Here is a 53,919-nt window from a genome sequence, read left to right as displayed (position 1 = left end):
TCCGGTCGGCGTACACCGGCGGCAGATTATCCGCCAGGCGCAGCTCGATCGTCACCTGGCAGGCCTGCGCCTCCCAGGCGCACAGGCGCACCGTTTCCCGGGCCACCTCGGCGAGGTCGAGGGCCTGGACCCGGCGCCCGCCCTTGCGCAGGAAGGCCCGCAGACGCTTGATCACTTCGGCGGCGTGGGTGGCCTGTTCGGCGATCCGCTCCAGGCCCTGGGCGACCTTCTGCACAGCCTGGGGTTGAGTATCCAAGGCTTGCAGATAGCGCTGGCTGGCGTTGGCGTAATTGACCACCGCCGCCAGCGGCTGATTGATCTCATGGGCGATGCCCGAGGCCAGTTCGCCCAGGGTCACCAGGCGCGCGGTGTGGGCCAGTTCGTCCTGGTGATGGCGCTGCTGGGCCTCGCGCAATTCCCGTTCGCTCTGGTCGTGGGCCACCAGGGAATAGAAGCGCTCGCCACTGGCCGCGCGATGGGCCAGCAGCATCAGCGACACCGGCACCGACGCGCCGCCGGCCGGCGGTTGCAGGCGCGCCTCGATGCTCCAGCGGCCTGTGTGTTCGGCGCGCTGCCAGCCTTCGCGTTGCAGGCTGTGCAGCACTTCCTGGGTGAGGATGCTTGCCAGGTCCGGCATCGGCTGCCCGGCCTCCAGGCCCAGGGTGCGCCGGGCCGCCGGGTTGAGGTAGGTCACCGCGCCGCCGGGCTGAATGAACAGCACCGGGTCGGGGTTGGCCTCCACCACTTCCGCCAGGCGCCGCTTGTTCTCTTCGGCCTGGACCCGGGAGGTGATGTCCCGGGACACCGCCACCACTTCCACCACCGCCCCGGTGTAGGTTTCGCGGATCGCCCGGCAGGCGGTCTCGAACCACAGGTAATGGCCGTCGCGATGGCGGATGCGGAAGGTCATGGTGTGGTAACCATCCTGCTCCAGGGCGTCCCGGGTGCGCTGCGTCAGCCCGGCCAGGTCCTGGCTGTGGAACAGGCTGCGGGCCAGGCGCCCGCGCAGTTCTTCGGGCCAGTAGCCGAGCAGGGTCCAGGAGGCCGGCGAGGCGTCGAGAAAGGTGCCGTCCGGGGTATGCCGGGAAATCAGGTCGGTGGTGTTCTCGGTGATCAGCCGGTACAGGCGCCGGGCCGTGGCCGACTCGCGCTCGGCGAGGATCTGCGCCGTGGCTTCGCGGCAACGGGCCAGGACCCGTTGCCTGTGCGGGTCGGGGATAAAGCTCCAGAGCAGCACCCGCTCGCCCCACTGGGCCTCGACCTCTTCGATGGCCCGCTGCTGCTCCAGGCAGGCCCGGACCAGGGCCGGGTGATTGACCGGCAGCAGCGCCACGACCTCGCTCGACGCCTCGCTATCCAGCCATTGCCGGAGCGCGGGGTTCAGGTCCACGGGCCGCGCCTCGGCGTCCAGCAGCAGGCTGGGTTGCGGGTCATGGCCGAGCCAGGGCGAGTCCGGCAGCCGGCCTTCACGCTGCAGACGCAGCCAGCGGTTCAAGTGGGTGGAGGTGGGCATAGTCAATAAACCTGCGGGCCGGATCAGCGAATTATTAATATAGTAGAAATACTATACAACTCAGGTAGTACTTCCATATCCATTGCCAAGCAGTATATAAAAGCTCCCGGATAAGTCACCGAGTGCCGCCAGGATCTGCAAGAAAACTCGCCGAGCAAAGATCAGGCAAGGCAAAAACAGGTGAGGAAGCGGAGTGTAGGGACCTACATGAGCATTCCGAGCCTGTTTTTAACGCAGCATGATCGAAGCGCAGGCAGTTTTCTTACAGATCCTAAAAGGGCCTCGGCCAATAGAGCTAATAATCAGCCACCGGATACCCGAACCATGTCCATCTACGAGCAAGGCCTCGCGCCGACGGCCGTCAACCATATCGCCCTGTCCCCCTTGAGCTTCATCGAGCGCACCGCCGCCGTTTACCCCGATTACCCGGCGGTGATCCACGGTTCGATCCGCCGCACCTGGGCCCAGACCTACAGCCGCTGCCGGCGCCTGGCCTCGGCCCTGGCCGGACGCGGGATCGGCAAGAACGACACGGTGGCGGTGATGCTGCCGAACATCCCGGCCATGCTCGAGGCCCATTTCGGCGTGCCGATGATCGGCGCCGTGCTCAACGCCCTCAACGTGCGCCTGGACGCCGAGGCCATCGCCTTCATGCTGGCCCACGGCGAGGCCAAGGTGCTGATCGCCGACCGCGAGTTCCATGAGGTGATCCACGCCGCCGTCGCCATGCTCGACCAGCCGCCACTGGTGATCGACCTCGACGACCCCGAGTACGGCGAGGGCCAGCCGGTCAGCGAGCTGGACTACGAGGCCTTCCTCGCCGAGGGCGACCCGGATTTCGCCTGGCAGTGGCCGGATGACGAATGGCAGGCCATCGCCCTGAACTACACCTCGGGCACCACCGGCAACCCCAAGGGCGTGGTCTATCACCACCGCGGCGCCTACCTCAACTCCCTGGGCAACCAGATGACCTGGGCCATGGGCAACCACCCGGTGTACCTGTGGACCCTGCCGATGTTCCACTGCAACGGCTGGTGCTACCCCTGGACCGTCACCGCCCTGGCCGGGGTCCATGTGTTCCTGCGCCGGGTCGACCCGCAGAAGATCCTCAACCTGATCCGCGAGCACCTGGTCACACACCTGTGCGGCGCGCCCATCGTGCTCAATGCCCTGGTGAACATGCCGGACTCGGCCAAGGCCGCCATCGATCACCCGGTCGACGCCATGGTGGCCGGGGCCGCGCCACCGGCCAAGGTGATTGGCGCGGTGGAGGAAATGGGCATCAAGGTGACCCACGTCTACGGCCTGACCGAGGTCTACGGCCCGGTGACCCTGTGCGCCTGGCACGCCGCCTGGGACGAGTTGCCCCTGGAACAGCGGGCGCAGATCAAGTCGCGCCAGGGCGTGCGTTACCCGACCCTGGAAGGGGTGATGGTGGCCGACCCGAAAACCCTCGCGCCCACGCCCCGCGACGGCCAGACCATCGGCGAGATCTTCATGCGCGGCAACACGGTGATGAAGGGCTACCTGAAGAACCCCAGCGCCACCGCCGAGGCCTTCGAGGGCGGCTGGTTCCACACCGGCGACCTGGGGGTGACCCACCCGGACGGTTATGTGGAGATCCGCGACCGGCTCAAGGACATCATCATTTCCGGCGGCGAGAACATCTCCACCATCGAACTGGAAGGCGTGCTCTATCGCCACCCGGCGGTGCTGGAAGCCGCGGTGGTGGCCCGCCCCGACGAGAAATGGGGCGAGACGCCCTGCGCCTTCATCACCCTCAAGGCCGACCACCAGCAGGTCAGCGAGGCCCAGATCATTGCCTTCTGTCGGGAACATCTGGCGGGCTTCAAGGTGCCGCGCACCGTGGTGTTCAGCCAATTGCCCAAGACCTCCACCGGCAAGATCCAGAAGTTCGTCCTGCGCGACATGGCGAAAAACCTCTAGTTTGAATAGACACAAACCCCGCGCACGTCGTCGTCCTGCTGGGAGTCGGCATGGCGGGGTCTAGCCTTTTTGAATCACCCGGCCCCGGCCGTTCAACCGCCACTCTTGCCCGAGGTTTGTTGCGATGCCTGAATTCAACGCCCCCCTGCGCGACATGCGCTTTGTCCTGCATGAAGTGTTCAACGCGCCCAGGCTCTGGGCCCGGCTGCCGGCCCTGGCGGAGACGGTGGATGCCAATACCGCCGACGCGATTCTCGAAGAGGCGGCCAAGGTCACCGGCCAGCTGATCGCCCCGCTCAACCGCAGCGGCGACGAGGAAGGCGCCACCTGGGACAACGGCCAAGTGCGTACCCCGGCCGGTTTCAAGGAAGCCTACGGCACCTATATCCAGGGCGGCTGGGTCGGCCTGAGCGGCAACCCGGCCTACGGCGGCATGGGCATGCCGAAGATGCTCGCGGTGCAGTTCGAAGAGATGCTCTACGCCGCCAATTCCAGCTTCGCCCTGTATTCGGCCCTGAGTTCCGGCGCCTGCCTGGCCATCGACGCCCACGCCAGCGAGGCGCTCAAGGCGCTGTACCTGCCGCCCATGTACGAAGGCCGCTGGGCCGGCTCCATGTGCCTCACCGAGGCCCATGCCGGCACCGACCTGGGGATCATCCGCACCCGCGCCGAACCCCAGGCCGACGGCAGCTACCGCATCAGCGGCAGCAAGATTTTCATCACCGGCGGCGAGCAGGACCTGACCGAAAACATCATCCACCTGGTGCTGGCCAAGCTGCCGGACGCCCCGGCCGGGCCCAAGGGCATCTCGCTGTTCCTGGTGCCGAAGATCCAGGTCGACGCCCAGGGCAACCTGGGCCAGGCCAACGCGGTGAGCTGCGGCTCCATCGAGCACAAGATGGGGATCAAGGCCTCGGCCACCTGCGTGCTGAACTTCGACGGCGCCAGCGGCTGGCTGATCGGCGAGGCCAACAAGGGCCTGGCGGCAATGTTCACCATGATGAACTACGAGCGCCTGTCCATCGGCATCCAGGGCATCGGCTGCGCCGAGAACGCCTACCAGAACGCCCGCACCTACGCCCGCGAGCGGATCCAGAGCCGCTCGCCCGCAGGCCCGGTGGCCAAGGACAAGATCGCCGACCCGATCATCGTCCACCCCGATGTGCGGCGCATGCTGCTGTCCATGAAAGCCATGACCGAAGGCGGCCGGGCCTTCGCCAGTTACGTCGGCCAGCAGCTGGACCTGGCCAAGTTCGCCGACCAGCCCCACGAGCGGCACAACGCCGAGGCCCTGGTGGCGCTGCTGACCCCGGTGGCCAAGGCGTTCTTCACCGACACCGGGCTGGACAGCTGCATCCTCGGCCAGCAGGTCTTCGGCGGCCACGGCTATATCCGCGAATGGGGCCAGGAACAGCTGGTGCGGGATGTGCGCATCGCGCAGATCTACGAAGGCACCAACGGCATCCAGGCCCTGGACCTGCTGGGGCGCAAGGTGGTGGGCAACGGCGGCGTGGCCCTGCGCCTGTTCACCGGCGAGATCCGCGACTATGCCTACCTGCCCGGCGCCGCCTACGCCGCCGAGCTGCTGGACGCGGTGCAGCGCCTGGAAGACCTCAGCGACTGGCTGCGCGAGCAGGCGGTGCAGAACCCCAACGCGGTGGGCAGCGCCTGCGTCGAGTACCTGCACCTGTTCGGCTATATGGCCTACGCCTACCTGTGGGCGCGCATGGCCCAGGTGGCCGAGCACAAGCACGCCGAGGACGAAAGCTTCTACGGCGCCAAGCTGGCCACGGCGCGCTTCTACTTCAGCCGCCTGCTGCCGCGCATCCTCAGCCTGGAGCAGAGCATCCGCGCCGGCAGCTCCTCGCTGTTCGGCCTGGAAGCGGAGCAGTTCTAACCCCCTCGGGCGGGGCTCCTGTGCCCCGCCCTGCTGCCCAATACTGCACGGCGGCGGGTGCAAAACCGGCGGCGGCCTTGCATACTTCGCGCCCCGAACACCGCCCAAGGAAGAAACGTGTTGGCGCCTGCCCCAATCATTGCCCGTCCAGCCATGCTGCTGCCCGGCACTGCGCACCTGATCGACACCTTAGCTACTCGCCCATTCCCGCCTGGTGATCCGGCCCTGTCCGCCACCGGCAGCGGCTTGCCATTCGCTTGAATCCGGCCCGCCCCGTGCCATCCCCTTCCCTGTCTTTGTCGAGAACTCCCATGCGTCGCCTGTTCACCCTGTGGTTATGGATCAACGCCCTCCTGAGCGGAATCGCCGTGGCGGCCCCGCTGGCGTTGATGGTGTTTGCCGACCTGCAACTGATCGTCCCCCGGGACGTCAGCGGCACCCTGTTCGGCGGGGCCATGGGCTTTCAGCTGTACCTCGGCCTGTGGCTCGTCTGCGCCCTCGGCTTGACCCTGGCCCTGCTCACGCGCATGCCCGGCGCCCGCCTGGCCTGGATCGTCGCCGGGCTGGTGCCGCTGCTGCTGGGCGCCTGGTGGCGGATCAATTACCCGGACGATGCCGACGGCAACCTGATCTTCAGCCCGCAAGCCTGGGAGCTGGACTACGCCATGGCGATCGGCTGCGGCTTTATCTTCAGCGGGCTGTACTGGTATCGACGCGGGCGTCTCAAGCCTCGGCCAGCCGCCACTAGCGCGGATGTGCTGTTTCTCCGGACCCTCGGCGCGCTGATCCTGGCCAGCCTGTTCATCCTTCCGCCGCTGAACTTGATCAAGCAGCAGGCCCTGCCCAATTGTGCGTTCAACAAGGCCGGGCAACAGCTGACGGTGTGCCTGGGCGATGACCCGAACGAGCAGGTGATTGTCGACTGAAGGATGGCTGTGGCCTGGCACGAGCAGCCCAGCGAGCAGCGCATGTCGGTGCGCCGGAAACCAGGCCAGGGCCGCCAGTAAATTGCATTGCGCCGCACACCATCGCAGGATGTCGCCCTGACCCACAACCGCTCAAAAGGACGTGTTCATGACAATTCGTGCTGTGGTTTTCGATTTTGGTGGCGTGCTGTTCGACTGGAATCCGCACCACCTGTACCGCCAACTGATCCCTGACGATGCCCGCCGCCAATGGTTCCTCGACACCATTTGCACCCAGGCCTGGAATACCCAGCAGGACGCCGGACGGACGCTGGCCGAAGCGACCCACAGCCTGGTGGCCGAACACCCGGAGCATGCGCCCCTGATCGAGGCCTATTACGGACGCTGGCCGGAAATGCTCCGCGGCCAGCTGGATGAAGGCGTGGCCTTGCTGGAAGACCTGCACCAGGCGCAAATGCCGCTGTTCGGGCTGACCAACTGGTCCCGGGAAACCTTCCCCTATGCCTGGGACAACTACCCGTTCCTGCAGCGTTTTCGCGACATAGTGGTCTCCGGGCAGGAGCGGCAGATCAAGCCTGATGCGGAGATCTACCACACCACTCTGCAACGCATTCGCGCGCACCTGCCGGAGGTGGCGCCTCAGGAGTTGGTGTTCATCGACGATCACGCGCCGAATATCGTCGCCGCCAACGCCCTGGGCTGGCATGCGATTCACCACCAGTCGGCGGCTGAGACCCGGCGGCAGTTGCAGGCGTTGGGATTGACGGTTTGACGCCAGCCTGTCAGCTCGCCGGCTGGTATCGCGCGCGGTAGCGGCCAGGGCTTTCGCCGGTCCATTTCTTGAACGCGCGGTGAAAGGCGCTGGGCTCCTGGAAGCCGGTGCGCTCGGCGATTTCGCCGATGCTCGCGCGGCTCTGGCGCAGCAGTTCGACGGCCATGCCGCGGCGCACTTCGTCCTTGATTTCCTGGTAGGACACACCCTCGCGCTCCAGGCGCCGCCGCAGGGTGCTGGGGCTGACCTGCACCTCGCCGGCGAAGGCTTCCAGGGTCGGCCACTGGCTGTAATGACTGCGGCGCAGGCGTTGATAGACCTGGGTCGCCAGGCCGTGCTGGTTGCGAAAACGGATCACCAGCCATTGCGGCGCGCTGCGCAGAAAGACCTTGAGCGAGGCCAGGTCCTGGACCACCGGCAGGCGCAGGAAACGGCTGGCGAATTCGATTTCGGTGCGCTCGGCGCCGAAGGTCAGGTTCGGCCCCCAGAGCAAGGCATCGTCGCTCAGGGACAGGCGCGGATAACGGAAGTCGGCGCGGTCGATGGGAATGCGCCGCCCGCCGAGCCAGCACAGCAGGCTGATCATCAGCACCAGGAAGGTCTCTTCGCCAAAACGCCCGGCGGCTTCATCGCGAGGCTGGCTGTCGAGGCTCAGCACCGCGCGCTTGCCGCGCACACTGAGGCTGCCGCGAAAGTCGCGCAGGAACAGGCCGAAGTTGGCCAGACACTGGCGCAGGGCTTTTTCCAGGGTCGGCTCCTGGATCAGCCCACGGCAGATCAGGGCAAAAGCCCCCGGCGGCAGGCCGTGGGAATCGAGCTGGAAAAACTCGTCCTGCAGCTCGCGGATCTGGATCAGCCACAGGGCCGCGAACGCGCTGGCCGGCACCCGCGCCTCGGGCTGGCCGAGCAAGGCCGGATCGATGCCCGCCTCGGCCAGCACCGCGGCCAGGCGCTCGGGCCGCTCACCCAAGGCGTGGACCATGACCTGCACGAAGTAGACCGCGACCGAATCCTTTTCCCGCATGGAATGACTGCTCTCTGTGACTGTGAACATGGCAAAAAACGCCAGCGCGGCTGAGCGCTTTTGGCATAGGCCGGGGTCGGCGCGGGCACTAGACTCGCGCCTCGAAGGTTGCATTGCAAGACGCGTTCGCGCTGCTCTGCGACACGCCCGGACGAAGAAAGAGAAGCCAAGATGAATCTGCAGAATATCGGCGTGATCGGCGCCGGCACCATGGGTAACGGTATCGCTCAGGTCTGTGCCCAGGCCGGGTTCGACGTGACCTTGCTGGACATCAGCGACAGCGCCCTGCAAAAGGCCGTGGCCACGGTGGGCAAAAACCTCGACCGGCAGGTCGCCAAGGGCAGCCTGGACGAAGCGCAGAAACAGGCGATTCTGGGGCGCATCCGCACCAGCACCGACTACGCCAGTCTGGTCGATGCGCAGTTGGTGATCGAGGCCGCCACGGAAAACCTCGAGCTGAAACTGCGGGTGCTGCAACAGATCGCCGCCCAGGTTGCCAGCACCTGTGTCATCGCCTCCAACACTTCGTCGCTGTCGATCACCCAGCTCGCCGCCAGCGTCAGCGCGCCCGAGCGCTTTATCGGCCTGCACTTCTTCAACCCGGTGCCGGTGATGGGCCTGATCGAAGTGATTCGCGGCCTGCAGACCAGCGACGCGACCCACACCCTGGCCCTGGACATGGCCACCCGCCTGGGCAAGGTCGCGATCACCGCCGGCAACCGCCCGGGCTTCGTGGTCAACCGCATCCTGGTGCCGATGATCAACGAGGCGATCCTGGTGTTGCAGGAAGGCCTGGCCAGCGCCGAGGACATCGACGCCGGCATGCGCCTGGGCTGCAACCAGCCGATCGGCCCGCTGGCCCTGGCCGACCTGATCGGCCTGGACACCCTGCTGGCGATCCTCCAAGCCCTCTACGACGGCTTCAACGACAGCAAATACCGGCCCGCGCCGCTACTCAAGGAAATGGTCGCCGCCGGTTACCTGGGGCGCAAGACCGAACGCGGCTTCCACCGCTATGGCTGAGCGTTGCTCGCGTTTCGCCGAAAGCCGCGACAGGGCCCTGGAGCTGTTCGCCAGCAAGGGTTTCGGCCAGGTCGGCATGCGCGAGCTGGCGAGCTATCTGGGGTTGACCCCGGGCTCGCTGTATCACCATTACCCGAGCAAGCAGCACCTGCTGCTGGACCTGATCGAAGAGTTCTACGACGAACTGCTCGGCACCCTGGGGCGCATCGAACGGCGGCGCAAGGCGCCGGACGATCGCCTGCGCACCCTGATCCGCGCCCACCTGAAACTGCACCGGGAACTGCCTCGGCATTTCCGCCTGGTGGAGCGCGACAGCGGTTGCCTGAACCAGGACCAGCAGCAACGGGTGCGCCAGCTGCGCGAGCAATATGAACGCCGCCTGCTGATGCTCCTCGGCCCGCTGCCGCGGCTCGGCGACGCGGCGCTGCTGGCCACCGGGCATGCCATCGCCAGCCTGCTCAACAGTGCGCCCGGCTGGCTGGCCGAACAGCCCTTGGCCGAACACGAGCGCGAAACCCTGCTGGAACACCTGCTCAGCGGCGCCCTGGAACGGCTGTTGCACAGCTCGCCGCAGAGTGCCGTGGCCTGACGCCGGGCCGGGGCGATCCTGCCCTTTTCCGCCCACTTCCGAGAGTCGAAGTACCCCCGCCGCTTGTATCTATTCTGCGTAAGCCGCGTCCTGCTGATTGCCAAACGCGCTATGTCGCCGCGCCAGTTGCTTGTCCCGCCTGAATATATTTTTTCCCGATAACGGCTATTCAAAGTTATTCGGTGGCCCTTGCGTTTGCCCCGTGCCCGGCCTGCTTAACTGCAAAAGCTGCCGGATAGCGCAGTCTCTACAACCCCCCACGGAAGGCAAAGCCATGAGTTCATCCTCGCAACATGTCATTCCGCCCTATGGAGTGGCGATTCAGAAAGCAATCTCCCTCGGCGACCTGCCGCAGATGAAGTCCCTGCTCAAACAGCGCGATAAATCCCAGAAAGAATCCAAGGATCTGAGCAGCGCTTACGAGCAATTGACACAGGAAGTCGCCCGTCTGGAACGGCGCTAAGGCCGTTTCCATTTTCTAATGCACTGGAGGCAATCATGTCCGGTTCCACTACGTCCCCTGTTGGCCTGTTTCCCCTCAGCTACCGGATCGGCAATCCGATCCCGGGCGCGCCGAGCCTTGCTCTCAACCTGTTGGTCTACACCCCCGACCAGACCGTGCGCGGCACCTCGCTCATCACCCAGGCGGTCAATCCGCCCCTGGAGTTGCAGTCCGATGTGTGGGGGCAATACACCTACCTGACCGTCATGCCGCCCAGCACGAGCAAGATCCTGGTGACCGCCCAGGGCAATCAGGGCGGACCGAGCTCCAACTCGATCGTCACCTTCAAGATCCAGTTGGTGGTGGGCGAAGACTGGCAAAGCGGCGTCGCCAACTACCAGTACTACAACGGCCATCAATGGGTATCGGTCGAAAACGTTCCGGCCCATCTGGTCGGGCCGGTGCCCTCCTACACCCTGCAAACGCACCAGGAAACCGCTCCGGCCCTGCAGGCGTATCCACCAATCCATCCGCTGTATGCCGCGCCAATCCATGGCGCCATCGCCAGCGGCGACCTGGCCCAGATGAAAACCCTGGCCAGCCAGGCCACGCAGCAACTGGAGCAGTTGCCACAACTGCGCAACGCGCTGGATGCAGCCAAGGACGAAATCGGCAAGCTCGAGCGCCGCTGACCGCCGCTCGCCCCTGACCCGACTTCCCTGAATACGAACAAGGAGTTGCACCATGCAAACTGGACTGTTCCACACCCGCCTCCACGTCACCACGGCGCTGCTGGGGGCCCCGGTTCTGACCCTCGACCTTCTGGTCAACACCCCGCAGAAAAAAGTCAGCGGCGTGGCCCGCGTGTTCAAGAGCACTTATCCGCCGGTGAACTTCTTCGCCGACGTGTGGGGTGAGTATTCCCAGCTCCATCTGGACCCCTCGACCGAAGGCCACATCATTCTAAAGCTCGACGGCAACCCCAGCGGTCCGACCAGCCAGATCGCCGAGACCTTCCACCTGCAGGGGATTCTCGGGCTCGACTGGGCCAGCGGTTCCGCCAGCTACCGGTACTACTACCAGGGCAGCTGGCAGGACGTGCAGCACGGCACCGTCAGCCAGGCGTCGATCCCGCACCCCGAACCCGTGCCGCATCACCCCATCCCGCTGTATGCCGTGGCGGTGCAGCATGCCCAGGCCAGCGGTGACCTGGCGCAACTCAAGGCGGTGGTCCGCCAGGGCGAACAGCAGCTGGCCAACAGCGATGCGTTGCGTAGCGCCTTGCAGCAGTTGAACGCCGAGATCACCCGCCTCGAAGCTCGCTGAAAGGTGGCGTCCGGGCCTGGCCTTCCTTCCCCGGGGNCCCGGCTCTCCACTGGCAAACCCTATGTCCGCACGGGCACCGCCAGGGACGGCGCGGACATCCGTCAGGTTCGTGCCGCGCGCCTGTGTGCGCCCAAAGGACTGTCCATGTCAGCCAATCGCCCCGCCCGCTACCTCAGCGAAACCGACCTCAAGCGTTACGTACCTGTGCATGTGGTCTGGGAGATCACCCTCGCCTGCGACCTCAAATGCCTGCATTGCGGCTCGCGCGCCGGCCATCGACGACCCAACGAACTCAACACCCAGGAATGCCTCGACGTGATTGACGCCCTCGCCGCCCTCGGCACGCGGGAAGTCACCCTGATCGGCGGCGAAGCCTATTTGCGCAAGGACTGGACCCGCCTGATCCAGGCCATCCACGACCACGGCATCTACTGCGCGATCCAGACCGGCGGGCGCAACCTCACTCCGGCGAAAATGCAGGCCGCGGTGGATGCCGGGCTCAACGGCGTGGGGGTTTCGCTGGACGGCCTGGCGCCCTTGCATGATGCCGTGCGCAACGTCCCGGGCTCCTTCGACAAGGCCGTGGACACCCTGCGCCGGGCCAAGCAGGCCGGGCTCGCGGTCAGCGTCAACACGCAGATCGGCGCGGCCACCCTGCCCGACTTGCCGCAGCTGATGGACCAGATCATCGAACTGGGCGCCACCCATTGGCAGATCCAGCTGACGGTGGCCATGGGCAACGCGGTGGATCACCCGGAACTCTTGCTGCAGCCCTATCAATTGCTGGAGGTCATGCCGCTGCTGGCGCGCCTCTACCGCGAAGGCCTGGAACGCGGCCTGCTGATGAACATCGGCAACAACATCGGTTACTACGGTCCTTACGAACATATGTGGCGCGGCTTCGGCGACGAGCGCGTGCACTGGAGCGGCTGCGCCGCCGGGCAGACGGTGCTGGCCCTGGAAGCCGACGGCACGGTGAAGGGCTGTCCTTCGCTGGCGACAGTGGGGTTCTCCGGCGGCAATGTGCGCGACATGAGCCTGCACGACATCTGGCACTACAGCGAAGGCATGCATTTTGGCCGCCTGCGCTCGGTCGACGACCTCTGGGGTTATTGCCGCACCTGCTACTACAACGACGTATGCCGCGGCGGCTGCACCTGGACCTCGCACTCGCTGCTGGGCAAGCCGGGCAACAATCCGTACTGCCACTACCGCGCCCTGGACCTGCAGAAAAAGGGCCTGCGCGAACGCATCGTCAAGCTTGAGGACGCCGCCAAGGCGTCGTTCGCGGTCGGCCGCTTCGACCTGATCACCGAACGCATCGACACCGGCGAGACAGTCAGCAGCGTCAGCGACAGCGGCCAGGTGATCAAGCTGGCGTGGATCAACCAGGGGCAGAAATCCCCCGAGGAAGGACGCCTGCCCACCCGACTGGCCCTGTGCCGCGGCTGCTGGCAGTACATCCATGCCCACGAAACCACCTGCCCGCACTGCTCGGCCGATGTGGCCAGCGCCGAGGCCGGCTACCTGGCCGATCGCGCCCGGCAGCAGGCGATCATGGACCGCCTGACCGGCCTGCTGGGCATGCCTCAATCCCGGTTGGTGTAACGACCAGCCAAGGCCCGTCGCCAACCGGGCGGCGGGCCTGCCGAGGGTTGTAGGCGCAGCGTGCACCTGGGGCGATAACCCGCCACGGGTCCATGAGAAAACCGTCTAAGAACAAGCCCACTGCCACACAGGTTTAGGCTTTGCTAGTGGAGGTCTCACCCATCAGCTTTTGCCAGCGGGCAGACGCGCCCGCTGCCCCTGCCTATCCGGGAGCCCCACCATGAAAATCAATCCCTACCTGATCTTCAACGGCGATTGCGCAGCCGCCTTCAAGTTCTACGCCCAGTGCCTGCAAGGCACCCTCGAAATGATGATGACCTTCGGCGAAAGCCCCGCCCGCGAGCATATGCCCGCCGAGTATCACAACCTGATCATCCACACCCGCCTGCTGGTGGGCGACCAGGCCATCATGGGCTCGGACAGCACGCCCGATCGGCCTTACTCGGGTATCCATGGCTGCTCGATATCGCTGAACGTCGACAGCATCGCCGAGGCCGAGCGGGTGTTCGCCGCGCTGGCGGACCAGGGCACTGTGCAGATGCCGTTGGAGGCCACCTTCTGGGCGGCGCGCTTCGGCATGCTGGTCGACCGCTTCGGCGCGTCGTGGATGGTCAACTGCGAAAAGGACCAGTGACAGGCGCCTGTCGTTAAGCCAAAGGTGCCGCGGCGATCCGCGGTACCTCAGGCCTCGCGCTTGGCCTCCATCGCCTGCATGGCCCCCAGCCGCTGACGCATGCCTTCGCTGGCCATCGGCCCGACCTGGACCGTGCACTCCTCCAGCGGCACCGGGCGACCATCGACCAGGTCCGCCATCATCGGCTGCACCGGCCGGCCGGTGGCGCGCTCGACAAGCTGCACGCTTTCCCCTTCCGGCGCGTAATGGCGATTGCCCCAGGCGACAAACGCCATCAGCACCACGCGAAAATCCTCGCCCCGGGCCGTCGGCACGTATTGGTAGCGCAGCGGCCGCTGGCTGTAGGCCTGGCGCTCCAGCAAGCCGGCCTCGACCAGCGAATTCAACCGGCGGGTGAGCATGTTGGGGGCGATCTCCAGGCTGCGGGAAAACTCCTCGAAACGCCGCAGGCCATGCAGGGCGTCGCGCATGATCAGGATGCTCCACCACTCGCCCACCCGCTCCAGACTGCGGGCAATCGGGCATTCTTCGTGAAGGAGGGTCTTGCGTTGCATGGCGGTTCCTCGGCTTTCGCAGTTGCGTATTTGTGGTTCGGGCATGTTACTTTCATGATGATAGTGACGTCCATAGAGCGACACACCCCACACGAGATGAAGGAGCTGAAGGTCATGAACAAACGCATTGTCGTCACCGGCATGGGCGCATTGACCCCGCTGGGCTGCGGCGTCGAACAGATCTGGCAACGCCTGCTGGCCGGGCAATCGGGTATCCGCCGGCTACCGGAAGAACTGATCGGCGACCTGCCGATCAGCATCGGCGGCCAGGTTCCCGACCGCATCCAGGACCCGCAGGCCGGCTTCGATCCGGACGCGCTGCTGGCGCCCAAGGAACAGCGCAAGATGGACCGCTTCATCCTGTTCGCCCTCGCCGCCGCCCAGGAGGCACTGACCCAGGCCGGCTGGACGCCGCAGACCGCCGAAGCCCAGGAACGTACCGCCACCATCATCGCTTCGGGCGTGGGCGGTTTCCCGGCCATCGCCGACGCCGTGCGCACCACCGACAGCAAGGGGCCGCGGCGTCTTTCGCCGTTCACCATTCCATCCTTCCTCAGCAATATGGCCGCCGGTCATGTGTCGATCCAGCATGGCCTGAAGGGACCGCTGGGCACACCGGTGACAGCCTGTGCCGCGGGTGTCCAGGCCATAGGTGACGCCGCGCGGATGATTCGCGCCGGGGAGATCGACGTCGCGGTCTGCGGCGGCACGGAAGCCACGATTCACCGGGTCAGCCTTGGCGGTTTCGCTGCCGCGCGCGCCCTGTCGAGCGATTTCAACGACACGCCGGAACGCGCTTCACGGCCCTTCGACCAGGCCCGCGACGGCTTCGTGATGGGCGAAGGCGCCGGCCTGCTGGTGATCGAGGAGCTGGAACACGCCCTGGCCCGGGGCGCCACGCCGATCGCCGAGCTGGTGGGCTACGGCACCAGCGCCGACGCCTATCACATGACCGCCGGGCCAGAAGATGGCGACGGTGCCCGTCGCGCCATGCAACAGGCGTTGCGTCAGGCTGGCGTCGAGCCGTCCCAGGTCCAGCACTTGAACGCCCACGCCACCTCGACCCCGGTGGGCGACAAAGGCGAGCTGGCGGCGATCAAGAGCGTGTTTGGCAACCACAGCGATCTGGCCATCACCTCGACCAAGTCGGCCACCGGTCACCTGCTGGGCGCTGCCGGCGGGATCGAAGCAATCTTCACCATCCTGGCGCTGCGCGACCAGATCGCCCCCGCCACCCTCAACCTGGAAAACCCGGATGCTGCCGCGCAAGGCCTCAACCTGATTCGTGGCCAGGCGCAGCCGCTGGCGATGGAATATGCCTTGTCCAATGGCTTCGGGTTTGGCGGGGTGAATGCCAGCGTGCTGTTCCGGCGCTGGGCGTAAGGCAGGGATTGTTCGCCGGGCACAGGGCGGTTTCAGCGCGGGTTCGCTGGAGCCTCAATGTGCCCGGTCAGCTCTGTGCAACTCAGCTTGCTGTCGAACCCTCCGGCACCTTCGCCAGGTTGCCGTGCATGCGCATCAGCATGGCTTTGAGCTGCTCCACTTCCGCCTCGCTGAAACCCTGGATAGCCACCTCCTCCCAATACATCGCCCGTGGTACCAGCGACTCCACCAGGGCCAGCCCCGCGGGCGTCAGGCTGATACAGACCTGACGGCCATTGGCGTCCTGCCGTTCGCGCAGGATCAGCCCCAGCTTCTGCATGTTGGTCACTTGCCGCGACAAGGTGGAGATCTCCGCCGAGACCCGCCCGCCCAGCTCGCCAAGGCTGAGCCCGCCCTGTTCCCGCAGCACCGCGAGCACCCGGTACATGACCAGCGTCAGGCCATGCTCGCCAAGCTCCTGGGAAAAGCACTCGCCCATGCGCACCCCGACACGGGTGACCAGGTAAGGCACGGCGGTGGAAAAACAGTAACTGTTCAAAGGTTCAGACCTCGGTATCCATTGCTGAGACGGCTCTGCGCGGGGGGCATGTTACGTCGTTGAGCTGATCCGGTGAAATGCGCCTGCCCCTTCCATTCGATGCTGCCCGGGAGGGGGTGGTGGCAAACATGCACTTACAAGTATTGCAAATGCAATACTTGCAAATGCAAATGTCGATTGAAATACTCCTTCCGCGATCGCCCTCGACCCAAGGCCGCCATCGCGTACCGAGCCAAGGAGGCGACACCCGGTTGACTCAACCGACGGCAACCCGGAGCCCTTCCACCTTTCACAACGGCAGATCGTCCCTATGAATGCTTCCTCTTCCTACAGTCTGGCAGCGCGGCTTTTCCACTGGAGCATGGCGCTGATCATCATCGGCGTCTGGCTGATCGGCTTTTACTCCGCCAACCTGCGTGGCGATGTGCCCAGGGGTGGCCCGGCGGTCTTCGTGCACAAGGCGATTGCCAGCACCGTGCTGTTCCTGCTGCTCGCCCGGCTCTGCTATCGCCTGACCCACCGCTACCCGGCCATGCCCGGCAGCGTCTCCAGGGCGATGTCCGGCATCGCCCATATCGCCCACGCCCTGCTCTACCTGGTCGCCATGCTCGCCGTGCCGCTTTCGGGCTGGTACTGGAGTTCGGTCGCCGGTCACCCGATCCCGCTGCTGGGCCTGTTCAACCTGCCGCCCATAGCGCCGGTGGATCAGTCCCGCTACGACCTGGCCATGTGGATACATCGCCTGCTGTCCTGGGGCGCCGGCGCCTTGATCCTGGTCCACGTGCTGGCGGCGCTCAAGCATCACTTCTTCGACAAGGACGACATTCTTGCGCGCATGTTGCCCAGGGTTCGCCGGCGCGGCTGATACCCGGTCTCAAAAGGAGGGAGGATGGGCGGCTGCGGGTCAGCCTCGAGATAACCAAAGTGTAATGACGCTGGATTTATAGCGGCTGGATCGGGCTTTTACTAGGACGATCGTGCCAACACCCCATAACCTGACCCACGCCCTCCAAATGAATGAGTAGCTTGGGCGCAGATTCCGGAGCGCGCAGTCACCAGGCTCCGGAATCCGAGCGAAGAAGAACAAGAAGACTTCAGCTCTTGTTTTTTTTCATGACTTTTTAGTTTGTGAGGGAAAACGAACCATGGCGATATTCGACTACAAGGGCCAAGACGGTCGCGTGCTCATTTCAGATGCCTGGAACCTTGCCACCTACACCAGTGGTGTAGCGACGGTAGGGGCACTCTACAACCTACCCGGGGCGGTCCTGGGCGAAGGCAACACCTTTGCCCTGCCCAAGGGCTGGCGCGAAATCAGCGCCAGTGACCTGAACATCGACAGCAGTCACCTCGACCTGACGGGCAGCTTCAAGGGCGAGAACGTGTCCGGCTCCCAGGCCAAGGTGTTCGGCCAGTACGACGAGAGTGGCAAGCTGGTCAAAATGGGCTTTTCGATTGCCGGCACCAACTCGCCGATGGACCTGCTGGGTTATCCGGCGATGATCGACAACTCCTATATCCGCGGCTACGACTACCTGCTCGACTCGATCAAGAACTACGCCACCAGCCATAACCTGACGGGCAAGGATGTACTGGTCACCGGCTACAGCCAGGGCGGCTCCGTGACCAACAGCATGTACCTGGGCAAGGACACCCTGGCCGACGGCTTTTTCAAGGATTCGGACTACTTCGGCATGGCCTCGCCAAAGGCCGGCAACAGCGACGGCATCTTCAACTTCGGCTTCGAAAACGACATCGTGCATCGGCTCATCGGCGAACAGACCGACCTGAGCGGCGCCATTCTCGCGGCCCTCAAAGGCAGTGACGCCAGCTACACCTCGACCACCGACAACATCGTGCTGTTCGACACGGTCTACTCCCTGCCCACCTGGCCCAACGGCCCCTTCTCCGTGATCAATCCCAGCGGCTGGGTGGCGCACCTCGAAGGCATCTTCATCAATCCCATCCAGCGCATCGGCCAGTCGACGTTCTACGACTACATCGAGCGCGACAGCACCATCATCATCAGCAACCTCGACCCGATCAGCCGCGGCTTCACCTGGGTCCACGACAAAGCGTCCGCCACCTCCAACCACTTCGGCACCCCGGCCTTTCTCCTCGGCACGGACAGCAACGACAAGTTGCAGGACGGCCGCAACGATGACTTCCTGGACGGCTTCGCCGGCAACGACAGCTTCAGGGTCAGCACGGGCACCGACATAGTCGCGGGCGGGGTGGGCGACGACAAAGTCTTCCTGCAGGGTACGGTCTCCAGCTACGAAGCCGTGCGCCTGAGCGACGGCAGCCTGTTTCTCAACGACACCAACGGGCGTTACGGCCTCAAGGAGCTGCACGACGTCGAGCATGTCGAGTTCGAAGGCCTCCTGGGCCAGACCTTGACCCCGGCCTTTACCGTGACCAGCAGCAAGCTCGACTACGAAGGCCTGTTCGGATCGAACAAGAGCTACGCCAAGGCCACCGAAGGCACGCAGCTGGCAGACCTCCTGAAGGGTACCGCCAGCCGCGACCTGATCTTCGGCCAGGGCGGCGACGATCTTATTGAAGGCGGCGCGGGCAATGATCTGCTGCACGGTGGAAATGGCAACGACACCCTGCTCGGCGGCAATGGCAACGACGCCCTCTATGGTGGCGCCCACAACGACATCCTGGTGGGCGGCCTGGGCAACGACACCCTCAGCGGTGGCGTGGGCAGCGATCTGTTTGTCTTCGACCAGGGCGGGTTCGGCCATGACCTGATCAGCGACTTCAACGTTCACCAGAACGGGTTCGATCAGTTGGTGTTCTCCAAATCCCTGTTCACCTCCGCAGCCGCTGTCATCAGCGCCACCAGCCAGCAAGGCAGCGACAGCCTGATCGTGGCGGGAGACAGCAGCATCACCCTGGTAGGGTTCAACCCCGCGCAACTCAGTGCGGATATGATCAGTCTGGTCTGACGTTCGATGGGCACACCCTCCTCCCCTGTGAGGGTGTTGCTCTAGCCGGCTTTGGCCATTTCAGAAATAAAAAAGGGTCCACCTTGGGGTGGACCCTTTTTTGATCGTCCGTTCTTTATTTGGCGTGCTTGAGCCATCGGCAAGATCCCCCTACGAGGGCCATGCTCTTGAGCCTGTATCGATATATTCCGTCAGACCGCCCCGGACACGAATGAAAGCCGGCACCTCGCCGAACCAGTCACGCATCTGCTGTTCCATCCGGGCCTTCTGCCAGCCACCTGCGCGGCCTGGGCGAGTATACGACGCCCCTGCTTCTCTAAGCTGGAAGAGGCCCACATGACCCGGATATCTGCACCCAGCAAGTGGGCGTGGTCTTCGTTGTGGCTGCTGCCGGTGTCGGCCAGGATCTAGGCTTGGACCTACTCCCACACCTCAGGGGCTGGAGACCTCGGACAGGTCAGATAGCTCAAACAGCGACTCAGGCGGCCTTGGTCTGTCCATGTGTCACCAGATATTTGAAGTGAGTTCATCCAGTGCGCCCCTCTAATCGGGGCGAATTGACCGCTCGAAGACGAAGTAGGTGTGGAGGATAGGAAGCTCTATAGCACTGGAGCTTCAAAAATGAGTACCTGGGAAAAAATTGTCCTGACTCTTCTCACGGCAGCCTTGGCTTGGCCTTGGCTGAAAAAGCTTTTCACTTGGAAGTCTGCACTGATACTTGTGCTAGGAGGCATCAGCCTATGGCAAATTTTTAGAACCTAACCAAGATGCAACTCGGCTCGGCAGGCTCGTTCGATCGCCTCCCAGTCGGGTTGCTTGGTTGTCATACCTGTCCCGCTTATCTCAAAGAGTTGAGCCTTTAAGCCGACCGTCATCTTTTTCAATCATCTCGGCGTTAAATGTTGCCGTATGATGCTGCTCAACTTTATCAAACCAATCGCAGGTCACTTGGACGCTGTAACCTTCGCTTATGTCGTTATCAACATATCTAACAGTCATAACCGGGCCACCACTTTTCAAAACCACTAGATCGCCCTTCTCGAAATTCGACATGGCCTTGCTCCATGGATGATTGAGCATTCATCATGGGCTGCAGCAAACCTAGGTGCAATTATCCCTACAGAACCATTAGATGGTTTCCTCATCGCATATCGCGACACGATTTGATTGATTCGCTAAACGTGCCGCGGCCTACGCTGCTAGCTGCAGCTGCTTGTTGAACAGCTCGCGAATCTCGCCAAGCCTGGTCATCACCAGCGGCTCCCTCTTCAAGTGGATCAGGTGGGCCAGCTGGTGGACGATCCCCTCATCAGAAAGGACCTGGCTCGACGGCAGCTCCTTGAACCAGCACACGAACACGGCGAAGTGCAGTGCCGCGGGCAGCTCCTTCAGGAAGCGCTTGTCGGTCATCCCGGCAAAACGGGCGTGCTCCTCGCGCAGATCCTGGTAACTGGCCGAGTACTCGCGGCCACCGATGACGTAGTCCACTACCCCACCTCATCCACTTTCCGTTCAGCCCAGCACTTGCCGAGCTGGCGAGCCTGCTCAACGCCCAGGACGCCGATAAAGCCGGCAGTGGCAAATGACCAGGCGATGCTGAAGCCGAGCGCCTTCACGACCGGCCCCACAACCATCACGATCAGCGCGCCCAGGGCCGCCTCGATGAACTGGCGCTAGGGACTGGTCTCCTTGGCGTCGTACTGAATGCGAAGCCAGGTCAGAGCGAAGGTCAGCACCATGGTGAGGCCGTTCTCTCTCAGGGCGGTAAGGACCAACACCCAGAACGAAGGATCTTTTTCTGGCGTGTTCGGCATCTCGATTTCCTCCCGGTCGGGAGCGGATGGATTAAAAGGCCTGCGTTGGCCCGGGCATAGCCCAAAACAAAAAGGCCCCAGCGAATGCTGGGGCCCTGAATAGGTGCGCGTATCTTTCTGCAGCCCACCAAAGCAGTACCGATAACGACAGGACACTTCCGCTGATGACGCACGCAGTAGCTATACGAGACGTGGGGTCATCTCGCTCTTAACTGATCGTACGGAATCACTAGGCCCATTTGACCCCAGCCTTGAGGCATAACACTGTCATTTGCATGCGCGGTCAGGGTTCTCTCTCTGCAGGTAATGCAATAGCCTGCAACAGTTGGTTCATACCCAAAAACCTTGATGATTAGCTGGATAAGCTCAATGCGAAGGCGAACCATGTCACCTTCAGGATCCATCCAGCCCTTACCAAGGCCAACCATGAATTTAGTTGCTTGTCTTTGTTTTTTGAACCATTCGCGGAAGTTTGTTAACGATGTTTCATTCCATCGCGGTGGGTTACTTGAAGTATCCATGCAATTAATTGTGTTGTAATGAGCAATAGCTATTCGATTCGATGTATCGAAACCCACCACAGCAATACAATTGGCAAGTCCACCGGTACCCACCTCCCCGTTAGCGCTTGCCAAATTGGACAATCTGTCATATCCAGCAGCTTCCATTGCTTGTACCTCCTTTGATTGGAACAACCAGCATAGACGCAGAAAAACATACGTAGCGCATGGGCCTCAAATTGAATTGAGCAAGGCGGCTGCTCTACCACTGGAGCTATGACGGCGAATTCAAGGCATAAAAAATCCGGCGCGACGGCCGGGTTTCACCAAGGCTGAGAAGCCTCAAATGGAGCAGGGAACTGCGCCAGCAGCGACGCAGCTACACCAGAAGACGGATACCACAATTGCAACAGGCTTAAAGAACATTCCAGCGATGTCAGTGATCAGGAAAATCAGCCAGGCGCGCCAGTCCGCCAGATCATCGTTGTGCCACCAGCTCGCGACGACAGCGCCGACCAGTCCTGCGATCAGCAATTCAAACCTGTCGATTTTGTCGAGCAGGCGCTGCAATAACTCCATGCGCTCGACTCCGTGGGTACATGTGAATAGGTCGGCGCCGCTGCACTCCCAGCTCGGAGCAATGGGTGTGGGGAGCCGAAAACGAAAAAGCCCCGATCAATATCGAGGCCTTGAAATGGGTGCGAGACTTCTCGCATGTAAGAGGGTCGCCCCCTGACAGGCACGACCCTTTTGCTACTCCCGCCTTATCTGCGCGGGGCGAGCTTGGGCATTACGCCGCTAGCTCATTTGGGGAGCGATCAGAACTCCCAACCGATATGGCCGTAGGTTGGGTATGGGTCCGTACCGTTATGCTCGGCACTGGTGTTGTCGGGGTAGTAGACCTTCCGTCGACGCGCTGTTGGCGTGAAGCCAAAACGAGCCCAAACCGGGGTTTCTTGAACGATCGCGAGGCTGCCATTTGGCTGAAGGCGCAGAGTGGCGCCAGGATGGCCACCAGTGCCCGACTGCCAGATCGGTACGTTATTCGCTGCATAAATAACGAAATTACCATCATTCTGGAATACAGCTCGAACCGCACCCTTGTTCTGGGTGTAGCTGGCCCATCGAACGCTCCAGTTCGGGCCATAGTTCACGACGTTGCCGTCCCCTTGGAAGATCAAGGCACCATCACCGGCAAAGTAAGGCACCCCCATCTGCAGGTCAGTTGTGCCACCGAAAAGATACGCACCACCACCTGGATCAAGCGGAATGGATGGGGTGCCATTCCAGATTGCCTGAGAATCGACCAGAACGATGTTGCCGTCGTTCTGCAATGCCATATGAGTTCGGTTCCACTGATCCTCACTGGTGAAGCCAGAGTTATTGGTCAGCCACGTACGCCCCCGGAGCGGATCATCGAGAAACGCGCCAAATTGGACATACAGCTGCACCGGCACCTGGTATCGCAATGGAATGGTTGAAGTGTAAGGGGTAGTTTCGTTGGCGATCCAAACCACTACGCCATTGTCCTGCAACGCCAGGTTGCCGTCGGCTTGCAGCAGCAGCTTGAATCGGCCGTTTGGCGAAAGCAGGAACTGGCCCGGGGACATGGTTTGATAAGCAGGGAGGATCGAAGTACCGCTACGTTGGAATGGAGTACGTGTACGTCCAGCCATATTGTTCACCTATTGAGTCGAATGATTGTTCGCGGAGGATTCCGCTCTCATGTCGCTCAAAGGCGATTACTCGAAGCTCAAGGCCTTCACGCGAGTAGGAGAAGGCAAACACCAGAGACACGCTGTGTTTTCACTTCTGATCCACTCGAGGAGTGGAATGACTATCTCAACAAAATACTGTATGCACAACCAGTATTTTGTAATTCATTCTCTATCTCTCCAGACTCAGTCCAGAAGGATGGTTTTGCTTGGACCAAGCCCAGCAGGATCTATCGTCGCGCCATGAAAAATAGCTCGCGCCACCCCGAGAGCATGTGAGGTAAGGGTGCGCGGGCTGCCGGTGTTGATTCAGTTCGTCGCACTTTCCGGCTATCGACGTCCAGGCCTTCCCGAGTGCTGTCCTGGCTACAGGTAAAAATGGTGCCGCCACGAGGATTCGAACCCCGAGTCATCCGCTTACAAGGCGGCAGCTCTACCGCTGGAGCTATGGCGGCGAGTTTCGGGCATAAAAAACCCGGCCAAGTGGCCGGGTTCAGGATGAAGCAAAGGAAACTCAGGAGTTCAGCTGGTACAGGAGCCTTCGGATTGAGGGGGCATCGACATCCGCATTCATGCTCTCGAAAAAACTTACGATGTTATGCCCGCGAAGGGCATCATAGAGCTCTTCACCAAGCTCGGTTCGCTCCATCGCACCCGGTATCGCCGGCCCGTTGCCTCTTACACCGGCCGGCCGTATCAAGCCTTCTTCCTGCATTTGCTCAGAAAGACAATCAGCAAATTCCAAGACTTCTTCACAGGTGAGACCAACCTCCTGTTTCGCCGCAATCAAATCACGACGGTAACGGTCGCCGATCAAATCAGGTGTGAACGATTGCCCACCACCATTTGCTTCGGCAAGAAGGCGTCTGACCAACTCCCACATTTCCATGAGCTCGATCCTCGAGGGTCATGTACAAAAAAGCCCGACACCTGCCGGGCTTCTTTTAGTCAATCCTTGATGCGCAGGAATGACAGGATGGGATTAATTTCGCTCACTGAACTCAACAAAAAACCGCACTGGGCTGAGTCCTATAAAGCTCTGATTAATGCACCTGTCCACTACTCAGCTTCGCTTCAGAGAAAGGTGTTGTTGCTGGTGCCGAAAACTTCCAACTCTCACTTGGACCAATGTCCTGGCCATGAGCGATGGTGTTTCCCACTACGCTCCCCTCACTGTCATACAGCTTGAACTTCACAAAAACGTTGGCCAACGTCGCATTTGTATTGTTATGGGCAACGCCCAGAACCGCTGGGTAACCTGCTGCAGCTTTGCCAACCTAGAGATCAGAGACAGTTAGCCAGGACAACGGACTGGACGAACGACTCAACGATAGCCGTGCGCAACGCCGGCAACCATCAGAGTTTTACAAAATGCCCACACCCGAAATCTGAATTGGCGCTCGTCCCGGCCAGCGCATTCGCCCCTTTACAAGTGCGCTGGACCGGTCGAGCGGTGCAACTCTACAAACTGTCGCGGCAACAGTCCCGAACACAATTCTGAATAAACCTGAAGCCTGCTGAGTGCAGGCGAGGACTCCCCATGGCAAATGCCACAGCAGCCAAGGCCACCAGTATTCAGCCGCGCTTCATTCGCTTCGGTGAGCTGCCGACACACCTGCAGAAGATGGCCCTGTTCAAGGTGAACAGGGTTTGCCGCGAGCAGGAGGTCTGCACAGGATGAATGACTCAGCCTGGAAAGAAGCACGGGGGAGAGCGGCGAAACTCTGGCAGGAGGAAAACCTTCGCCCCGCTCACCCAGGGTACGCATCAATCAGGGTTCACGACCTGAAACATACGTTTGGTCGCCGGCTTCGCGCAGCAGGCGTGACGGAGGAAGACCGGAAGGCCTTGCTCGGTCATAAGAACGGCAGCATCACCGGCCACTACTCCGGCGCGGAGCTTCAGAAGCTGATTGACGCTGCAAATAGGGTATCAGCTACGGATTCACGCGGGCCTGTACTGACGATTTTGAAGAGGAGGACAGGATGAAGTCCCGAAAATCTCCCCACAAATGAAAAAGCCCAACCTATGAAGGTTGGGCTAAGTCATTGAATTATATGGTCGGGACGGAGTGATTCGAACACTCGACCCCTAGCACCCCATGCTAGTGCGCTACCGGACTGCGCTACGCCCCGACTAGGCGTGTTACTGGGTTCGCTTCTTAACGAAGCGCTAAAGAATATATCGCAAGCTTTTGAAATATGGAAGTATTTTAAAAGCCAAAAATCACTTCTTGAGCACCACCAGAACGTCCTCCAGTTCGGAGATCATCTGGCGGATCAATTGCTTGTACTGGGTGGTGTCGTCTTTGGCTTCATCACCGGAAAGGCGCAGGCGCGCTCCACCGATGGTGAACCCCTGGTCATAAAGCAACGCGCGGATCTGCCGGATCATCAGCACATCCTGGCGCTGATAATACCGGCGATTTCCGCGGCGCTTGACAGGGTTGAGTTGAGGAAACTCCTGCTCCCAATAACGCAGCACATGCGGTTTGACCGCACAGAGCTCGCTGACTTCGCCGATGGTGAAGTAGCGCTTGCCCGGAATGACCGGGAGCTCGTCGTTATGACTTGGTTCCAGCATAAGCCTCAACTCGGGCCTTCAACTTCTGCCCTGGACGAAAGGTGACCACACGGCGTGCCGTGATCGGGATTTCTTCACCCGTCTTCGGATTGCGGCCAGGTCGCTGGCGTTTATCCCGAAGATCGAAGTTACCGAAACCGGACAGTTTGACCTGTTCGTTATCTTCGAGAGCGTGCCTGATTTCCTCAAAAAACAGCTCGACCAATTCCTTGGCCTCACGTTTATTCAGGCCCAGCTCTTCGTAGAGACGTTCGGCCATTTCAGCTTTCGTCAGAGCCCCCATACGTCACTTCCTTAACGTGGCGTTCAACCTTTGTTCGAGCGAGGTGAGGATATTTTGCGTCGTGGAGTTCACCTCATCGTCATTAAGAGTGCGCGATGGATGCTGCCAGGTCAAGCCAACTGCAAGGCTTTTTCTATGAGGATCAATGCCTTTACCTTGGTACACGTCAAACAACCTGAGGTCTGTCAGCCATTCGCCTGCATTCTCACGGATTACGTCCAGTACCGCGCTGGCGGCCACATCACGATCAGCCAGCAGGGCCAAGTCACGACGCACTTCAGGAAAGCGCGACAACTCGTGGAATTCAGGCATTTTTCCCGAGGCTACTTCGGCCAGAACCAGCTCGAAAACGAAGACCGGACGGTCGAGACCGAGGGTTTTCGACAATTCAGGGTGGATAGCGCCGATATAGCCAACCAGACGACCTTCACGCTCGATGCGCGCGGTCTGACCCGGGTGCAACGCAGGGTGCTTGCCAGGCGCGAAAGTGAACGCATCGAGTGCGCCGGCAAAGCCCAGTACCGCTTCCACGTCAGCCTTGACGTCAAAGAAGTCCACAACGTCGCGACCTTGTGCCCAACCTTCCGGCAGACGAGTGCCGCACACCACGCCGGCCAGCATTGGCTCTTGCTTCAAGCCTTCCAGTTGACCGACGAAACGCAGACCGCTCTCGAACAGACGGACACGGTCCTGCTGACGGTTCAGGTTGTGCTGAAGCGCCTTGACCAGCCCCGGCCACAGCGACGAACGCATGGCAGCCATGTCGTTGGAAATCGGATTGGCCAGCAACAGCGGCTCGACACCCGGATTAAACAACTCGAACTGTTTCGGATCGATGAAGCTGTAGGTGATAGCTTCCTGGTAACCGCGGGCCACCAGCAAACGACGCAACTCAGGCAGCTCGCTACGAGCTTCAGCCTTCGCTTGTGGAGCCAGGCGCGCTTGTGGGTAGCGAACCGGCAGGCGGTTGTAGCCGTACAGACGGGCCAGTTCTTCGATCAGATCGACTTCCAGGCTGATGTCGAAGCGATGGCTTGGCACTTCAACGCGCCACTGCCCTGCTCCATCGGCGGAAATCTTCAGGCCCAGGGCAGCGAGCAGACGCTCGACTTCCGGCGCGTCGATTTCCATGCCCAGCATCTGGGTGATGCGCTCGGCACGCAGGGTGACCGGAGCGATCGACGGCAGGTGCTGCTCGCTGACCGCTTCGATGATCGGGCCGGCTTCGCCACCCGTGATCTCCAGCAGCAAACCAGTGGCGCGCTCCATGGCTTCACGGGCCAGTTGCCAGTCCACACCACGCTCGTAGCGATGCGAGGCGTCGGTATGCAGACCATAGGAACGAGCTTTACCAGCGACAGCGATCTGGTCGAAGAAGGCACTTTCCAGGAAAACATCGCGGGTAGTCGCGGTTACGCCACTGTGCTCGCCGCCCATGACACCGGCAATCGCCAGGGCACGAGTGTGGTCGGCGATAACCAGGGTATCGCTGCGCAGGGTCACTTCCTGGCCATCCAGCAAGACCAGCTTCTCGCCCTCTTCGGCCATCCGTACACGGATGCCACCGTTGATTTCGGCGAGATCGAAAGCATGCAGCGGCTGCCCCAGTTCCAGCATCACGTAGTTGGTGATATCCACGGCTGCATCGATGCTGCGTACATCAGCACGACGCAGGCGCTCGACCATCCACAGCGGGGTCGGCTTAGACAGGTCGACATTACGGACAACCCGGCCCAGATAACGCGGGCAAGCAGCAGGCGCCAGCACTTCAACCGGACGCACTTCATCGTGTGCAGGCGCCACGGATAGCACCACCGGACGGGTAACTGGTGCGGCATAGAGCGCGCCGACTTCACGGGCAAGACCCGCCAGCGACAGGCAGTCACCGCGGTTAGGAGTCAGATCGACTTCAATGCTGGCGTCGTCCAGCTCCAGGTACTCACGGAAATCCTTGCCTACCGGTGCATCGACCGGCAACTCCATCAGACCGTCATTGCCCTCTCCCACCTGCAGTTCTACCTGGGAGCACAGCATGCCGTTCGACTCGACGCCGCGCAGCTTGGCCTTCTTGATCTTGAAGTCGCCAGGCAGTTCTGCACCGATCATGGCGAAAGGGATCTTCAGGCCCGGACGCACGTTTGGCGCACCGCACACGACCTGGAAGGTTTCCACGCCGTTGCTGACCTGGCAAACACGTAGCTTGTCGGCATCGGGGTGTTGCTCGGTGCTCAGCACTTCGCCCACCACCACGCCACTGAAAACACCGGCGGCCGGCGTCACGCTATCGACCTCAAGACCGGCCATCGACAGACGAGCAACCAGCTCGTCGCGACTTACCTGCGGGCTTACCCAGCCGCGCAGCCATTGTTCACTGAATTTCATCCTGCTCTCCTGAAAGATTCGTTACGGGCGTGCGACCTAGCGAAATTGCGCGAGGAACCGCAAGTCGTTGTCGAAGAACAGGCGCAAGTCATTCACGCCGTAACGCAGCATGGCCAGACGCTCGGCGCCCATGCCGAAGGCAAAGCCCTGGAACTCTTCCGGATCGATCCCGGACATGCGCAGCACGTTCGGATGCACCATGCCGCAGCCCATGACTTCCAGCCAGCCGGTCTGCTTGCAGACACGGCAGCCTTTACCGCTGCACATCACACATTCCATGTCGACTTCGGCGGACGGCTCGGTGAACGGGAAGTACGAAGGACGGAAACGCACCGCCAGTTCTTTTTCGAAGAACACCCGCAGGAACTCTTCAATGGTCCCTTTGAGGTCGGCGAAATTGATGTCGCGATCGATCAGCAGGCCTTCGACCTGGTGGAACATCGGCGAGTGGGTGATATCGGAGTCGCTACGGTACACACGGCCTGGGCAGACAATGCGGATCGGCGGCTGCTGCGATTCCATGGTGCGGACCTGTACCGGCGAGGTATGGGTGCGCAACAGCATGTTCGCGTTGAAATAGAAGGTGTCATGCATCGAACGGGCCGGGTGGTGGCCTGGGATGTTGAGCGCCTCGAAGTTGTGATAGTCGTCTTCGACCTCGGGGCCTTCGGCGATGCCGTAGCCGATATGGGTGAAGAACTGTTCAATACGTTCCAGGGTCCGGGTCACAGGATGCAGACCGCCGGAGACCTGGCCGCGGCCTGGCAGGGTCACATCGATGGACTCGGCGGACAGTTTGGCAGCCAGCTCGGCCTCTTCAAACAAAGCCTTACGCGTATTGAGAGCCTCTGTAACACGCTCCTTGGCAACGTTGATCAGGGCGCCGACCTGCGGACGCTCCTCTGCCGGCAAATTCCCCAGGGTCTTCATCACCTGAGTCAATTCACCCTTCTTGCCAAGGTACTGAACCCGGATTTGCTCCAGGGCATTGATATCTTCAGCGCTTTGCACAGCCTCTAGTGCTTGAGAGACCAGCGCATCCAGGTTTTCCATGTACAGACTCCAGATACAAAATAGGGGAAGAGCTTGTAGGCTCTTCCCCTATTTATGACGTTTAACACCTGAGCCCACAGAGGTGAGCCCGGGTGACTGTCGGGGGTACTTAAGCCAGAGTGGCTTTAGCTTTCTCGACAATCGCAGCAAACGCCGCTTTTTCGTTCACTGCCAGATCAGCCAGAACCTTACGGTCGATCTCGATGGACGCTTTTTTCAGGCCGGCGATGAAACGGCTGTAGGACAGACCGTTGATACGAGCACCAGCGTTGATACGAGCGATCCACAGAGCGCGGAACTGACGTTTTTTCTGACGACGGTCACGGTAGGCGTATTGGCCTGCCTTGATTACCGCTTGCTTGGCAACACGGAATACGCGGGAACGCGCGCCGTAGTAGCCTTTAGCAAGTTTCAGAATTTTTTTGTGACGTTTACGGGCAATGACGCCACGCTTTACACGAGCCATGAGTTACTTCCTCTATTCTTGATCCAAAAATTAACGAAGGCGCAGCATGCGCTCGACTTTTGCCACGTCAGACGGATGCAGCAAGCTGCTACCGCGCAGTTGACGCTTACGCTTGGTCGACATTTTGGTCAGGATGTGGCTCTTGAAAGCGTGCTTGTGCTTGATACCGTTAGCAGTTTTCAGAAACCGCTTAGCAGCACCACTTTTGGTTTTCATCTTTGGCATGTTCGGATACTCCGCATTCAGTTGATAAACATAATCAGAAGGCCTGCCGTGCCCTGTTGATTACTTCTTCTTTTTCGGGGCGATGACCATGATCAGCTGGCGTCCTTCCATCTTAGGATGCTGTTCGACCGAACCGTACTCTTGCAGGTCAGCTTCAACCCGCTTGAGGAGTTCCATCCCCAGCTCCTGGTGGGCCATCTCACGGCCGCGGAATCGCAAGGATACCTTGGCCCTGTCCCCGTCACTCAGGAAACGTACCAGGTTGCGCAGTTTTACCTGGTAATCCCCTTCCTCCGTCCCTGGACGAAACTTGATTTCTTTTACCTGAATCTGCTTCTGGTTCTTCTTCGCCGCGGCAATCTGCTTCTTCTTCTCGAAGATCGACTTGCCGTAGTCCATCACACGGCAAACCGGTGGGACTGCGTCGGCGGAGATTTCCACCAGATCAAGCTTGGCTTCTTCAGCAATACGAAGCGCTTCATCAATCGAGACGATGCCAATCTGCTCGCCGTCAGCGCCAATTAACCGAACCTCGCGTGCCGAGATATTCTCGTTGATCGGGGCTTTCGGTGCAGCTCGTTTATCTTGTCTCATTTCACGCTTAATAATAATTACTCCGAATCTGGGCGACCACGCCGGGAAACCGCTTGTGCAAGGAACTCCGAGAACTGGGCGACGGGCATCGAGCCCAGGTCAGCACCTTCACGGGTACGCACAGCGACAGTCTGCGTCTCGACTTCCCGATCTCCAATAACCAAGAGATAGGGAACCTTGAGCAAAGTATGCTCGCGGATTTTAAAGCCGATCTTTTCATTTCTCAAGTCAGACTTGGCACGAAATCCGCTTTGGTTGAGGGTTTTTTCCACTTCGAGGGCAAAATCTGCCTGTTTATCAGTGATATTCATCACCACGGCCTGGGTCGGAGCCAGCCACGCAGGGAATGCCCCTTCGTAATGCTCGATCAGAATCCCGACGAAACGCTCGAAGGAACCGAGGATCGCTCGGTGCAACATCACCGGATGTTTACGGCTGTTATCTTCGGAAACGTACTCGGCGCCCAGACGGATCGGCAGGTTGAAATCGAGCTGCAAGGTACCACACTGCCAGACACGCCCCAGGCAGTCTTTCAGTGAGAACTCGATTTTCGGACCGTAGAACGCCCCTTCGCCCGGTTGCAGGTCATATGGCAGCCCAGCGCTATCAAGCGCAGCGGCCAAGGCATTTTCAGCGCGATCCCACAGCTCGTCGGACCCCACACGCTTTTCAGGGCGGGTGGAAAGCTTCATTTCGATGTCCTTGAAGCCAAAGTCGGCATAGACATCCATGGTCAGCTTGATGAACGCGGCGGATTCAGCCTGCATCTGCTCTTCGGTACAGAAGATATGCGCATCGTCCTGGGTGAAGGCCCGCACCCGCATGATGCCGTGCAATGCACCGGACGGCTCGTTACGGTGACAGGCACCGAACTCGGCCAGACGCATCGGCAGCTCGCGGTAGCTCTTCAGGCCCTGATTGAATACCTGCACGTGGCATGGGCAGTTCATCGGCTTGATGGCGTAGTCGCGGCTTTCCGACTCGGTGGTGAACATGTTTTCGGCGTAGTTGGCCCAGTGCCCGGATTTCTCCCACAGGCTGCGATCGACCACCTGCGGAGTCTTGATCTCCAGGTAGCCGTTTTCGCGCTGAACCTTGCGCATGTACTGCTCGAGCACCTGGTACAGGGTCCAGCCGTTCGGATGCCAGAACACCATGCCCGGCGCTTCTTCCTGGGTATGGAACAGGCCCAGGCGCTTGCCGATCTTGCGATGGTCGCGCTTCTCGGCTTCTTCGATACGCTGGATGTAAGCAGCCAGTTGCTTCTTGTCCGCCCAAGCGGTGCCGTAGACACGCTGCAGCTGCTCGTTCTTGGCATCGCCACGCCAGTAGGCGCCGGACAGCTTGGTCAGCTTGAAGGACTTGAGGAAACGAGTATTCGGCACGTGCGGACCGCGGCACATGTCGACGTATTCTTCGTGGTAGTACAGGCCCATGGCCTGTTCGTTCGGCATGTCCTCGACCAGGCGCAGCTTGTAGTCTTCGCCGCGAGCCTTGAACACTTCGATCACTTCGGCGCGCGGAGTGACTTTTTTGATGACGTCGTAATCTTTCTCGATCAGCTGCTGCATGCGCTGTTCGATGGCCGCCAGGTCGTCCGGGGTGAAAGGACGCTCGTAGGCGATATCGTAATAGAAGCCTTCATCGATCACCGGACCGATAACCATCTTCGCGGTCGGATACAGCTGCTTGACCGCATGGCCAACCAGGTGAGCGCAAGAGTGGCGAATGATCTCCAGCCCCTCTTCATCCTTTGGCGTGATGATTTGCAGGGTCGCGTCGCTGTCGATCGGATCGCAGGCGTCGACCAGTTTGCCATTGACCTTGCCGGCCACGGTGGCCTTGGCCAGACCTGCACCAATGGATGCCGCGACCTCGGCTACGGAAACCGGATGATCGAATGAACGTTGACTGCCGTCGGGAAGAGTAATAGTGGGCATGGCGCCTCCTCTCCTAGTGGTGACCCCTACCAAAGGTCACGTGGGTTGGGATGAGCCAGTACGCGGTTCGATCCAGGCCGTTCGTGACGAACGCCTGCCTCACAGTGGCAGGAGCCTTGCGGCCAACCGGTAAAACGAACCAGAGTGACTGGAGTTCAAATCAGAAAAATAGAGGCATAGACCGCGGTGGGATTGAAATTCGCCCAGAGCCTGAAAACACCCAAGCCGGGCATGCTAGCACAGATGAACGGTCATCGCGCCGTACTTCCCACCGGGAGCAGCGTAACAGAGCTTTCTAAGCTGGAAAGTGAACTTGATGTGTACGCAGGGTCTCAAATACACCGAGAATCGCCATTCTTGTACCAAATCTCAGGAGAGCTCGACTCATGCGCCTCACCCAACTATTCGCCCTTGCCGCCCCTTTCGCCCTGCTGCTGCCATTGAGCGCGCAAGCCGCCTGGCCAGCCGGGGTACGTGCCGAATACATGAAGGATTGCACAGCTGCCGCCAGCCAGAGCGTTGATGTGAAAAGTGCGGAAAAGCACTGCGCCTGTGGTGCGGACAAGCTCAATGAGAAATTCACTACCGACGAAATCAAACAACTCATGAGCAAGCAGACTCAACCGGATCCGGCGCTGAGAACCAAGGCGCTGGACGCTATTGCCGCTTGCCGGGTGGTGAAATAAGTCTTTAAAGCGCGCGAGAGGGCCTTGGATCAGGTTCGATGCGATCTGAAAACTGGCTTTTTTTCATAATTTACGCAGCTTTTACGGCTTTTTTTATCACCGAATATTTTCGGTGAAAGCCCCTTAAACCGGGGCCTTCAGCCGATCGGAGCAACAAAACGGACTCAACCACCTGGGAATCGGCACGTCCAGGGGGCTCCCAAGTCGAACATTTCGACTATGATAGCCCGGTGTGCCCAGTTGGCCTGAGCAGCACAGTACTACTGAAAATATATGTTTCTTGGAGATACACCATGTCTAATCGCCAAACCGGCACCGTAAAATGGTTCAACGATGAAAAAGGCTTCGGCTTCATCACTCCTCAAGGTGGCGGTGACGACCTGTTCGTACACTTCAAAGCTATTGAAAGCGACGGTTTCAAAAGCCTGAAAGAAGGCCAGACCGTTTCCTTCGTGGCTGAGAAAGGCCAAAAGGGTATGCAAGCTGCACAAGTTCGTCCTGAGTAATTTCTCAGCGAGCTAAAAAAACCCCGTCCATGTGACGGGGTTTTTTATGCAGGGTGCAAAAGCGCTGATGAGATCAGCCGCAGTTGACCCGGGTGACCACCAGGTTGGTGTCGGTGTTGAGATTCAGCCGATCGGAACGGTATTCCAGGGTGATCATGTCATTCGGCTTGAGAATACGGGCGTTCTGCGCACCTGCGCGAGTGCGCGCCTGTTCCAGCAGCTCAGGCGAAGCTTTTTTGCCGATGGCGAACTCGGCCGCCTTAGCCTCACAGCGGCTATGGCCGCTCTCGGTCGCTACCGGATCCTTATCCGGCGAAGAAGTGCTGCACCCTGCCAAAACGACTGCAGCCAACAAGGTACCGAATGACGCGAGCTTCCAAGGCATGAAGCCTCCTTTTCAAAAATAAGCAGAGATAGTGCGACAACCACTCTGACTATTGGTTTCACAAACGGACTGGCCAATGGCTCCTGGCCAGACAGCGGGCAAGTCTGCATCAGGTACGGCCACGTTTTCATGCAGCAATCGTGACCGGATATGAACAGCCTCAGTAAATATCGATGTAATCGAACGGCGGCTTTGGCCAGTTCTGTTTCAATGCGTTAAGAATCTGCGTCACCCAGACCTCATCGCTGGCCGCTACCAGCCCGACATAACCGGAGCCGGCGGCCCAGGTTTCCAGCCTGAACAGCAGGCCGTCGATTTCCGCGCCACCGACCACGCCCGACGAGATGTAGGCAATGCCCGTTTTGGTCACTCGCAGCTGGGTATGCACATCGTCACTGGCCGACGCCAGCAACTGGCGCACCGCCTCGAAGGTCAAGGCATCAGGGTTATTCAAATCGATCTGCACACTGGCACCCTTTGAAAACTGACAATGACCAAGTGTCGCACAGCCCTCCCCTCATGCCTAAGTCGGAGTGCGAAAAGCCCGCCAAGGTGTTTAACTCTACAAGACCGGAAGCCCTCGACAAGCGCCTGTCCGGCCCGCCCATTTCCGAGCTTGCGAGACCTCCATGGCCACCGTGACTATCGACGCCGACATCAAAGCCAGATGGCCTGAAGGCCACTGTTCCTACAGCCCCGGCAGCCCCGAAGAGCTGGCGATCATCGGCATCGACTTACTGATCAGGGAGCTGGGCACCGAAGCGGCCCAGACGTTCATCGAGCAGATATTCGAGAAGTATCCCGGCGAACACTCAGGCACGCCGGATACAGAGAAGGCGTAACGCCCGGCAGGCTGGCACCTGCCGGGAATAGCACTTATTTCAGGCGAGCCAGGCGCTCGGTCAGCAGATCGAAGAAGCCCTGGGCATCGCCATTCTCCACCCAGAACACGTTCTTCTCCTGCTTCAGGCCGTCGTACCAATCGACGATGGTCTGGCCGAAGGTCGGACCTTCACGGCTGTCGATGACCATGTTGGCCTGGCGCCCGCTGAACAGCTCGGGCTTGAGCAGGTAGGCAACGACGGTCGCATCATGCACCGGGCCGCCCGGGATGCCGTAGTGCTCCATGTCACCCTTGACGTATTCGTTGAGGATATCCCCCACCACCTTGCTGGCATTGTTGTTCAAGGCCGCGATCTTCTGCAGGCGCGCGTCGCTGGTCAGCACCTTGTGGGTGACGTCCAGCGGCAGGTAAGTCAGCTTCACGCCGCTCTTGAGCACCACCTCGGCGGCCTGCGGGTCGGCGAACAGATTGAACTCCGCCACCGGGGTGATATTGCCGCCATTGAAATGCGCCCCGCCCATGACCACCACTTCCTTGATGCCTTGAGTGATATCCGGTGCCTGGATCAGCGCCAGCGCCAGGTTGGTCTGCGGCCCCAGCATGGCGATGGTGATGCTGTGGGGCTTGGCGGCGCGCAGGGTGTCGATCAGGTAATTGATCGCACTACCCTCGGCCAGGCCTTTTTTCGGCTCGTGCACCGTGACCCCGGAAATACCTTCCTTGCCATGAATGTTCTCGGCATAGATCGGTGTGCGCAGCAACGGCTTCGGCGCGCCCGCGTACACCGGCACCTCCTCTCGTCCCGCCCACTCACGGGCCAGGCGCGCATTGCGCGAGGTCTTGTCCAGGCGCACGTTGCCGGCCACCGTGGTCAGCGCGCGAATATGCAGCTCTTCCGGCGACGCCAGGGCGAACAGCAACGCAACCACATCATCGGCCCCCGGATCGGTATCGATGATCAGATCGATTTTTTCTGCCGCATGGGCGCTTGTAGCAGTGAACAGGGACACGAGCAGAACACTCCGAATCAGGTGTTTCAGTAGCTGAGCATAGCGGTGCATGGCGCACTCCTTTGCGTGGTTGAACAGAGAAAGGCAACGCTCAGAACGTCACCCCGGCAATCAAAGCGATGTTGCAATAAGGCTGGCACTCCCCGGTACGGACGATTGCCCGCGCCTGGCGGCTAAGCACCTTGAACTCATCGTGGCTCAACAGCTTGCGCGCACCCAGCGCCCCCTCGGCGCTCAGCGCCTCGAGCGCCTGCAGGGCCGAGGACTGCCGATCCAGGGCCTCTTGCGCCAGTACGTGGCCCTCCACCTGCATCTCGCAAAGCACCACCTGCAGGGTGCTGAGGAAGTCCGGAATGCCCTGGGTCAGGGCCAGATCGATCAACTCGACGCCCGGCGGCACGGGCAGGCCGGCATCGCCGATAACCACGATATCGCCGTGCCCCAGGGAGGCAATCAGTCGCGACAGGGCGACATTGAGCAAGGGTGTTTTTTTCATGCGGGAGGGAACGCCTGTACGTCGGACAACGTGGGAATGGAAGGTTGCGCACCCGGCCGGGTCACCGACAGCGCCGCCGCGACCTGGCCGAAACGAATCGCCTCGGCCTCGCTCTTGCCGGCAGCCAGGGCCGCGGCAAAACCACCGACGAAGGTATCGCCGGCGGCCGTGGTGTCGACCGCCTTGACCCTGGGCGCGGGGAAATGCTCGAAGCTCGTGCCATTGGCGAACAGCGAGCCCTGGGCGCCGAGCGTGATGATGACCTTGCCGGCCCCGGCAGCGATCAAGCGAGCGGCTGCGGCTTCGGCGCTCGCCAGGGAATCCACCGGCAAGCCGCTGAGAGCCGCGGCTTCGCTTTCGTTGGGGATCAGATAGTCGATGGACGCGTACCAGTCCGCCGGCAACGGGCCACTGGCCGGTGCGGGGTTGAGGATCACTGTCTTGCCCAGTTCACGGCCACGCTTGAGGCTATGCCCCACCGTGGGCAGCGGCACCTCGAGCTGGCAGATGATCACGTCGGCCGCTTGCAGCACCTTGTCGAAACCGCTGACCACTTCTGGCGTGAGCTGACCATTGCCGCCGGCCACGATCACGATCGCGTTCTGGCTGCTGTCGTCCACCACGATCAAGGCGACGCCGCTGGAGCCCGCGACAGCGGTGACGGCCTGGCAATCGATCTGTTCGGCGAGCAACGCCGAGCGCAATTGCTCGCCGTAGGCATCATCACCGACGCAGCCGACCATCGACACCTGGGCGCCCAGGCGGGCTGCCGCCACCGCCTGGTTCGCCCCCTTGCCGCCGGAAACCGTGGCGAACGACTGGCCGATCAGGGTTTCACCGGCTCGCGGCAGCCGCTCGGCCCGGGTGACCAGGTCCATGTTGAGGCTGCCTACTACCACTACTTTTGCTGACATACATCGATACTCATCAATTCGGTTCAACGGTACTCGGAGAATGCGCCGGCCACTGGCGCCGTCGACTCGCGCAGGACAATGCTTGGGGTGACGATCCGCTGGTCGGTCGCCAACCCAGGCGTGGCGATGCGGCGCAGCAACAGCTCCGCCGCTTGCTCGCCCAACTGCAGGATCGACTGGCCGACCGTGGTCAACGCCGGATACACATAACGGCTCATCTGGATATCGTCGAAGCCGATCACCGACAGTTCGCTCGGCACCCGGATATTGCGTTCCGCCGCCGCTCGCAGCACGCCAATACCCATCATGTCGTTGCCGGCAAAAATCGCGCTGGGCGGATTGCGCTCCAACAACTGGGCCGCCGCGTGATAACCGCCGGTGCTGGTGAAGTCGCTCTGCAGGATGCGCTCCGCTGGCACCTCCACACCGGCTTCGCGCAGCGCCCGCTGGAACCCCGCCAGACGCAGCTGCGCCACGCTGGTGTAGTCCGGACCGCCGATGCAGGCGATGTCACGATGGCCCAACTCGAGCAGATGACGGGTCGCCAGGTACGCGCCGTATTCGTGATCGATGCGCACCAGGTCCGCATCCACGCCTTCCAGCCCGCGGTCGACTATCACCATCGGCGTGCGTACCGCCGCCAGGCCCTTGGCCAGCCCGCCGTCGCCACCGGCCGAGGTCACGATCAGGCCGTCGATGCGTTTTTCCAGCAGCACCCGCAGGTAGCTGCGCTGTTTTTCCGGGTCGTCGTCGGAGTTGCAGAGAATCACGCAGTAGCCGTTGCGCTCGCAATAATCCTCGATCCCCCGGGCCAGCTCGGCGAAATACGGGTTGAGGCTGTTGGGCACCAACAGGCCGATGGTCGCCGTGGTCTTGGCCTTCAGCGAACGCGCCACGGCGCTGGGCACGTAGTCGAGCTGCTGGATCGCCGCCTCGACCTTGATCCGCACCTCCTCGCTGACCGGGCGCGTCTTGTTCAACACGTGGGAAACCGTGGTGTAGGAAATCCCCGCGAGGGCCGCCACATCTTTGATCGTTGCCATGACTCAGCTCCGCCGGCTTGCACGCTGGCTGCGATAAGTATCCAGCACCACCGCAATCACGATGACCGCGCCGGTGATGATGCGTTTGGTCGGCTCGGTCGCGCCGATCTGCGCCAGCCCCGCGGCCAGCACCGAGATAATCAATACCCCGAAAAAGGTGCTGATCACCGATCCGCGCCCGCCCATCAGGCTGGTGCCGCCGATCACCACGGCCGCGATCACTTGCAGCTCCAGGCCGGAACCGGCATTCGGGTCCGCCGCCTCCAGGCGGGAAATCTGGAACAGCGCGGCGATGCCCGCCAGCAACCCCATCAGGCTGAACACCAGGATCTTGTAGGGCTTGGGATTGATGCCCGCCAGGCGCACCGCTTCCTCGTTGGTGCCGATGCCGATCAGGTAACGGCCGAACACCGTGCGGGTCAGCACCGCCTGGGCGATGAAGATGATCAGCAAGGCGATGATGAACGACGGCGAGATGCCAAAGGCGATCGGGTTCGACAACCAGGCAAAGGCATCGCCGATATAGGCGGTGCGCGAGCCGGTCATCTGGTAAGCCACGCCGCGGGCCATTTCCAGCACGCCGAGGGAGACGATGAACGAGGGAATGCGCCAGGCCACGGTGATCGAGCCGGTGATGGTCCCGGCCAACGCCGCGCAGCCCATGCCCAGCAGTGCCGCCGGGATGACACTCCAGCCCCAGCCGAGAATCGCCACGCTGACGGTGGAAGCCGCCAGGGCCAGCACCGAGCCCACGGACAGGTCGATGCCGCCGATGATCAGGACAAAAGTCATGCCCACCGCCAGCACCATCAGGTCCGGGATCTGGTTGGCCAGGGTGCTGAAGGTGTCGTAGGAAAGAAAGTGGCTGCTCAGTGTCGAGAACAGCGCAATCATGGCCAGCAAGGCACCGGCCAGCCCCAGGTAGGTGCCCAGGCCGTAGTAGTTGCCGCCACGTTTGCCGGCCGAAGATGCAGTTGTCATGGAAGATCCCTAGGCGCTGCTTCGTGGAGCAACGCATCACGTTTTTGATAGCCGGCGAAAGCGGCTGCAAGCAGTTCATCCTGGGTCCAGCTGTCGCGCTCGAAGGTATCGATCAAGCGTCCGGCGGACAGCACGCCAATGCGATCGCAGATCAGCATCAGCTCCCGCAGGTCGCTGGAAACCACTACCAGCGCCTTGCCCTGGCGGGTCAGTTCGCCGAGCAGGCCATAGATGTCGAACTTGGCGCCGACATCGATGCCTCGGGTCGGCTCGTCGAACAGCAGCACCGCGCAGTCGCGCTCCAGCCAGCGGCCGATGACCACCTTCTGCTGATTGCCCCCGGACAGTTCGGACACCAGTTGCGCCGGCCCCGAACTGCGAATGCGCATGGCATCGATCTGCCGCTGCGCCAGCGCCGATTCGTCACGGCCATTGACCAGGCCGCCACTGGAGATTTCCGGCATGTTGCCCAGGGCGATATTGGCGCTGATGGACTGCGTCAGCAGCAGGCCTTCGCCCTTGCGGTCCTCGGTGATCAGGGCAATGCCGTGGGCCACCGCGTCGACTGGCGAACGGATATTCGCCACCTGTGCCGGAGAACCCAGGGCAACCGTGCCGCTGTCGGCCTTGTCGGCGCCGAAGATCAGTCGCAACAGTTCGGTGCGCCCTGCCCCGATCAACCCGGAAATACCGAAGATCTCGCCGCTGCGCACCTCGAAAGACACGTCCAGCACCTTGTCCGAACGACTCAGGCCACTGACCGTCAGGGCCGGCGCGCCGATCTTGCGCGGGCCGAGATCGATGTGTTCGCCCAGCTCGCGCCCCACCATCAGGTTGACCAGTTGCTCGCTGTTGTAATTGGCCATCGGCTCGACGCAGACCAGGCAACCGTCGCGCAGCACCGCAATGCGCTGGGCAACCCGGGCCAGCTCTTCCAGGCGATGGGAGATATAGATGATGGCTACGCCACGGGCCTGCAAACGAGTGATCTGCTCGAAGAGCAACTCGACTTCGCGAGCCGTGAGCATCGCGGTCGGCTCGTCGAGGATCAGCACATGGCAGTCGCCGATCAGGTTGCGCGCGATCTCCACCATCTGCTGGTGGCCAATCCCCAGTTCGCCGACCAGGGTATCGGGGTCGATCGCCTCCAGGCCGACCTGGGCCATGGCTTCGATCGCCGCCTTGCGCAACTGCTTGCGATTGATCCAGCCGCCGAGGCTGGGCAGGTTATCGAGGAACAGGTTCTCGGCCACCGACAGGGTCGGCAACAGGTTGAGCTCCTGCATGACCATGCGGATGCCCAGTTCTTCGGCCTGGGTACGACTGCCGGGGCGATAAGCCTGACCGTTGAAGCGCATCTCGCCGGTGGTCGGGGCCACCAGGCCACCGATGATTTTCGACAGGGTGCTTTTGCCTGCGCCATTTTCCCCGGTCAGCGCCAGCACTTCCCCGCGCATCAGCGTCAGGTCGATGCCGGTCAATACCGGTTGCGCATAGGTCTTGCCGATGCCGCTGACCGAAAGGACAGCGTTCACAGCGGAAACTGACATAAGAAACTCTCCATGCGCCCGCCTGCTCAGGCGGGCGCCGTTGCGCCGCCAGAACGATTACTGGGTGACCAGCTCAACCGGAGTTTCGATCACGCCATTGGCGCCGCCGTCCACCTTCTCGCCCTTGAGAATCTTCAGCGCCGTCTCGATACCGAAGACCGCCTGCTTGGCGGCGAACTGGTCGGCGGTCGCCAGCACGCGACCGTCCTTGAGCATCGGCTTGATGGCATTGATGTTGTCGTAGCCGACCACTTTGACCTTGCCGGTCTTGCCCGCCGCACGCACCGCCGAGACGGCACCGACGGCCATACTGTCGTTACCGGCCAGCAGTGCCTTGAGGTTCGGGTATTCGCTGAGCATGGCGGCGGCGACACGGTTGCCGGCGTCGATTTCCCAATCACCGGATTGCAGCGAGACCACCTTGATCTGCGCGGCCTCCATCGCATCCTTGAAACCTGCGGTGCGCTGCTGGGCGTTGGTGGTGGTCGATACGCCTTCGATGATGCCGACTTCGTCCCCGGCCTTCAGATCCTTGGCCAGGTACTCGCCCACCAGGCGCGCGCCCTTGCGGTTGTCGGGACCGACAAAAGGCACGCTGATGTTTTTGCTCTTGAGTACCGCCGGGTCCAACTGGTTGTCGATGTTGATCACGGTGATACCGGCGTCCACCGCCTTCTTGATCACCGGCACCATGGCCTTGGAGTCCGCCGGGGCGATCACCAGCGCGTTGACCTTGGAAACGATCATCTGCTCGACGATACGGATCTGGTTGGCGGTGTCGGTTTCATCCTTGATGCCGTTGGAAACCAGGTCGAAATCGGCGGCATGGTCTTTTTGATACGCCTTGGCGCCGTCTTCCATGGTGAGGAAGAATTCGTTGGCCAGGGATTTCATGACCAGGGCGACCTTGGGTTTTTCCGGGGTTTCGGCGAATGCCGAAGAGAGAGGAAGCGTAGCGGATGCGGCAGCCAGAACAGCGACAGCGAGAAGACGTCCAGCGAATGGCAGCTTCATGGGTTCACTCCGATCTTATGATTATTGTGAGCAACGCTTGCGCTGGAGTACGCTCGACGACCTTCAGACCCCGATGAACGCGGCTTGAAGCGAACCTGAGGCGCGTATGACTCTTATCGCCCAGGGCCTGCGCAAACGTTTGCGTAGAACGAACTATGCGAACCCTGCCGGGATTTGTCAACGGGAAGCCAAGCGCGCGGAATGCCAGGGCAGGCACCCCGCCTTGCGCCAATCGGAACATCGGGCAATCAAGCGGTGGTACTGACCAGCCCGCCCGACGCGGAATCCTTGTTCAGTTCCTTGACCAGCTTCCCCGCCACTTCCTGTACCGCACCGTTGGTGGCGGCGATCTGGCCTTGAATCGCCATCACTACAGTCGCCTTGGCCTCAGGGGTCGGGTAACTCGCCGCCTGGGCAGCAGCCAACTGCTCCTGTTGTTCCTGCAATTGTTCCTGCAGTTCTTTCATGCGCTTGAGCAGCATTTTCACCACCAGGCTTTGAGTGTCCCCTTCGGAGCCTTGGGTCTCGGCCTTCTCGGCCTCGGCACCGGACGCCACCCCCTGCTTGCCGTCTTCATCCAGCCCCAGGGCTTGCGCAGCGTTATCGGCGGCGCCCTGGCTCAGGGCATCGATAGTGGCCGGCGATTTGCCGTTGATGGTGATGGCCCCGGCAGCAGGAAAACCGACAGAAATAGACATGTGAGCTCCATAAAAAAACGATCCTTGAAGGGCATCGGCTGCAAGGACCAGCTCTTTAATTCAGGTTTTTCCTCCAACCAATCAGAACTGTCGGACAACCGAACGCGAATCTTTCAACTATTCGGAAAACCGGACAGCAAAACGCCCAGCACGCCCGGTAAATAAAAATAAATTGATATAAATCATTAAGTTAAAAGAGTTTTGCGGCCACAGTCCGGCTGGTACAGATCCTGCTCCTCCTTTTCGCCCGCGGCATTCAGATCTGTCTCGGGTGTATCTAGATGAACCTGCACCAGCACCGTCTCACTACTAGAGAGAAAATAATGAAATCTGCTTTCAACACCTTTGTTCCGGGCGCTTTGGCCCTCCTCCTGCTCCTTCCGACTGCATTGCAGGCCAAGGAAGTCGAAACCAAACAGAAGCTGGCCAACGTGGTCGTGCTCGCTACCGGCGGCACCATTGCCGGCGCCGGCGCCAGTGCCGCTAACAGCGCCACCTACCAGGCCGCCAAAGTCGGCATCGAGCAGTTGATCGCCGGGATCCCCGAGCTGAGCCAGGTCGCCAATGTGCGCGGCGAACAGGTCATGCAGATCGCCTCCGAGAGCATCAACAACGACAACCTGCTGCAACTGGGCCGCCGCGTCGCCGAACTGGCCGACAGCAAGGACGTCGATGGCATCGTCATCACCCACGGTACCGATACCCTGGAAGAAACCGCCTACTTCCTGAACCTGGTGGAAAAGACCGACAAACCTATCGTAGTGGTGGGCTCGATGCGTCCTGGCACCGCCATGTCCGCCGACGGCATGCTCAACCTGTACAACGCCGTCGCCGTGGCCGGTAGCAAGGAAGCCCATGGCAAGGGCGTGCTGGTCACCATGAACGACGAGATCCAGTCGGGTCGCGACGTCAGCAAAATGATCAATATCAAGACCGAAGCCTTCAAGAGCCCATGGGGCCCGCTGGGTATGGTGGTGGAAGGCAAATCCTACTGGTTCCGCCTGCCAGCCAAGCGCCATACCACGGCTTCGGAATTCGACATCAAGAACATCAAGAGCCTGCCTGGCGTAGAAATCGCCTACGGCTACGGCAACGTCGGCGACACCGCCTACAAGGCCCTGGCCCAATCCGGCGCCAAAGCCATCATCCATGCCGGTACCGGCAACGGTTCGGTGTCTTCCCGCGTGGTGCCAGCCCTGCAAGAGCTGCGCAAAGAGGGCGTGCAGATCATTCGTTCGTCCCACGTCAACGCCGGCGGCTTCGTACTGCGCAACGCGGAACAGCCTGACGACAAATACGACTGGGTCGTGGCCAATGACCTGAACCCGCAGAAAGCCCGCATCCTGGCCATGGTCGCTCTGACCAAGACCCAGGACAGCAAGGAACTGCAGCGGATGTTCTGGGAGTACTGATTGCCTCGCCCGACCTGCTCAGGTCGGGCACCGCTCTACCCCGCACTCGCCCGCCCGGGCGAGTGCTCCGCCCCAGCCGGCCGGCCCTCTTCTTTATCCCGCAGATAAAAAACTCAATCGTTTTGCAGTAATCCGCGGATATCGCTGTCAGAAGAACTTCTTGAATTTTAAGCGGTTGCGAAATTTCCTACAGTAAAATACTGTACGCGCATACAGCTTAATAAGGAATGTTCCGTGCCTGCCGCAGCAACTACCCCACCAAGCTCTTATGAACGCCTCGGTTTGCGCGTTCAGAAAATCATCAACTCGCCCAATGCGCAAAAAGCCAAAGCCGCCCTGATCTTCCGTCAGCCCGACGAAGCGGTCGACGAGTGGGAGCGCCTGCTCGAAGAAATCGCCGAAAACGACAACGTCACCCTCGCCTATCGCGATGACGGCGGTGTGCAGATTTTCTGGGTCGTGCCGAAGGAAGACTGAGTCGATGATTGCCCGCTGTTTTGCTGTACTGCTGCTTTGTGTTGCCCTGAATGCCCAAGCCGACGCGCCCCGCACCTTCAACGAAGCGAAGAAAATCGCCTGGAAGCTGTACGCCCCGCAATCCACCGAGTTCTACTGCGGCTGCAAGTACAGCGGCAATCGGGTCAACCTCGCTGCCTGCGGTTATGTACCACGCAAGAATGCCAATCGCGCCGCGCGCATCGAGTGGGAACACATAGTTCCTGCCTGGCAGATCGGCCATCAGCGCCAATGCTGGCAGCAAGGCGGGCGCAAGAACTGCACCCGCCACGACCCGATTTATCAACGCGCCGAAGCCGACCTGCACAACCTGGTGCCGAGCATCGGCGAGGTCAATGGCGACCGTAACAACTTCAGCTTCGGTTGGCTGCCGGCGCAGTCCGGCCAGTACGGCTCATGCCTGACCCAGGTCGACTTCAAGGCCAAGAAGGTCATGCCGCGCCCGTCCATTCGCGGCATGATCGCCCGGACTTACTTTTATATGAGCAAGCAGTACAACCTGCGCCTGTCGAAACAGGATCGCCAGTTGTACGAAGCCTGGAACAAGACCTATCCGGTCCAACCCTGGGAGCGCCAGCGCAATCAGAGCGTGGCCTGTGTGATGGGGCGCGGTAACGAGTTCGTCGGCCCGGTCGACCTGAAGGCCTGCGGCTGATATCCGTCCGGGTTACCGATAAGCGTCTGGGGCATGGACAGCCCCTTCAAGATGACTGAGCGCCGGCAAGGCCGGTCGCTCAACACCCCGGCGCCGGCCTGGCCCGGCACTCAGAAGAACGGCTTATTGCGCGACGCGGTGCTCGATCACCTGCGGCTCGATATTGCGCTTCTTGGCCTTGGTCAGCTTCTCGACCAACTCGGCTTTCTTGGCTTCGGCTGCGGCCTGGGAATCGAACGGACCGATCAGCACCCGATCCTTGCCGTCTTCGACGACGACATAGGAAATGATCCCGTGCTCGATCAGCCAGCCGGCCAGATCGCTCGTCGCCTGCGGCAGGGTGCCGGCGACCAGCACATCCCATTGCGGCGTCGCGGCGGTCTGCGGCGGTTGTGCCTGGACAACCGGCGCCACCTTCTTGTCGACCTCGACCTTCTTGCCCTCACCGCATCCTGCCAGTGCCAGAATCGCCATCATCATCGCTACTGTGCGCACAACCTACCCCTTGAAAGTCTGAGGCGGCGATTTTAGCACCCCAATCCCCTGCGCAAACGCCACAAAATCAGCGCAAAACAAGGAGAATGATATTTATCGCCTCTGTATAGTTGCACCTCGGGAATTAATACCGCGTCTGCGCGTCAGAAAGAGGCACCCACACAGTGGTACTTCGCAGTAATCTATACGCACTACTACCGACATCTGCACTGTCTGAATCAGGTGCCCTACAAAGCAATCAAGGAGAAGATCATGCTGATACTCACCCGCAAAGTCGGTGAAAGCATAAATATCGGTGACGACATCACGATCACCATTCTGGGCGTTAGCGGCCAGCAAGTCCGGATTGGCATCAATGCCCCGAAAGACGTTGCAGTCCATCGCGAAGAAATCTACCAACGGATCCAAGCCGGCCTCACCGCCCCGGACAAACGCGAAACACCTTGAGCGTCATGAGCGGCCAGCCCTTTGTCTTACCGCAATGGCTGGCGCAGCGTCGTCGTTGATTGATTCCCCCCGCAGTACACTCCCTCTTCAAATGGCAGCGGCGCAGTCAAGGCCGCCACCGCCAGCCCTGACAAATGCATTACCCAAGCCCGCCACCGATAGCGCTCCATCCCGGCAATCTGTCGATACGACTCGCCGGGAGAAGGCCTTCCCTCGTTTTTGTATAAATACTCAGTAGCGTGGCAACGAGCAGGAGGAGTAATTTCAGGACCTACCGCCTCCGCGAGCCTGCCGAGGCTCCCCCTTGCCACCGGCAGACGCTTTATGAACAAGGAGCGGTCAATGCAAGAGTTCGCTTACCTTCTGATCACCAACGACCTGAATGCGATGCGGACCATTGCCGCCTGCTCGACGGAGGGGCTCTATGAAGTCAAACGCGGAATATTCACCTTCCGCTCCCAGGCCAACGTCGACTACCTGCACCGCGCGCTGGCCATCGTCAGTGACGAGTTCGGCATCATTCCCGTGCAGCAGGCAGAGTTCAAAACCAATCGGGCAACCATCAGCAAGGCTTTCAGCCAACTCTGCTAGAGCGCGCTGCGCTCGATGACGCGCAACAGCCATCATCGAGCCCGAGCCCACTCGACTCGTTGCTCCTTCCTCGCCTCATGACTGGCTGAACATGACCCCACGCGCCATGCCGCTGGCCGCTACCACCATCAGCACAATCAGCAGCGCCTGTAGATGGCTGATGCGCGCAAACAGTGTGGCGCGGCCGGTATCGATCGAGGCGCCGCGCCCCAGGGCGATTCGCCATTTGATCAACGCCACCATCGGCAATATTTCGAGCAACAGGATGATGACGAACAAGGTCATCTTGATGTGAAACAGCGGCTGGTGCAGGTAGTAATCCGTGCCTTTTTCGTAGCCCGCGAAGGCGCGCAGCAAGCCGGTGATCAACAACACCGCGGCAGCCAGCCCCCAGCCGTTATCGGCCAGCAGAGCCCGGCGCACGTCCGCCCCCTCGGTGACCATGCGGCGCAACGCTGTACCGCGATTGAGCACCGCCGCAAACGCAACAGCAAAGGCCAGCAAGTGTACGGCGGCGAGAAACCAGTGCATGAGCATCGCTCCACTCTCCATTGACGGATGACAAAAAACGGCCTGTGAGTATTAGCCCATAACCCGCAGCTTTGCCTTGCCCGGCACACAACAAAAAAGGCGCCCGTCATCAGGGCGCCTTTGTGCTGCTTCTACCCGCCTTCACGCACGCCGCTGAACCGCCACCCTGGCCCAAAGGGTAAAGGCGACATCCGGAGTCCAGCCGGCATTCGAGGTGTGTTCCTGGAAGCACAGATACAGAATGCCCTGATAGGTCACGCCATCATCCTTACGGTAGTGATGATTCAACTGCCATTCCGGGTATTGCGGGTCAGGTACCCCGCCGGCGGTCTTGATATTCAGGTTGGTGCTCGGCAGCGACTGATTACCCTGGGCATCCGTGGCGCTGACAAAATAGCTGTACAGCGTATCGGTTTTCAGCCCCTCGTCCTTCAAGGTCAGCGAGGCCGTCTGGGCCACCGGCTTGCCATCGCGGAACAGGGTGTAGAACTCGATCGGACGAACGCCGTGGGCAGCACTCCAGCTCAAGGTCACGCTGTTTTCCGTCTGCGCTGGAGAAAACAGGTTGCCCGGCGCCGAAGGTCGCTCCTCGCCACCGCCGCCATGGATCAGCGGCGCATAACGATCACGGAACTCCCAGTTGTAACGGACGCCGTACTTGTTGAGGCCGTCATCCCAGTTGACCGACCAGGTCATCAGCCCCTTGATCGGCAATCCGGCACGATCCAGACGCTTGAAGGCATTGCTCACCGCCGCGGGGTCAATGACATACCCGGTCGCCGCCGCGTCGACGTTGGCCGGCAGACCGATCACGAACTTGTCAGCAGGGATGGCGATATAGCCACGAGTACCGGTGACCAGGCTCTCGGTCAGATAAAACAGAAAGTCTTCCTTCAGCGCGTCGTTGTTCTGGGCAATCCAGGCACCCTGCCCGCCGTTGGCTTCCTGGACCCACAAACCATCACCGCCCTGGTTGTAGTACTGCGGCGCGATGAAGTCGTAGTAGCCATCCAGCGCCTGGATGTAACCGACATACTTGCCGCCGGTGACGAGGTAGGGAAACTCCGGCGCCATGCTGATGATGAAATGCTTGCCCTCGCCCGCGTAGTGGTCCTTCACCAGCTTGAGCGCCGCCGGCAGCACAGTCTTGTTGTCGGCAAAATCGATGGCGCTCTGCTCGAGGTCGATGTCCAGCCCGTCGAAACCATAGGTTTCCACCAGACGGATGATTTCGTTGGCCAGCGCTTGCTCGTTGCCCTTGTGCAACTCGATATGAGCGTCCGCGCCACCAAGGGAAATCAGCACCGCCCGCCCCTGGCTGTTGAGCACGCCAACCTGGCGCCGGAACTCCTCGTCCGACAGGTTGTAGGGCTTGAAGGTGGGAATGCCGTTGCCCTTCATGAAGGCCACCGCCACCACGTTGTATTCCTTGGGTACATCCACCAGGTCGAGATTGGCGAACTGCCCCTGTTGGTAGCCGTCACTGGGACCTGCCGGCCAGTTGTGCCAGAAGCCCATGAGAATCTTCTTGCCAGCGATCGACGGCATCAAGGATGCCGAATCATTAGCCTGGGTCTTTACCGATGCAAAGTTGATCTTGTTCACGTTCTAATCCTTCAGAACCACTTAAAGAGAATGACAACATCTGCCGTTATTTGAAGTCGACGTCGAACGCCTGATAGAACGCATTGCCGGTGTTGGCAACAATCCACGCCAGAACAATTACGTGATGGCCTCTCTTGTTCTTGGGCAGGGTCACTTGATGTTCGACCTTGGCTTTCATTTCATCGCCGTGCTGGTCATACGGAACTTGTGTGTAGAAGTCCTTGAAGAAAGCCTGTGGCTCCAGTTGCGCACGGCTGATACGCTGTTGCGGGTCCCAGCCATCCTTGGTGATGAACCAGCTGTAACCACGGGTCACATGAGGAGCGGTGTACTCCCACTTGACCCGGAACACCTGCCCCGGATCGACGTTGAGCAATGGCCAGGAGAATGAACGTCCAAGCTTCTTCGACATTTCCTCATTGGTGAAATTGAGGCAATCACGCTCATCGGTCTTGCCGCCGCTGAGGATATGCCCATCAGCCGGTGGCACAACGCTGGCTACGTCGCTTTCGTAAGGTTTCTGGAAAGGTCCGCCCGCCAGGTCCGGGAAGTTTTTGCCACCTTCCATCTCGTTGACCTGCCAGGTGCCGAGCAGTCCCAGTTCGACGGCGACAGCACCACGACTGGATGGGGATACGACGCGACCGTGTTTCAGTTGAACTAATGGTTTATTCATGTTTTTTCACTCCTTTGATTAAATAAAAATCCCTTCTTTAGGAGAACTTTTAAACTAGTCCAAATCAGTGCTTTGTCTACTGACTCCCGCATACAGAATGCCGAGCCAATTGTCGCACCCCAACAAAGCCGGGACATCAAGAAAACAATTACAGCGCAAACCTACAGAGAGAAAGGCAAATAACTTACACAAGCAAATAAAAGAACGAATTTAATTAGCCTTGTGCTAACTAACCGCTCAGAACAACCAGCGGGCATCCCCAAGAAAACATAAACCCGGCAAAAGCCGGGTTCATGATCGGTTTACTGGATAATGTCCAGGAAAGGAACTACAGGCAAGTTGCCAACGCTGCCAGTCTACGCTTGGCAACCCAGTCGTCCTGGGTCGCGTAATAATTGACGGTGGTACCCGAAGCCTGCCCCCGAATATCGGCAAAAGACTCCGCCGAACGGGTATAGACCGTGTATCCACCCACCTTGGCAGATTCCAGATAGGCCGCCGCATCCACACCGAACACAGCTTCGTCCTGCCAGGCAAACTGCACGCACTGCGCCACGACCTGTTCCGCCTTGGCCGACGAGAGCACCTTGTAGGGGCTCTTCGAACGCGCCTCATTCATCGCCGAGCCGGCACACCCTGCCAGCAACGCCGCGACCATTACCGCCATCAACACCCGCATCATGCTACCTCGCCGTGAAAACGCGACTGTACCACTCACACGGCAAGCGATTGGCACTCGGCTGCGAGAAAACCGCTCGCCGCCCCTTTCCCCACTGGCCGGAAAAACAAAAGCCCGCGCAAGGCGGGCTTCTTCATGAATCGACAACAGCTCGGTTACAGGCGGCGTAAAAACGAACTCACGATACTCTTGGTGGCGGCTGTTGCATCCAGCTCGCTGGCAGCCCCATAGGCATGCCAAGCGATGGCCGCAATTTCATTCAAGGGACGGGCATCCCCGACATTGGCCACGGCAACCTCGAACACGTGATGCCGCACATTGCCGGCTTCGAGCTCCAGGATGTAAAGAGGCTCACTGGCATCCAACCCTGTCTCTTCCCGCAACTCACGTATCGCGGCAGCTGCGAGAGACTCCCCAGGCTCGACCTTGCCACCCGGTAAAGACCATTTGGAGCGATCCTTGCGGACAAAAAGAATGTGCCCTCCGTGTACACAAATAACCGTCGCTCTGCTCTTCATACCTGCACCCTACCCGACCACACCCTGCTCGCATCGCACAGGGAACGTACATACAGACCGCAGCCGACTTAAAAATGTCACAAAAATGTCATGAAATGCATAGACATCAAGGGTGCCAAAAAGACAACGGCATAGCCTGGAGGGAGGAAGCATGTCGATGACTCGAAGAACGGCAAAGCCTATCCACGCGAACAGAGGCATTTACCTCAAGTAAAAACTGCACGCATCTCTATAGGTATCAGTGCACTCCAGGACCGTCGATGAGGAAAAGTCCCGAGACTCTTTCCATGATAACGAATTTCCAATCCACATGACCTGTTTGTAATTACCGCCGAGATCAAGGTGCATATTCAAATACCTACCACCAGAGGTCACATAGATACAGTTATTTATAAAACCAACTTTATCGACACCTTGGTGAGTCAATACAAAATAGCTTTTCTCAAAGTTGGTAACAGCTTCCATGGCGCCATCAACCAACACACCTACCCACTCAGCGCCCTCACTTTTAGCTGGCGCGCTAAAAACCCCCATCTCGCCCTTGATATCTCGTGGCGAAGGGCATGATTCCTGGTCACCCGACCAGTCAGGGATATTGAAGTAATTACTACCAGGCGCGGCATGTACGAATGTAAATAACGGCAAACACAGTAACACCCAACCCAACAATCTAAACACGCTCCATTCCCTCGTGAATATCAGAAGGAAGGTTCTATCAGTCAGAATAATTTTAGGATGTAGGACAATTCTTAAAGTATTAGATTTTTCTCTTAAGAGCAGCGGTCTCTACGCCGACGCACTTACCTTGGTAGTCAGCAGTAACAGGGATGCTGCGCATGCGTATGACCACATTCCCGCCGGTGAGCACCCTACTTTTCATGAGATTTGCGCCTTGGGCGCATGGCTGTACGAACAGCAGAAATTCCCACAGGGATATATCCAGGCCCTGATGGGGCATGCCGACGAGAAAATGACGAAACACTATCAGGAGGGGCACACCGAAAAAGAGATCGCGTGCCTGAAGGTGGGCGCCGATTCGGCCTTTTGAATGGGGGGCTTTGCAAAGGTTTTGAAAACCGCAGGCAACAAAAAAGGGCCCACCTTTCGGTGGGCCCTTCCAGACCGCCCAGCAGAGCGGATTTTGTTTGGTAGGCGCGATTGGACTCGAACCAACGACCCCCACCATGTCAAGGTGGTGCTCTAACCAACTGAGCTACGTGCCTGCTGTGAGGCGGCATTCTACGGAATTCCGGAGGGGTGTCAACACCTTTTTTGCAGCTAACCCTCTGAATATGCGAATTTTTATTTTTCGGGCTCAGCAAGAAGATTTTTCGATGGCTGGTAGGCGTTTTTCAACTCAGGTAGGATCGACGCAATCGTCAAGAATATTAAACAGAGGTTGCAGGATGGCGAACACTCCTTACCCACAGTCGTATTACGCGGCGTCAGCCAACGCTGCTCCAGCCCGCCCGTCACTGCAAGATGATATGGAAACCGATATCTGCGTGATCGGTGCTGGTTACACCGGCCTGTCCAGCGCCCTGTTCCTGCTTGAGAACGGCTTTAAAGTCACCGTCCTGGAAGCGGCCAAGGTTGGCTTCGGCGCTTCCGGGCGTAACGGTGGGCAGATCGTCAACAGCTATAGCCGCGATATTGATGTGATTGAGCGCAGTGTCGGCCCCAAGCAGGCTCAGCTGCTTGGCCAGATGGCCTTCGAAGGCGGCAGGATCATTCGTGAGCAGGTCGCCAAGTATCAAATCCAGTGCGACTTGAAGGACGGCGGAGTGTTCGCCGCCATCACCAGCAAGCAGATGAGCCATCTGGAGTCACAGAAGCGCCTGTGGGAGCGCTACGGCCACACCCAGCTGGAATTGCTGGATCAGCGTCGCATTCGCGAAGTCGTCGCCTGTGACCTGTATCAGGGCGGCATGCTCGACATGAGCGGCGGGCACATCCATCCACTCAACCTGGCGCTGGGCGAAGCGGCAGCCGTGGAGTCACTGGGCGGCGTCATCTACGAGCAATCCCCTGCGGTGCGCATCGAGCGCGGCGCCAATCCGGTGATACACACCCCACAAGGCAAAGTCAGGGCCAAGTTCGTCATAGTCGCGGGCAACGCCTACCTGGGCAACCTGGTACCGGAACTGGCTGCCAAATCGATGCCGTGCGGCACTCAGGTCATCACTACCGAACCCTTGAGCGATGAACTGGCAAAAAGCCTGCTCCCCCAGGACTATTGCGTCGAGGACTGTAACTACCTGCTGGACTACTACCGCCTTTCCGCCGACAAGCGCCTTATCTTTGGCGGCGGCGTGGTGTATGGCGCTCGCGACCCGGCGAATATCGAAGCAATCATCCGACCGAAGATGCTCAAGGCCTTCCCGCAACTCAAGGATGTGAAGATCGACTATGCCTGGACCGGCAACTTCCTGCTGACCCTGTCGCGCCTGCCGCAAGTCGGACGCCTGGGCGACAACCTCTACTACTCCCAGGGCTGCAGCGGCCATGGCGTCACCTACACCCATCTGGCGGGCAAGGTACTGGCAGAGGCCCTGCGCGGCCAGGCAGAGCGTTTTGACGCCTTTGCCGAGCTGCCGCACTACCCCTTCCCTGGCGGCCAGCTGTTGCGCACCCCATTCACCGCGATGGGCGCCTGGTATTACAGCCTGCGAGACAAGCTGGGATTCTGATAACCCCTACCCCTCTCCAAATAAAAAACCGCCCATAAGGCGGTTTTTTTGAGGGCTTTGCAGAGGGGAAATGTCGACTGCCTGAGCGGCATCGAAGAAAGCCGGATTCCGAAAACAAAAAACCCCGGTCTTTCGACCAGGGTCTTTGCTATCGATCCGAAGAGCCTGTGGCTTCTTCGTCACCTGAGGGCGTTCAGTATTCCCTCAAGTAGATATGGCGCAGCGGACGGGACTCGAACCCGCGACCCCCGGCGTGACAGGCCGGTATTCTAACCGACTGAACTACCGCTGC

The 53,919-nt window shown here is 60.5% G+C and carries 60 protein-coding genes, 4 tRNA genes and 4 pseudogenes (1 of these 68 cut by a window edge); 26 read left to right on the top strand and 42 right to left on the bottom strand.

Going from position 1 to position 53,919, the window contains the following annotated elements:
* Positions 1-1,513 carry the 5' portion of a PAS domain-containing sensor histidine kinase gene (locus tag ACTJKT_RS21140; protein WP_440788419.1) on the bottom strand. The gene continues 377 nt to the left of window position 1, outside the view, so the window shows 1,513 of its 1,890 coding nt (coding positions 1-1,513); its start codon is at positions 1,511-1,513; its stop codon lies beyond the left edge, outside the window.
* Positions 1,514-1,837: 324 nt separating this feature from the next.
* Between ACTJKT_RS21140 and ACTJKT_RS21135 the strand changes: the two genes are divergently transcribed.
* The 4 genes from ACTJKT_RS21135 to ACTJKT_RS21120 all read left to right on the top strand — a co-directional run bounded on the left by ACTJKT_RS21135 (position 1,838) and on the right by ACTJKT_RS21120 (position 7,055).
* Positions 1,838-3,460 (top strand): acyl-CoA synthetase, encoded by a 1,623-nt coding sequence (locus ACTJKT_RS21135; protein ID WP_440788418.1) that lies wholly within the window; start codon positions 1,838-1,840, stop codon positions 3,458-3,460.
* Positions 3,461-3,584: 124 nt separating this feature from the next.
* Entirely contained in the window at positions 3,585-5,357 is a 1,773-nt protein-coding gene (locus ACTJKT_RS21130) for an acyl-CoA dehydrogenase C-terminal domain-containing protein (RefSeq protein ID WP_440788417.1), read from the top strand.
* Positions 5,358-5,668: 311 nt separating this feature from the next.
* Positions 5,669-6,283 carry a hypothetical protein gene (locus ACTJKT_RS21125; RefSeq protein ID WP_440788416.1) on the top strand — a complete coding sequence of 205 codons (615 nt, stop codon included), beginning with the start codon at positions 5,669-5,671 and terminating at the stop codon, positions 6,281-6,283.
* A 148-nt stretch (positions 6,284-6,431) separates the two neighbouring features.
* Positions 6,432-7,055, top strand: a complete 624-nt coding sequence (locus ACTJKT_RS21120; protein ID WP_440788415.1) for an HAD family hydrolase — start codon at positions 6,432-6,434, stop codon at positions 7,053-7,055.
* 10 nt (positions 7,056-7,065) lie between these two features.
* Here ACTJKT_RS21120 and ACTJKT_RS21115 read toward each other — a convergent pair whose 3' ends face one another.
* Positions 7,066-8,079 carry an AraC family transcriptional regulator gene (locus ACTJKT_RS21115; protein ID WP_440788513.1) on the bottom strand — a complete coding sequence of 338 codons (1,014 nt, stop codon included), beginning with the start codon at positions 8,077-8,079 and terminating at the stop codon, positions 7,066-7,068.
* Between the two features lie 171 nt (positions 8,080-8,250).
* Between ACTJKT_RS21115 and ACTJKT_RS21110 the strand changes: the two genes are divergently transcribed.
* The 7 genes from ACTJKT_RS21110 (at position 8,251) to ACTJKT_RS21080 (ending at position 13,701) form a co-directional block, all read left to right on the top strand.
* Entirely contained in the window at positions 8,251-9,102 is an 852-nt protein-coding gene (locus ACTJKT_RS21110; RefSeq protein ID WP_440788414.1) for a 3-hydroxybutyryl-CoA dehydrogenase, read from the top strand.
* Positions 9,095-9,691 carry a TetR/AcrR family transcriptional regulator gene (locus ACTJKT_RS21105; RefSeq protein ID WP_440788413.1) on the top strand — a complete coding sequence of 199 codons (597 nt, stop codon included), beginning with the start codon at positions 9,095-9,097 and terminating at the stop codon, positions 9,689-9,691. Before ACTJKT_RS21110 ends, ACTJKT_RS21105 begins: the two co-directional genes overlap by 8 nt.
* 274 nt (positions 9,692-9,965) lie before the next feature.
* On the top strand, positions 9,966-10,154 hold the full coding sequence (locus tag ACTJKT_RS21100) for a DUF1843 domain-containing protein (RefSeq protein WP_440788412.1): 189 nt from the start codon (positions 9,966-9,968) through the stop codon (positions 10,152-10,154).
* 35 nt (positions 10,155-10,189) lie between these two features.
* Positions 10,190-10,825 carry a DUF1842 domain-containing protein gene (locus ACTJKT_RS21095; protein WP_097302757.1) on the top strand — a complete coding sequence of 212 codons (636 nt, stop codon included), beginning with the start codon at positions 10,190-10,192 and terminating at the stop codon, positions 10,823-10,825.
* 52 nt (positions 10,826-10,877) lie between these two features.
* Positions 10,878-11,459, top strand: a complete 582-nt coding sequence (locus ACTJKT_RS21090; RefSeq protein ID WP_440788411.1) for a DUF1842 domain-containing protein — start codon at positions 10,878-10,880, stop codon at positions 11,457-11,459.
* A 144-nt stretch (positions 11,460-11,603) separates the two neighbouring features.
* Positions 11,604-13,067, top strand: a complete 1,464-nt coding sequence (locus tag ACTJKT_RS21085; RefSeq protein ID WP_440788410.1) for a GDL motif peptide-associated radical SAM/SPASM maturase — start codon at positions 11,604-11,606, stop codon at positions 13,065-13,067.
* A 220-nt stretch (positions 13,068-13,287) separates the two neighbouring features.
* Positions 13,288-13,701, top strand: a complete 414-nt coding sequence (locus ACTJKT_RS21080; protein ID WP_440788409.1) for a VOC family protein — start codon at positions 13,288-13,290, stop codon at positions 13,699-13,701.
* 47 nt (positions 13,702-13,748) lie between these two features.
* Here the strand turns inward: ACTJKT_RS21080 and ACTJKT_RS21075 are convergent, their stop codons facing one another.
* Positions 13,749-14,255 (bottom strand): winged helix-turn-helix transcriptional regulator, encoded by a 507-nt coding sequence (locus tag ACTJKT_RS21075; RefSeq protein ID WP_440788408.1) that lies wholly within the window; start codon positions 14,253-14,255, stop codon positions 13,749-13,751.
* A gap of 114 nt (positions 14,256-14,369) precedes the next feature.
* Between ACTJKT_RS21075 and fabF the strand changes: the two genes are divergently transcribed.
* Positions 14,370-15,638 carry a beta-ketoacyl-ACP synthase II gene (fabF, locus tag ACTJKT_RS21070; protein WP_440788407.1) on the top strand — a complete coding sequence of 423 codons (1,269 nt, stop codon included), beginning with the start codon at positions 14,370-14,372 and terminating at the stop codon, positions 15,636-15,638.
* An 82-nt stretch (positions 15,639-15,720) separates the two neighbouring features.
* On the opposite strand, the gene ACTJKT_RS21065 is transcribed toward fabF, so the two are convergent.
* On the bottom strand, positions 15,721-16,176 hold the full coding sequence (locus ACTJKT_RS21065) for a MarR family winged helix-turn-helix transcriptional regulator (protein ID WP_025804128.1): 456 nt from the start codon (positions 16,174-16,176) through the stop codon (positions 15,721-15,723).
* A 310-nt stretch (positions 16,177-16,486) separates the two neighbouring features.
* On the opposite strand from ACTJKT_RS21065, the gene ACTJKT_RS21060 reads away from it, so the two are divergent.
* A complete protein-coding gene (locus ACTJKT_RS21060) occupies positions 16,487-17,041 on the top strand; it encodes a cytochrome b (RefSeq protein ID WP_440788406.1) in 555 nt (184 codons plus the stop codon).
* 280 nt (positions 17,042-17,321) lie between these two features.
* Positions 17,322-19,130, top strand: coding sequence for a calcium-binding protein (locus tag ACTJKT_RS21055; RefSeq protein WP_440788405.1), 1,809 nt, complete (start codon positions 17,322-17,324; stop codon positions 19,128-19,130).
* 210 nt (positions 19,131-19,340) lie between these two features.
* Here the strand turns inward: ACTJKT_RS21055 and ACTJKT_RS21050 are convergent.
* The 10 genes and pseudogenes from ACTJKT_RS21050 to ACTJKT_RS21005 all read right to left on the bottom strand — a co-directional run.
* Positions 19,341-19,631, bottom strand: a pseudogene (locus ACTJKT_RS21050) (putative metallopeptidase); the annotation flags it as partial.
* A gap of 342 nt (positions 19,632-19,973) precedes the next feature.
* Positions 19,974-20,183 (bottom strand): DUF2158 domain-containing protein, encoded by a 210-nt coding sequence (locus ACTJKT_RS21045; protein ID WP_158703154.1) that lies wholly within the window; start codon positions 20,181-20,183, stop codon positions 19,974-19,976.
* Between the two features lie 138 nt (positions 20,184-20,321).
* Positions 20,322-20,618, bottom strand: a complete 297-nt coding sequence (locus ACTJKT_RS21040) for a hypothetical protein (protein ID WP_440788404.1) — start codon at positions 20,616-20,618, stop codon at positions 20,322-20,324.
* Complete coding sequence (locus tag ACTJKT_RS21035; RefSeq protein ID WP_440788511.1) at positions 20,618-20,794, bottom strand: phage holin family protein; 177 nt, start codon at positions 20,792-20,794, stop codon at positions 20,618-20,620. The genes ACTJKT_RS21040 and ACTJKT_RS21035 overlap by 1 nt, the downstream gene beginning before the upstream one ends.
* A 347-nt stretch (positions 20,795-21,141) precedes the next feature.
* The gene (locus ACTJKT_RS21030) at positions 21,142-21,612 is read right to left on the bottom strand and encodes a hypothetical protein (protein ID WP_440788403.1); all 471 of its coding nucleotides are present in this window, start codon (positions 21,610-21,612) and stop codon (positions 21,142-21,144) included.
* 261 nt (positions 21,613-21,873) lie between these two features.
* Positions 21,874-22,023, bottom strand: a pseudogene (locus ACTJKT_RS21025) (MFS transporter); the annotation flags it as partial.
* Positions 22,024-22,262: 239 nt separating this feature from the next.
* A complete protein-coding gene (locus ACTJKT_RS21020) occupies positions 22,263-23,120 on the bottom strand; it encodes a putidacin L1 family lectin-like bacteriocin (protein WP_096373613.1) in 858 nt (285 codons plus the stop codon).
* A 418-nt stretch (positions 23,121-23,538) separates the two neighbouring features.
* Positions 23,539-23,614 (bottom strand) — tRNA-Thr (locus tag ACTJKT_RS21015).
* A gap of 59 nt (positions 23,615-23,673) precedes the next feature.
* Positions 23,674-24,048, bottom strand: a complete 375-nt coding sequence (locus ACTJKT_RS21010) for a hypothetical protein (RefSeq protein ID WP_440788402.1) — start codon at positions 24,046-24,048, stop codon at positions 23,674-23,676.
* A 154-nt stretch (positions 24,049-24,202) separates the two neighbouring features.
* Positions 24,203-24,406: pseudogene (locus ACTJKT_RS21005) on the bottom strand (FxLYD domain-containing protein); the annotation flags it as partial.
* Positions 24,407-24,699: 293 nt separating this feature from the next.
* Between ACTJKT_RS21005 and ACTJKT_RS21000 the strand changes: the two are divergent.
* Positions 24,700-24,840, top strand: coding sequence for a hypothetical protein (locus ACTJKT_RS21000; RefSeq protein ID WP_440788401.1), 141 nt, complete (start codon positions 24,700-24,702; stop codon positions 24,838-24,840).
* Positions 24,828-25,148: pseudogene (locus ACTJKT_RS20995) on the top strand (tyrosine-type recombinase/integrase); the annotation flags it as partial. The gene ACTJKT_RS21000 and the pseudogene ACTJKT_RS20995, both read left to right, overlap by 13 nt.
* A gap of 69 nt (positions 25,149-25,217) precedes the next feature.
* Here ACTJKT_RS20995 and ACTJKT_RS20990 read toward each other — a convergent pair.
* From ACTJKT_RS20990 to thrS, 9 genes are all read right to left on the bottom strand, one after another.
* Positions 25,218-25,294: transfer RNA gene (locus ACTJKT_RS20990), tRNA-Pro, on the bottom strand.
* 91 nt (positions 25,295-25,385) lie between these two features.
* The gene (locus tag ACTJKT_RS20985; protein ID WP_007920509.1) at positions 25,386-25,742 is read right to left on the bottom strand and encodes a MerR family transcriptional regulator; all 357 of its coding nucleotides are present in this window, start codon (positions 25,740-25,742) and stop codon (positions 25,386-25,388) included.
* On the bottom strand, positions 25,723-26,025 hold the full coding sequence (gene ihfA / locus ACTJKT_RS20980) for an integration host factor subunit alpha (protein ID WP_002553164.1): 303 nt from the start codon (positions 26,023-26,025) through the stop codon (positions 25,723-25,725). The genes ACTJKT_RS20985 and ihfA overlap by 20 nt, the downstream gene beginning before the upstream one ends.
* 3 nt (positions 26,026-26,028) lie before the next feature.
* Positions 26,029-28,407, bottom strand: a complete 2,379-nt coding sequence (gene pheT, locus ACTJKT_RS20975) for a phenylalanine--tRNA ligase subunit beta (protein WP_440788400.1) — start codon at positions 28,405-28,407, stop codon at positions 26,029-26,031.
* Between the two features lie 36 nt (positions 28,408-28,443).
* Complete coding sequence (gene pheS, locus ACTJKT_RS20970; RefSeq protein ID WP_007920512.1) at positions 28,444-29,460, bottom strand: phenylalanine--tRNA ligase subunit alpha; 1,017 nt, start codon at positions 29,458-29,460, stop codon at positions 28,444-28,446.
* A gap of 109 nt (positions 29,461-29,569) precedes the next feature.
* A complete protein-coding gene (gene rplT, locus ACTJKT_RS20965) occupies positions 29,570-29,926 on the bottom strand; it encodes a 50S ribosomal protein L20 (protein ID WP_007905879.1) in 357 nt (118 codons plus the stop codon).
* Positions 29,927-29,956: 30 nt separating this feature from the next.
* Positions 29,957-30,151 (bottom strand): 50S ribosomal protein L35, encoded by a 195-nt coding sequence (gene rpmI / locus ACTJKT_RS20960; protein ID WP_002553160.1) that lies wholly within the window; start codon positions 30,149-30,151, stop codon positions 29,957-29,959.
* A 60-nt stretch (positions 30,152-30,211) separates the two neighbouring features.
* Positions 30,212-30,763, bottom strand: coding sequence for a translation initiation factor IF-3 (gene infC / locus ACTJKT_RS20955; protein ID WP_169914426.1), 552 nt, complete (start codon positions 30,761-30,763; stop codon positions 30,212-30,214).
* Positions 30,763-32,685, bottom strand: coding sequence for a threonine--tRNA ligase (thrS, locus tag ACTJKT_RS20950; protein WP_097302747.1), 1,923 nt, complete (start codon positions 32,683-32,685; stop codon positions 30,763-30,765). The genes infC and thrS overlap by 1 nt, the downstream gene beginning before the upstream one ends.
* A 386-nt stretch (positions 32,686-33,071) precedes the next feature.
* On the opposite strand from thrS, the gene ACTJKT_RS20945 reads away from it, so the two are divergent.
* Both ACTJKT_RS20945 and ACTJKT_RS20940 read left to right on the top strand, forming a co-directional pair.
* Positions 33,072-33,371, top strand: a complete 300-nt coding sequence (locus ACTJKT_RS20945) for a hypothetical protein (RefSeq protein ID WP_009043058.1) — start codon at positions 33,072-33,074, stop codon at positions 33,369-33,371.
* A gap of 293 nt (positions 33,372-33,664) precedes the next feature.
* On the top strand, positions 33,665-33,877 hold the full coding sequence (locus ACTJKT_RS20940) for a cold-shock protein (RefSeq protein ID WP_003179963.1): 213 nt from the start codon (positions 33,665-33,667) through the stop codon (positions 33,875-33,877).
* 73 nt (positions 33,878-33,950) lie between these two features.
* On the opposite strand, the gene ACTJKT_RS20935 is transcribed toward ACTJKT_RS20940, so the two are convergent.
* Both ACTJKT_RS20935 and ACTJKT_RS20930 read right to left on the bottom strand, forming a co-directional pair.
* Positions 33,951-34,262, bottom strand: coding sequence for an I78 family peptidase inhibitor (locus ACTJKT_RS20935; protein WP_025804144.1), 312 nt, complete (start codon positions 34,260-34,262; stop codon positions 33,951-33,953).
* 160 nt (positions 34,263-34,422) lie between these two features.
* Positions 34,423-34,728 carry a hypothetical protein gene (locus ACTJKT_RS20930; protein ID WP_009048129.1) on the bottom strand — a complete coding sequence of 102 codons (306 nt, stop codon included), beginning with the start codon at positions 34,726-34,728 and terminating at the stop codon, positions 34,423-34,425.
* A 163-nt stretch (positions 34,729-34,891) separates the two neighbouring features.
* Here ACTJKT_RS20930 and ACTJKT_RS20925 point away from each other — a divergent pair, with 163 nt between their 5' ends.
* Positions 34,892-35,104: a hypothetical protein gene (locus ACTJKT_RS20925; RefSeq protein ID WP_025804146.1), complete on the top strand. Its 213-nt coding sequence runs from the start codon at positions 34,892-34,894 to the stop codon at positions 35,102-35,104.
* Positions 35,105-35,138: 34 nt separating this feature from the next.
* On the opposite strand, the gene ACTJKT_RS20920 is transcribed toward ACTJKT_RS20925, so the two are convergent.
* The 8 genes from ACTJKT_RS20920 to ACTJKT_RS20885 form a co-directional block, all read right to left on the bottom strand.
* On the bottom strand, positions 35,139-36,167 hold the full coding sequence (locus ACTJKT_RS20920; protein WP_053278218.1) for a nucleoside hydrolase: 1,029 nt from the start codon (positions 36,165-36,167) through the stop codon (positions 35,139-35,141).
* Positions 36,168-36,207: 40 nt separating this feature from the next.
* The gene (rbsD, locus tag ACTJKT_RS20915; protein WP_440788399.1) at positions 36,208-36,612 is read right to left on the bottom strand and encodes a D-ribose pyranase; all 405 of its coding nucleotides are present in this window, start codon (positions 36,610-36,612) and stop codon (positions 36,208-36,210) included.
* A complete protein-coding gene (gene rbsK, locus ACTJKT_RS20910) occupies positions 36,609-37,526 on the bottom strand; it encodes a ribokinase (RefSeq protein ID WP_440788398.1) in 918 nt (305 codons plus the stop codon). Before rbsK ends, rbsD begins: the two co-directional genes overlap by 4 nt.
* Positions 37,527-37,549: 23 nt before the next feature.
* Positions 37,550-38,569 carry a LacI family DNA-binding transcriptional regulator gene (locus ACTJKT_RS20905; RefSeq protein WP_106696948.1) on the bottom strand — a complete coding sequence of 340 codons (1,020 nt, stop codon included), beginning with the start codon at positions 38,567-38,569 and terminating at the stop codon, positions 37,550-37,552.
* Positions 38,570-38,572: 3 nt separating this feature from the next.
* A complete protein-coding gene (locus tag ACTJKT_RS20900) occupies positions 38,573-39,550 on the bottom strand; it encodes an ABC transporter permease (RefSeq protein WP_025804151.1) in 978 nt (325 codons plus the stop codon).
* Positions 39,547-41,100, bottom strand: coding sequence for a sugar ABC transporter ATP-binding protein (locus ACTJKT_RS20895; protein ID WP_106696947.1), 1,554 nt, complete (start codon positions 41,098-41,100; stop codon positions 39,547-39,549). The genes ACTJKT_RS20900 and ACTJKT_RS20895 overlap by 4 nt, the downstream gene beginning before the upstream one ends.
* A 57-nt stretch (positions 41,101-41,157) precedes the next feature.
* Complete coding sequence (locus ACTJKT_RS20890; RefSeq protein ID WP_025804153.1) at positions 41,158-42,114, bottom strand: sugar ABC transporter substrate-binding protein; 957 nt, start codon at positions 42,112-42,114, stop codon at positions 41,158-41,160.
* Between the two features lie 248 nt (positions 42,115-42,362).
* Positions 42,363-42,812, bottom strand: coding sequence for a hypothetical protein (locus ACTJKT_RS20885; protein ID WP_210689909.1), 450 nt, complete (start codon positions 42,810-42,812; stop codon positions 42,363-42,365).
* A 323-nt stretch (positions 42,813-43,135) separates the two neighbouring features.
* On the opposite strand from ACTJKT_RS20885, the gene ACTJKT_RS20880 reads away from it, so the two are divergent.
* From ACTJKT_RS20880 to ACTJKT_RS20870, 3 genes are all read left to right on the top strand, one after another.
* On the top strand, positions 43,136-44,224 hold the full coding sequence (locus tag ACTJKT_RS20880) for an asparaginase (RefSeq protein ID WP_053278210.1): 1,089 nt from the start codon (positions 43,136-43,138) through the stop codon (positions 44,222-44,224).
* Between the two features lie 234 nt (positions 44,225-44,458).
* The gene (locus tag ACTJKT_RS20875; protein ID WP_023968633.1) at positions 44,459-44,701 is read left to right on the top strand and encodes a DUF1654 domain-containing protein; all 243 of its coding nucleotides are present in this window, start codon (positions 44,459-44,461) and stop codon (positions 44,699-44,701) included.
* Between the two features lie 4 nt (positions 44,702-44,705).
* The gene (locus tag ACTJKT_RS20870; protein ID WP_440788397.1) at positions 44,706-45,395 is read left to right on the top strand and encodes an endonuclease; all 690 of its coding nucleotides are present in this window, start codon (positions 44,706-44,708) and stop codon (positions 45,393-45,395) included.
* Positions 45,396-45,518: 123 nt separating this feature from the next.
* On the opposite strand, the gene ACTJKT_RS20865 is transcribed toward ACTJKT_RS20870, so the two are convergent.
* Positions 45,519-45,875 (bottom strand): SPOR domain-containing protein, encoded by a 357-nt coding sequence (locus tag ACTJKT_RS20865; protein WP_440788396.1) that lies wholly within the window; start codon positions 45,873-45,875, stop codon positions 45,519-45,521.
* A gap of 267 nt (positions 45,876-46,142) precedes the next feature.
* Between ACTJKT_RS20865 and csrA the strand changes: the two genes are divergently transcribed.
* Complete coding sequence (gene csrA, locus ACTJKT_RS20860) at positions 46,143-46,337, top strand: carbon storage regulator CsrA (protein WP_007920550.1); 195 nt, start codon at positions 46,143-46,145, stop codon at positions 46,335-46,337.
* A gap of 342 nt (positions 46,338-46,679) precedes the next feature.
* Positions 46,680-46,928, top strand: a complete 249-nt coding sequence (locus ACTJKT_RS20855) for a hypothetical protein (protein WP_009048117.1) — start codon at positions 46,680-46,682, stop codon at positions 46,926-46,928.
* A gap of 75 nt (positions 46,929-47,003) precedes the next feature.
* Here ACTJKT_RS20855 and ACTJKT_RS20850 read toward each other — a convergent pair whose 3' ends face one another.
* The 6 genes from ACTJKT_RS20850 to ACTJKT_RS20825 all read right to left on the bottom strand — a co-directional run bounded on the left by ACTJKT_RS20850 (position 47,004) and on the right by ACTJKT_RS20825 (position 51,615).
* The gene (locus ACTJKT_RS20850; protein WP_440788395.1) at positions 47,004-47,465 is read right to left on the bottom strand and encodes a DUF2214 family protein; all 462 of its coding nucleotides are present in this window, start codon (positions 47,463-47,465) and stop codon (positions 47,004-47,006) included.
* Positions 47,466-47,600: 135 nt separating this feature from the next.
* Positions 47,601-49,007 carry a carbohydrate-binding protein gene (locus ACTJKT_RS20845; RefSeq protein WP_440788510.1) on the bottom strand — a complete coding sequence of 469 codons (1,407 nt, stop codon included), beginning with the start codon at positions 49,005-49,007 and terminating at the stop codon, positions 47,601-47,603.
* A 103-nt stretch (positions 49,008-49,110) separates the two neighbouring features.
* Positions 49,111-49,740: a lytic polysaccharide monooxygenase auxiliary activity family 9 protein gene (locus ACTJKT_RS20840; RefSeq protein ID WP_440788394.1), complete on the bottom strand. Its 630-nt coding sequence runs from the start codon at positions 49,738-49,740 to the stop codon at positions 49,111-49,113.
* Positions 49,741-50,068: 328 nt separating this feature from the next.
* Positions 50,069-50,419: a hypothetical protein gene (locus tag ACTJKT_RS20835; RefSeq protein WP_440788509.1), complete on the bottom strand. Its 351-nt coding sequence runs from the start codon at positions 50,417-50,419 to the stop codon at positions 50,069-50,071.
* Positions 50,420-50,574: 155 nt separating this feature from the next.
* Entirely contained in the window at positions 50,575-50,937 is a 363-nt protein-coding gene (locus ACTJKT_RS20830; RefSeq protein WP_440788393.1) for an NUDIX hydrolase, read from the bottom strand.
* A gap of 201 nt (positions 50,938-51,138) precedes the next feature.
* Positions 51,139-51,615: a DUF3757 domain-containing protein gene (locus tag ACTJKT_RS20825; protein WP_440788392.1), complete on the bottom strand. Its 477-nt coding sequence runs from the start codon at positions 51,613-51,615 to the stop codon at positions 51,139-51,141.
* Between the two features lie 214 nt (positions 51,616-51,829).
* Between ACTJKT_RS20825 and ACTJKT_RS20820 the strand changes: the two genes are divergently transcribed.
* The gene (locus ACTJKT_RS20820) at positions 51,830-51,985 is read left to right on the top strand and encodes a hypothetical protein (RefSeq protein ID WP_440788391.1); all 156 of its coding nucleotides are present in this window, start codon (positions 51,830-51,832) and stop codon (positions 51,983-51,985) included.
* A gap of 98 nt (positions 51,986-52,083) precedes the next feature.
* Here ACTJKT_RS20820 and ACTJKT_RS20815 read toward each other — a convergent pair.
* Positions 52,084-52,160 (bottom strand) — tRNA-Val (locus tag ACTJKT_RS20815).
* A 183-nt stretch (positions 52,161-52,343) separates the two neighbouring features.
* Here ACTJKT_RS20815 and ACTJKT_RS20810 point away from each other — a divergent pair.
* Entirely contained in the window at positions 52,344-53,627 is a 1,284-nt protein-coding gene (locus tag ACTJKT_RS20810; protein WP_440788390.1) for an NAD(P)/FAD-dependent oxidoreductase, read from the top strand.
* 215 nt (positions 53,628-53,842) lie between these two features.
* On the opposite strand, the gene ACTJKT_RS20805 is transcribed toward ACTJKT_RS20810, so the two are convergent.
* Positions 53,843-53,919 (bottom strand) — tRNA-Asp (locus ACTJKT_RS20805).

It is taken from the genome of Pseudomonas sp. 22526, assembly GCF_052044735.1.
Taxonomy (GTDB): domain Bacteria; phylum Pseudomonadota; class Gammaproteobacteria; order Pseudomonadales; family Pseudomonadaceae; genus Aquipseudomonas; species Aquipseudomonas piscium.
This window is presented reverse-complemented; position numbering and strand designations above follow the sequence as displayed.

Excerpts from the sequence above, each read along its gene's own strand:
- ACTJKT_RS21030 (WP_440788403.1), bottom strand. The coding sequence starts at position 21,612 with ATGGAAGCTGCTGGATATGACAGATTGTCCAATTTGGCAAGCGCTAAC.
- ACTJKT_RS21085 (WP_440788410.1), top strand. The coding sequence starts at position 11,604 with ATGTCAGCCAATCGCCCCGCCCGCTACCTCAGCGAAACCGACCTCAAG.
- ACTJKT_RS20865 (WP_440788396.1), bottom strand. The coding sequence starts at position 45,875 with ATGATGATGGCGATTCTGGCACTGGCAGGATGCGGTGAGGGCAAGAAG.
- ACTJKT_RS21060 (WP_440788406.1), top strand. The coding sequence starts at position 16,487 with ATGAATGCTTCCTCTTCCTACAGTCTGGCAGCGCGGCTTTTCCACTGG.
- ACTJKT_RS21100 (WP_440788412.1), top strand. The coding sequence starts at position 9,966 with ATGAGTTCATCCTCGCAACATGTCATTCCGCCCTATGGAGTGGCGATT.
- ACTJKT_RS20925 (WP_025804146.1), top strand. The coding sequence starts at position 34,892 with ATGGCCACCGTGACTATCGACGCCGACATCAAAGCCAGATGGCCTGAA.
- rbsK (WP_440788398.1), bottom strand. The coding sequence starts at position 37,526 with ATGTCAGCAAAAGTAGTGGTAGTAGGCAGCCTCAACATGGACCTGGTC.
- thrS (WP_097302747.1), bottom strand. The coding sequence starts at position 32,685 with ATGCCCACTATTACTCTTCCCGACGGCAGTCAACGTTCATTCGATCAT.
- ACTJKT_RS20850 (WP_440788395.1), bottom strand. The coding sequence starts at position 47,465 with ATGCTCATGCACTGGTTTCTCGCCGCCGTACACTTGCTGGCCTTTGCT.
- ACTJKT_RS20900 (WP_025804151.1), bottom strand. The coding sequence starts at position 39,550 with ATGACAACTGCATCTTCGGCCGGCAAACGTGGCGGCAACTACTACGGC.
- ACTJKT_RS21045 (WP_158703154.1), bottom strand. The coding sequence starts at position 20,183 with ATGTCGAATTTCGAGAAGGGCGATCTAGTGGTTTTGAAAAGTGGTGGC.
- ACTJKT_RS20905 (WP_106696948.1), bottom strand. The coding sequence starts at position 38,569 with ATGGCAACGATCAAAGATGTGGCGGCCCTCGCGGGGATTTCCTACACC.
- ACTJKT_RS21105 (WP_440788413.1), top strand. The coding sequence starts at position 9,095 with ATGGCTGAGCGTTGCTCGCGTTTCGCCGAAAGCCGCGACAGGGCCCTG.
- ACTJKT_RS21055 (WP_440788405.1), top strand. The coding sequence starts at position 17,322 with ATGGCGATATTCGACTACAAGGGCCAAGACGGTCGCGTGCTCATTTCA.
- ACTJKT_RS21125 (WP_440788416.1), top strand. The coding sequence starts at position 5,669 with ATGCGTCGCCTGTTCACCCTGTGGTTATGGATCAACGCCCTCCTGAGC.
- ihfA (WP_002553164.1), bottom strand. The coding sequence starts at position 26,025 with ATGGGGGCTCTGACGAAAGCTGAAATGGCCGAACGTCTCTACGAAGAG.
- ACTJKT_RS21130 (WP_440788417.1), top strand. The coding sequence starts at position 3,585 with ATGCCTGAATTCAACGCCCCCCTGCGCGACATGCGCTTTGTCCTGCAT.
- ACTJKT_RS21135 (WP_440788418.1), top strand. The coding sequence starts at position 1,838 with ATGTCCATCTACGAGCAAGGCCTCGCGCCGACGGCCGTCAACCATATC.
- ACTJKT_RS20810 (WP_440788390.1), top strand. The coding sequence starts at position 52,344 with ATGGCGAACACTCCTTACCCACAGTCGTATTACGCGGCGTCAGCCAAC.
- ACTJKT_RS21075 (WP_440788408.1), bottom strand. The coding sequence starts at position 14,255 with ATGCAACGCAAGACCCTCCTTCACGAAGAATGCCCGATTGCCCGCAGT.
- ACTJKT_RS20890 (WP_025804153.1), bottom strand. The coding sequence starts at position 42,114 with ATGAAGCTGCCATTCGCTGGACGTCTTCTCGCTGTCGCTGTTCTGGCT.
- ACTJKT_RS21090 (WP_440788411.1), top strand. The coding sequence starts at position 10,878 with ATGCAAACTGGACTGTTCCACACCCGCCTCCACGTCACCACGGCGCTG.
- ACTJKT_RS21000 (WP_440788401.1), top strand. The coding sequence starts at position 24,700 with ATGGCAAATGCCACAGCAGCCAAGGCCACCAGTATTCAGCCGCGCTTC.
- ACTJKT_RS20985 (WP_007920509.1), bottom strand. The coding sequence starts at position 25,742 with ATGCTGGAACCAAGTCATAACGACGAGCTCCCGGTCATTCCGGGCAAG.
- pheS (WP_007920512.1), bottom strand. The coding sequence starts at position 29,460 with ATGGAAAACCTGGATGCGCTGGTCTCTCAAGCACTAGAGGCTGTGCAA.
- ACTJKT_RS21080 (WP_440788409.1), top strand. The coding sequence starts at position 13,288 with ATGAAAATCAATCCCTACCTGATCTTCAACGGCGATTGCGCAGCCGCC.
- ACTJKT_RS20830 (WP_440788393.1), bottom strand. The coding sequence starts at position 50,937 with ATGAAGAGCAGAGCGACGGTTATTTGTGTACACGGAGGGCACATTCTT.
- ACTJKT_RS20855 (WP_009048117.1), top strand. The coding sequence starts at position 46,680 with ATGCAAGAGTTCGCTTACCTTCTGATCACCAACGACCTGAATGCGATG.
- rpmI (WP_002553160.1), bottom strand. The coding sequence starts at position 30,151 with ATGCCAAAGATGAAAACCAAAAGTGGTGCTGCTAAGCGGTTTCTGAAA.
- rplT (WP_007905879.1), bottom strand. The coding sequence starts at position 29,926 with ATGGCTCGTGTAAAGCGTGGCGTCATTGCCCGTAAACGTCACAAAAAA.
- rbsD (WP_440788399.1), bottom strand. The coding sequence starts at position 36,612 with ATGAAAAAAACACCCTTGCTCAATGTCGCCCTGTCGCGACTGATTGCC.
- ACTJKT_RS20895 (WP_106696947.1), bottom strand. The coding sequence starts at position 41,100 with ATGTCAGTTTCCGCTGTGAACGCTGTCCTTTCGGTCAGCGGCATCGGC.
- ACTJKT_RS20940 (WP_003179963.1), top strand. The coding sequence starts at position 33,665 with ATGTCTAATCGCCAAACCGGCACCGTAAAATGGTTCAACGATGAAAAA.
- ACTJKT_RS20870 (WP_440788397.1), top strand. The coding sequence starts at position 44,706 with ATGATTGCCCGCTGTTTTGCTGTACTGCTGCTTTGTGTTGCCCTGAAT.
- ACTJKT_RS21110 (WP_440788414.1), top strand. The coding sequence starts at position 8,251 with ATGAATCTGCAGAATATCGGCGTGATCGGCGCCGGCACCATGGGTAAC.
- ACTJKT_RS21020 (WP_096373613.1), bottom strand. The coding sequence starts at position 23,120 with ATGGCTGGACGTACACGTACTCCATTCCAACGTAGCGGTACTTCGATC.
- ACTJKT_RS21115 (WP_440788513.1), bottom strand. The coding sequence starts at position 8,079 with ATGCGGGAAAAGGATTCGGTCGCGGTCTACTTCGTGCAGGTCATGGTC.
- ACTJKT_RS20835 (WP_440788509.1), bottom strand. The coding sequence starts at position 50,419 with ATGCGGGTGTTGATGGCGGTAATGGTCGCGGCGTTGCTGGCAGGGTGT.
- ACTJKT_RS20935 (WP_025804144.1), bottom strand. The coding sequence starts at position 34,262 with ATGCCTTGGAAGCTCGCGTCATTCGGTACCTTGTTGGCTGCAGTCGTT.
- fabF (WP_440788407.1), top strand. The coding sequence starts at position 14,370 with ATGAACAAACGCATTGTCGTCACCGGCATGGGCGCATTGACCCCGCTG.
- ACTJKT_RS21095 (WP_097302757.1), top strand. The coding sequence starts at position 10,190 with ATGTCCGGTTCCACTACGTCCCCTGTTGGCCTGTTTCCCCTCAGCTAC.
- csrA (WP_007920550.1), top strand. The coding sequence starts at position 46,143 with ATGCTGATACTCACCCGCAAAGTCGGTGAAAGCATAAATATCGGTGAC.
- ACTJKT_RS21120 (WP_440788415.1), top strand. The coding sequence starts at position 6,432 with ATGACAATTCGTGCTGTGGTTTTCGATTTTGGTGGCGTGCTGTTCGAC.
- ACTJKT_RS21010 (WP_440788402.1), bottom strand. The coding sequence starts at position 24,048 with ATGGAAATGTGGGAGTTGGTCAGACGCCTTCTTGCCGAAGCAAATGGT.
- ACTJKT_RS20885 (WP_210689909.1), bottom strand. The coding sequence starts at position 42,812 with ATGTCTATTTCTGTCGGTTTTCCTGCTGCCGGGGCCATCACCATCAAC.
- ACTJKT_RS20920 (WP_053278218.1), bottom strand. The coding sequence starts at position 36,167 with ATGCACCGCTATGCTCAGCTACTGAAACACCTGATTCGGAGTGTTCTG.
- pheT (WP_440788400.1), bottom strand. The coding sequence starts at position 28,407 with ATGAAATTCAGTGAACAATGGCTGCGCGGCTGGGTAAGCCCGCAGGTA.
- ACTJKT_RS20945 (WP_009043058.1), top strand. The coding sequence starts at position 33,072 with ATGCGCCTCACCCAACTATTCGCCCTTGCCGCCCCTTTCGCCCTGCTG.
- ACTJKT_RS20840 (WP_440788394.1), bottom strand. The coding sequence starts at position 49,740 with ATGAATAAACCATTAGTTCAACTGAAACACGGTCGCGTCGTATCCCCA.
- ACTJKT_RS20845 (WP_440788510.1), bottom strand. The coding sequence starts at position 49,007 with ATGCCGTCGATCGCTGGCAAGAAGATTCTCATGGGCTTCTGGCACAAC.
- ACTJKT_RS20880 (WP_053278210.1), top strand. The coding sequence starts at position 43,136 with ATGAAATCTGCTTTCAACACCTTTGTTCCGGGCGCTTTGGCCCTCCTC.